Source organism: Enterococcus sp. UD-01 (assembly GCF_044909655.1).
Taxonomy (GTDB): domain Bacteria; phylum Bacillota; class Bacilli; order Lactobacillales; family Enterococcaceae; genus Enterococcus_L.
The window spans coordinates 1-57,671 of sequence record NZ_JBIYEU010000015.1 but is presented as its reverse complement, the minus strand read 5'-3'; the positions used below and the strand labels follow the sequence as shown (position 1 = coordinate 57,671).

The window sequence follows — 57,671 nt, the reverse complement described above, 5'->3', positions numbered from 1 at the left end:
AAAGACCCGTAATATTTTTGTCTTCTAAGAGAACTTGTCCTTTATGAACTTCATCTCTACCAAAAATTGTTTCAGCTAGCTCGGTTCTTCCTGCCCCCACTACTCCTGCCAAGCCCAGAATTTCACCGGAGCAAACCTTAAAGCTTATATCTGAAAAACCATTCCCCGATAAATGTTCAATCTTTAAAACCGGATGCCCTTCTCCTTTCGCTTCAACAATTTTTTCCACCTCTTCTTTTTCCTCTTCCAGCTTTGCTTCTTCAGGTAAAAGAGCAGCAATCAACATATCATTGGTAAATTCTGTAACTTTTCCTTCTAAAGTAATTTTACCGTCTCGCATAATCACTACTTTAGTGGAAATTTCAAATACCTCATTTAAACGGTGAGTAATATAAACAATTCCAACACCTTTACGTTTTAAATCTTCAATAACTGTAAATAAAGAGTTAATTTCATTAAAGGTTAATGAACTGGTTGGTTCATCTAAAATAAGAATGTTGGATTCCCGCATAATCCCTTTTAAAATTTCGACTAACTGCTGTTCAGCAATTGAAAGTGTCATTGCTTTTCGATCGACATCCATGTTCCAACCTAAATCCGCAATCAGTTCATTTAGCTTCTGCTTATTGTCAGCTTTTTTCCCTGAAAGTCCTAACAAAATATTTTCTTGTACAGTCATGTTTGCAAACAGCATCGGCTCTTGTGGCACTAGATAGACACCGTTCGCAAGCGCAACTGAAGGGCTCATTGACTTTAATTCCTTGTTACCAATAGAAAGGCTCCCGCTATCTGCTTTATAAATACCCATGATAATTTTCATTAGTGTACTTTTGCCAGCGCCGTTGCCACCAATAATAGAAATAACGTCACCAGAGTGTAAACATAAGTCGATCCCTTTTAACACATGGTTATCACCAAATGACTTCACTATGGCTCGACAATCTAACAAGGTATTCTCACTCATTCATTCCTCATCCTTCCTTCCACTTTTATTACATTTGTTAAAAATAAAAACATTTGTCTAAAAAGAAAACGCTTTCTTGATCTTTATACACACATAATAATCGCAATCTAAAGCGATGTCAATGATTAAATTTTAAAATACTTTTAGTTATCACTTGAATATAACAAAAACAATTGTTACAATAATTATACATTTGTTAGGAGCGTGAATAAATTGTCTAATAATGATTTTTATGAAAATTCTCTTTTAACTAAAGTTGCTTGGCTGTACTATATCGAACAATTAACTCAAAAAGAAATCAGTGAGCAGCTAAATATCACTCGCATCAAAGTTATCAAGATGTTAGAGACCGCTCGTGAAAGAAAAATTGTTCAATTTCAATTTTCGACCTTAGCTAAAAAGAAAATCAATCTGGAAACCAAATTAATCGAAAAATATCAATTAAAAGATGCTTTTGTAGTACCATTTTCAGCTAAAGAAAATGTCAATGATACAATCGCCCAAGCAGCAGCAATGTACATTAATGATCTTATTACAGATAACGCATATATCAGTATGGGATACGGTGATACGGTCAGCAAAATCCTAAATAATTTAGCAACCATTTCAAACAAAAATATTTCAATTATTTCCATGACTGGAGGTGTAGCGCCTTATTTACCTAATAACGAGTCCAGTATTTTTAGAGCTCACTTATATCTTTTACCAACTCCACTTTTCATGAGTTCTAAAGAAACAGCGAAAAATATCAAAAAAGAAGCACCTGTAAAAGAAATTATCGAGATGAATAATTTATCACAGGTTTCAGTTGTCGGCATCGGTGGTATGAATGACGAAGCTACTGTTTTAAGCTCTCATATTTTAACCAACAATGATTTTATTAAATTAAAAATGCAAGGCGCTGTTGGGGATATTCTTATGCACTTTATTGATGAAAACGGGCAGTTAATCGACTCAGAAATTGAAGAAAAGCTCGTTAGCACCGATTTGGAGCAATTAAAAGAGAAAGACAATGTGATTGCTGTGGCCGCCGGAGCAGAAAAAATTGACGCTATCCGCGCCGCTTTAACAGGAGGTTATATAAACACGATCATTACCGATGAAACAACTGCTGAATATCTTTGAGGAGATGACACTATGACTGAAAAATTACTTTTAGCCTTAGATGGCGGAACAGGTAGTTTCCGAGCAGTTATTTATGATCAAAATGGTAAACAACAAGCGATCGAACAAATCGAATGGTATCACCGGCCAAATCCACAATATACGGGGAGTATTGATTTTGACTTCAAAAAGAATTGGCAAATTATTGTCACTTGTATCAAGAATTTACTAATCAATCATTCAATCGACCCGGAAGCGATTGTCGGTATCAGCACTACTTCCATGCGAGAAGGCATTGTTCTTTATGATGAGCAATTCAATGAACTAATGGCTTTTTCAAATGTCGATGCCCGCAGCACGGAAGAAGCGATTTTCTTAAAAACACACTATCCTGAATTAGAAAAACAACTCTACAAACAAACCGGCCAAACCTTTGCCCTTAGTTCCATTCCTAGATTACTGTGGGTTAAAAGACATGAACCTGAATTATACGAAAAATTGTCTTATATAAGTATGCTTAATGACTGGATCATCTTTAAATTAACCGGAAAATTAAGCACCGAACCTAGTAACGCCGGTACTACCGGCTTGTTCGACTTGGAAAAACGAACGTGGGCACCTCAGCTGGCAGATTTATGTGGTCTTAAAGAAACAATTTTCCCAGAGGTTTTTGAAAGCGGATCCATTATTGGGCAAATAAATACCGAAGCGGCTCACTTGTCTGGTTTGTCCACCACTACAGCTGTAGTAGCCGGCGGTGGCGATGCACAGTTAGGTTGCATCGGCATCGGCATTACCCAGCCGCACCAAGCAGCCCTTTTTGGAGGCAGCTTTTGGCAATACGAATTTAACACAGACCAAGTATTAACTGACCCAGAAGCTCGCATTCGTGTTAATTGCCATGCAGTGCCCAAATTGTGGCAGTTTGAAGCTATTGCTTGGAATGCTGGCTTAACGATGCGCTGGTTTCGCGATGCTTTTTGTCAAGAAGAAAAGAAAGCAGCTTCAAAAACAGGTGTGTCTGTTTATACGCTCCTAGATAAAAAAGCCCAGCAGATCCCTGCCGGCTCTCACGGGATGATCAGTACCTTTGCTAACTTAATGGATTTTGTGAATTTGAAACATGCTGCTCCTACGTTTACAAATTTCACAATTGATCCAGAAAAATTTAATAAATATACCTTTTATCGCTCTATCATGGAAAATGCCGGTTTAATTTCGTACGGACATTTATCATTAGTCGCTAATTTAACCGGAGAATTTCCCAAAGAAGTAATATTTGCAGGCGGCTCCTCCTATAGCTCTCTTTGGTGCCAAATCATTTGTGATATTTTGGGCATTCCTGTTAAAACACCAAAAGAAAAAGAAGCGACAGCATTAGGTGCTGCCCTGCTGGCTGGAGTTGGAACCGGTCTTTTCCCTTCCCTGTCAGAAGCAACGCAGAGAATCGAATTTGATACTATTTATTATCCTGATGCCGACAATCACATGCTTTATATGGAAGCCTATCAAACCTGGCAAACCGTTTACCAATCTCAGCTGGCACTTTCAGATAGCGGCGCTACTAATTATATGTGGATAGCGCCAGGAGTAAAATAACTTTTTTGCAGCTATTATCACGAAAAATATGAAAACAACGGAGGAAAAAGAATGTTTATTGTAGATGAAAAAGACAAAGATTACAGATTTGGCGATAGCGGTCCAAAATATTTAATGAAAGGCCCGCGCTCCAATTTTGCTTTAGTTCGTTTTAATGCCGGACAAGATTTCCCAGCACATTATCACAATATTATGGAAGAAAATTTTTATATTTTAGAAGGCAAAGTAGATGTATATGTCGATGATGAAGTTCACCATTTATCTGCCGGACAAATGATTCATATCGAACCTAAAGAAGTGCATTATGTAAAAAACGCCTATGACGAACCCGTTTTAATGGTTTCTACTTTGGCGCCTTATCAAGAAATCGATAAAGTAGAAGTCCCTGATTATACTGTTTAAAATTGTGTATTAATAATTATAGGGCTATGACGAAATATTTAGTATGATAAATAGTAACTGACATACTTGAAAATGGAACAATATGCTCTTGCAAAATAATAACAATATAAAAATTGAAACTGAACAATTTAACCTATTCAGTTTCAATTTTTTACTTTAAATAACCTTTCTCCTTTTCCTCCACGTAAACAAAAACAAATTAACTATTCCTATTTACTTTATTTTTCAATAATTTAAATTCACTTAACTATTCTTTCATTTAATAGCTCCAATCGGTTCTCAATCATCTCATCAGCGTCTTTACCATAAAAAACAATAGAAGTATCCCAATTGTAATAGTGATAACTTTCTTCTCTGCTAGCTGAAAACCAATTGAATGATCCATCTACTAAAGCAAGCTTATCTACAATAACCATTTTGCTATGGACCCGATTCAGATCAATTAACTTGGCACCTGTCTGTTCTAACAATTTCATACCAGCTTCGTAACTAGCTTTCCTACTTTGGTTGATAGATGGAGATGTATAGATAAAAATCTCTTTTCCACTTCTCACTTTTTCTCCTATCAAATTCAATAAATCCGGACAATAATTTTTTAAAGTATAATAAGATACATAGGGCGAAACTATATGAATACATTTCTCGGTTCGATTAAGCAGTTTTTTTAAGTAGTCGTCATGAGCAGAAGCACCTTCTATTCTTTGGACATTTCCTTCTGCTGCTTTATTGTATTTTTCTAATCCACGAATGGCATTGTATTCTGATGCAAAAATTATTTTTGCTAGCTGCGAAGAAGGCGAATTTCCCTCTAAACTAAAAATATTTGTATCACCAAAAACTAAAAAGCTATCTTTTGCTCTAGATACCGCAACATTTAACATATGAACACTTTTATCAAAAAAGTAGGTACCTTTATAAGAAAAATCATAAACAGTCGAAAAAATCACTACAGATTTTTCAGCACCTTGCAATGCATGGACTGTACCAACAACGATCTCATTTTCTTTAAATCCTAATTTTTTTAATTCTTTGTTTATTACAATTTTTTGCGCTTTAAAAGGCGTAACTACTGCTATAACTTCTCCAATGGTTTGCTTGTTATACATTTCCAATAATGTATCTTTTTGATCATTGATCCAATTTGCTATCGTTCTCGCTTCAATTATATTTGCCATACTATTATCTTTTCGCGCCATTTTTCCAATAATATGTCCATAGCCCATAGGTGGTAATTTATCTTTATAATAATTCTCTTCTTCTTCTCGTTTAGCTTCCAACTTTCCATCATATGCCAAAGCGTTACAATAAGTGATAATTTCCGGTAGACACCTGCGATGTTCACTTAAGAATAAACCACCACTTAAATGTGTATATTTATGGAATTTGCTTCTATTTTGGGCAACTTTCATTAAATTGCCACAAGATGCCGATAGTCCACTATTCATGAATAGTGACATTTCATCTTGATTTTTTGTAAGTAGTTTAAGTATATTTCCTTTATCTACTTCTTTAGCCATATTCCAGATAGGCTCAATTTGTTTTGTGTCACCAACTGCTAAATATTTTTTTGCAAGTGAAAGACTAGCAGTACTTATTTCAGGGCTAACTTGTCCTGATTCATCCGTAATTAATAAATCAATAAAATTAAACATTGGCTTATTTTCATAAGAGAAAAATACTGGTACTTGGTAAAGTGTTCCAACAGTACAAGGTGTCAACATAGCACTTCTGAGCCATCTTTGTTGGTATTCTTTTATTGTTTTAACAGAATTAGTTAACTGCTCTTTTTTGTTCATTTTTTCGATGGAAATAAGCCACTCTGCTTCCCAATAATGCGTACTAAACACAAATAGTAAATACCGAATCGTTTTATCTAAGTGTTCGTTAAGTTCATCGTATCTTAGCCCTTGACTTAGATGGTATCTTTTTAAGAGCAGTTGATAGCGTTGTTCTTCATTCTTTATAGTTTTGTAGTTCGTTGATAGTTGCTCTTTTTTTGCTAATAAAGACTTTGCTAACCGTTTTTCTTTTTTTAATAAGCTTTCTAACTCCTCAATTGAGGAAAGCTCATTGAGTTGACAGAATTTCTGTTTTCTTTCTTGTTCACGTTTTTGTTTTAAATGTGGAACAATATCTAAAATATTACTTGCCTTGGAATTAAAAGTTTCCCACTCAAAACAGACTTTTTTTAAGGATGTGATCTTTAGTTGATTTTTATCTATTGAATCAGCAAGCTCATCCAAAAGATTATTTATTTCTGTTGTCAATGCTTTATAGTTTTTTCTTTTAGAATGAAATTCAACAAGATCCTCCAAATCGTTAGATAACGTAACCAGCCAACGATGAATTTCTTTTTTTGCATGTTTAATGGTGCAGTCTTTTTTATTAAACATTTGTTCAAAATTCGATAAAAAATACACTTTTGCTTGTTCTAAAAACTCTATTGATTCCATTCTTTCTAAGAATTCATTATTATCACTACTAATCTTTGCTTTCATTGCTGCTAAAGATTCTTCAGAATATTTTGTTTTGTTAACAATATATAGACCATAACTATCCAGTTCAGGAATCCAGCGTTTTTCAAACAGGTTGAATTTTTTCTTTAGTGAAGATAATTCTGTAAAATCAGGGAAATGATTTAAATCAAAATTAGTTCCTTGACTGTTATCTATTTGAAAACTTTCAATGACATTCGTAACAGCTTGATTGTTGGTTGAGGAAACAATACAAATTGGCGGTTGCTTTTGATCAATAGCCGCTTTAATCCAGTTTGTAGCAATAATACTTTGCAGTAAGGTCGTTTTTCCTGTCCCAGGAGGACCAGTTACTCCTATGATTTCCCCGTTATTTAATGTATTCATATGTCGAACTACTTCTCGCTGGCTAGGAGAAAGTCCGAAAGTTGGTTTCATTTGACCTAAATGAAACTTATCCATTTCTTTTTGCTTTGATTCTGATAGTAAGTTAGGATCTGTTGAGCTATTCTGACTACCTAAAAAATTGTTTAATAATGGCAAATCTCCACTGTATTCTGCTATTGAGTTATATAGTTTTACAATTCTTTGAGCAGCTCCGCCATTTGATGCACCTTTGAATACTAAAACATTTTCATTTACTTTCTTGAACCAAGCGATTTCAGTTAAATCTGTGATTTTTTGTTTGCTTACATACTCAAACAATTCATTTGTCAACTGAGTGTATTCGTTCCAAGATAGTTCCCGAAAAGAATGGCTTTCTATAAATTGAAGATAATCATCATTTTCACCGATTACAGATAGCTTCGAATTTTCTACAGGCGCAAGTAACATTCTCGGAATCCAAGGAACACCATAGGCTACATGTTTCAACTCGCCATTTTTAGACAGACTTGCTGGGATAATCAAAGGATATAACCGTTTTTCAGATTTACCAGAGCCAGATTGCATTTGAATTGGAAAAAGAAAAACTTCAATTTCTTCCTCATGTTCTTCAAATAAGCGATCTATTGTTTCATCATTTAGATTTTTGACAACTCCAGTAAGATAGTCTTGAAATGATATTTGGAGTGATTTATTTTTTGTTGGTTTTACTTCTGATAAAGAAGCTTGTTCTAGGCTTGTTTTGTAATAATCAATAATTTTTTTCATTTTCTATTTTCATCCTATCAAAATATATTCACATATTGTCATATTATTCATTTACAATTAAATCATATAACATAATGACGGAAATTAATATAGATTATAATGGAAAATGTCGAATTTTAGTTAATAAAAAAGCTGAGTAGGTTCAAGTTTAGAACGTTACTCAACCTTATGATAATAATAACTGACACACATGAACACAGAACAATATCTTTTTTAATTCAGTTTCTGTAAAAACCTTATTTACTTATAGAAATAAATTTATTTTCTATACACTCTTTTATTTTTCCTTCAATATTTTTATTTCTTTGTAAGTCTTAATATTTTTGATATATCTGTGATTTCCAAAGCTTCTGCTATACGTTCGATATGTTCTAAATAAATTCTTTCTCTTTTCCCATTGGCTAAATTACTTAAATTTGATGGTTCTATTCCCGATAATCTGGCAAGTTCCCTCAAAGACATTCCTCTTTCAGCCAACAACTTATTGATTAAAATCTCAACCTTTAATTCATAATCATTTTTATTCAAAACGATACCTCCAATCAAATTTTTTGTTGTCTACATAACCATCATATAGTATAATATTCCTACAGTGTTGTTTACATAGACATGAATTTTAAATTTCAAACAAAGTATATGGAGGAAAAATAATGAAAAAAGAAAAAGTAGAGCTTTTAACAACCGCGAACAACCAACCCATCAAACAAGTTTCATACCAAGACATGTATGCCATGAAAGATACCCTCGAACAGCTTGAATCATGGACAAAAATTTTAGAGATCGTAGATATTCATTTTGCTAACAGGAAATTACCGCTGGACAAGAAAAAGATTGTGAAAGAATACTACTCTATATCCCAGATTTTTGGTACATTTATGAATGATTATTCAACTTGTATTAATCGTTTAGAAACGCAGCTTGATCAATTAATGAAAAAAGAAAAAGTTAGAATGTCTCAATGAATTTAACTGTTACTTTTACTAGCTTTTGAGCACAATTAGAAAGGATTGCTGGATTTCTTTAAGATACTATTGGCTTATTCAGGTATTGGACATTGTGCCAATGCCTTTTTTGTTTCTATTCTATGATTGATTTTTTATAAAGTAATAATGTACGGAGTTAAAAATAGAAAAATAAAAAACGGTACCTTACAACCTGACTAACTAGTATCACGTTGCAATGCTCCAAATAAACAGCCTCACGCTGCTTATATGAGTTGACGATAGCACGTTCCGAAGTACTCGAATGTTTTATAGTTATTTTTGATGGATTTGTCTAGGGTTATTAGTGTATACTTTCTTCTTTCTGGCGATTATATGCGTTCTTTGATGAACTATCGCGCACGATGAGGAACTGATAGGTCTGATCGTTTTTTTGTAGTTTTACAAAAAAAGGATGGATGTGTAATGATGAGTAAAGAACAGAATTTAAAGGCAATACCTTATCAAGATATTTTGGATATGCGAAATGAGTTGATCAAGCTTCGATCTCAGCAGAAGTCGTTGGTTTATTTGGATGAGTTTTTTGATAGGAAGATTACGAGGAATAAGAAGGAAATGCCGCTGCGGTATTATTCTTGTCAGCAGTTGTATCAGGTTTTTTCTGGGGATTTTGAGGAGGTTTTGAAGGAGAGTGAGGAGATTGTGGCGAGGATGGTTCAGAGAGAGAAGATTTAATGTAAACAAAAAGCTGAAAATTGTTAATTTTCAGCTTTTTTAATTAATTTTACCTTATCTACATTAAGAAATTTATTTTCAGATAAATCGATATCTAATACATCTTCAAAAATCTCATCGATTCCTTTTATTGTTATTTCTTGCATATGAAAAATTCTTATTAAGCAAGCATAAAAGGCATTTCGTTCTTTATTTATTTCTTCAAAATGATTTCTGTAAAAATCAAAAATGTGTATTAAGCATGAAATTGTCAAAAAGGCTGGCTTAGTGGGAATAAGCGTATCAAGATGCTCTTCAAAATGATTTTTCATAGTTACTTTCTGTTTTTCCTTAAACTTGTTTGAAACAAAAATATGCAGGCTCAAATAATTTGAATCACTAAATCGATTTATGTATGAGCTTCTATTCAATCCTTCTACATATTCAACTGCCTTACGCTTCTCACTACTAGTTAAATCATATCCTTTTTCATCTTTATTAAACTTACAATCAAATGAAAAAGACATATTTATTTTTTTGTTTAAAGTATCTCTAGTGGAGATAGCAAATATTCCCTCAGGATAAGCTTTTCCCTTCTTTTCTTTCCCCCACTTCACACTGTTAGGGACTAACTCCTTTAATAGTGCAAAAACATCATCTTCAAAGTCATCCTCTGTATAATCGCTTCGCTCATTCTCTATGAATACTTTTTTTAAGCGCTTGATTGAATAGTCAGCAGCTTTTGTACATAAAAGTTTCTTTTGTAAAAAGAATTCATTTAGTTCAGCTTGTACTTTATCAAAATTCATTAAACTTTCCTCAGCGATAAACAATTCGCCAAAACTTATTGCAAATAAGCCTTTTTCTTTTAGATTATCAACTTCTTTATTTTGCACACCAAGAGTAACAATTATTGTTGGTGTTAATGACTGTATGAGATGCTTCACTTCATTATTAGTTAGTCTTGTATCAACTACTAAAACCTGCGCAAGTTCATTCGTATTCTTTTTTAACAGATTATAATTAAATGACTTTGATCTAATTTTCATTTGACTTTTAGTCTTTTCATTCTCAAAACCAAATATATTACAGAACTTATCTATAACAAATTTTGTCGCTTTTTCATTATCAATCTCTATATTTTTTATCTCTTTAATAGAATAACTATCTGATCCACACTCACAAATAACTTGTTCGTTTGATTGTAAAACTTCGAGATTACAAGAATTACAGTAATACTTGTTTTCGTTATTGATATGAATAAACTGTTGATCTTTTAGTTCCTTTAAAATAGATTGATCATTATATTCTACCTCATCTTCTAAAGATAAACTCATCAAATAATCAACCTTTTCAGCTCTCCCCTCTCTAAAACGTGTATTAGAAAGTTTTCTAAGTAACGGAATACCAAAATAGCTCTGAAAAATGTTTTCAAACATTTTTTTAGTATTTTTATCAAAATCCCCATCATTGTATAATAGAGTTATATTTCCATCTTCGTGAATGCTAGGACGAATTTTTCGCTTATGACCATTTATATTTACCAAAATAGATTTTATATTTTTTAGACTATCAAATCTTATAATTTTTTTATCCGATAATTCTTGTGTTGCTTCTATGATGCTATTTCTTTCATTTTTTAAGCTAATTTCAGGCATAAATTTCAAATTTGATGTCCGGAAGACAATTTCGTTAATACGAAATTCTTCAACCTCATATTCAAAATTCTTTTCTACAGGTCTTCCATACAAAAATGCCTCTCTGACATTATTGCTTTCATAATTAGTGAAAACTTCGTCTTCAATTTCTGAAATAACTAAATTGAATTCCGTTTCAAAATAATCAGTTATCAATTCCAAATCTTTTAAAGATGTTCTTTTAAATTCAATTATGTTTTCCTCACTATTAAACAATAACAATAGCGACTCCACTTCTTTATTACGAACTGCTTCATCAAAATCGGGTAAAGTCGAATCCCCTTTTTGTCGATAAATATGCACTATAATACTATTATCAATTTCTGAAACAGAATGCACTTTGTATAATAGCTTTAAATGCTTATTACTAATACCTTCAGAAAATTTTACTAATGATGTTATATCTTTCAATGCATCATACAGGCGTTGAATATCTAACTCCCCACCATTTATATTAAAAGTACTTCCTGAAGCTTTTTGAGCCCATAGATAATCTATAAAAATATCTATGATTCTTTTTTCATCCTGTTCAAAAATATCTATAATTTGAGGTAGAAAATGATTATATCTCACGTTAAAGCGTTCCACATATATGTGTAAAATTGATTTTCGTTTTCTTACAGAAAAATCTAATAAGAGTAACCAATCGCTAATTTCTTCTTCCTCTAGAGCTTGTACAATCTTATTTACTTTTGTTTCTTTAGTTTCGTCGCTATTTGGTTTAATTTTCTTCACTAAACTCAACTCGTCAATTATTTCTACATTATAGGAAATTAATTTAGAAGTTAAAACTGTTTCCAGATCCTCTTCTGAAAGAATTCTTTCGTAGTTAACATTCATTTCAGTCCAAACATTTCCATCAAACTCTATATCCTCTTTAAGTTGGTAATTTAGTAAAGAACTATTCATTTTTTCAACCCTCTCATATTTTATAAATTCCAAAAAAAGCTTATTGTTTTATATTAATATCATTATATCATATAAACCTTCTTAATTGATGTTAAAAATTAAAACATAGTGTAACAAACTAATCTCATTATAAATTGACTTATCAGTGTAAAAAGAGTAACGCTTTATTTTTAATATATATACATTTATTCAAAGTACCTTTTTTTAAATAACATAGTAATAATAAAAAAGCACATTAATTCAATCAGACGATGGTTGTCATTAATTTCAAAATTATTCTTGCTAATTTTTGTTTTTGAAAGCAAAAAAGAACGGATTCCTGTCAAAAGACATTCATCCGTTCTTTAATGGAATAAGTTAGACATCCATCTAACCCTATTCAAAAAGTCAGTAACTACTTAAATTGTTGTTTCACTTCAGCCATCCAATCTGGAAGCAGCTTCGTTAATACCATAATATGTTTTAATCTATTCCCCGCAGTTTGATTTTTAGCTTTCGTTAAATCAACATGCTTCGTTAAATCATCCATATAAGGAATTAGATCTGGTTGAGAGATAGAATATGCCTCTACAGAATTTGCAAGCACTATACTATCTATTCCCCATTCTTTAGAAAATTGTTCAATTTCATTTTGAATTTTCTCTTGTTTCCATTTACTAAAAGAGTCATCAAAATTTTCATTTCCTGATAGATGCCCTGGAACTAACTCAGTATCCACAAACTCCTTTAGCAACTTGGCTTGTTTGTCTTCACCCATGTCACTTAATTCTTGAATTTGTTCATGAATGATTCTAAGTGTCTCAGTGTTCACTGTTTGGATACCATCAACCGTACTCACTTTTGAACCAATTAAACCAAGTATATGAGCCGCACTAATTACCTGAGTGCCTGCTAATTTAGTTTTTCCAACTAATGGAATAATCGTGGTGTTCGGGGATGGTGTGCCTACCTTATCAATTAGATTCCTATAAGCACCTACATATTTCAACCATGTATGTTCATCTAGCCCAAATAAGCGATCATCCCATTTAAATTCATAATATTGTTCAACTAAATTCAATTGCTCTGCGGCTTCTTTAAAAGCTAAAATGAAATTCTCTTTTTCTTCTTCTTTATCTTTAAGTGAATGCCACTCGGTTGGATCTGGTAAAGTCGGAATCATATCAGAAATAGCTATTTCTAGCTTCTGAACAGCTGTGCTGTAGGTGTCAACGATCGCTCGACTACTCTTTCCACCACTACCATATAGTTTTAACGCTGTATCTACCGTTTCTTCTGTCCAACTAGGATACTGAAAATTAACGACTGTACCAAATTCTTTTGATGAACCGAACACACGGTTTGTACGTGAATAGGCTTGAATTAATCCCTGTAGTTCCAATGAACGATCCACATAAAGTGTATTTAATCGTTTTGAATCATAACCTGTCAGCAATTGATCTGCTACAATAATCAGGTCAATATTTTTAGGGTTACGTCCACTTCCTCCACGTGGTGCTCGCTCAATAATATCTTCAAAGTAAGCATCTTCTCCACGCTTTTTATCACCAGCGATATATTCAATTCCAGTATAAGCTGAATAGTCTTTAAACATTTTTTTAACTAGTTTAGGATCTAAATTATCCGGATCATTCTCATTTCCAAAACTAAACGTCATCGCTATATTTAACTGCTCATTTCGCTCATTTAATTGTTTTTCAAATTCATCGTAATACGCAATCACTCGCTCTTTGTAGGCAACAGTCAGTATCGCATTAAATTCTTTTCCCTGTGACTGTGAGTCCCAATTATTTAAAATTTCTTCTACCACTCGTGGGATATGTGTTTCGTCTTGGTACTGTAGAATTTTTCTTTTCTTAGCTTGTTGCTCGACTTTTGCATTGGACCACTGTTGTACAAAGCGTTCCACTTCTCGATCGTTTAATTCAGGTTTCTCTTCTTTTACAAATGGTAGAAGTTGCTCACGTAAGTCATCGTGACTTTTAAATTCACCTGTATTGATATAATCAACATGAAACCCTAAGACGTTTCCATCAGAAATCGCTTCATCAATCGTATATTGATGTAATTTTTTCCCGAATAGCTTTTCTGTCGTATTGATGACTTCACTTTTCTCGTTAATCTTTCCTTTAATTTTATTCTCATCAAATAAAGGAGTACCCGTAAAACCAAAAAACAAGCTGTTCTTTTTAAAATACTTCGTGATCGTTCCCATCATTTGTCCCATCGTTGTCCGATGCGCTTCATCAATAATAAAGACAATCCTTTTATTAGACAAACGGTCATCTTGCGTATCTACTAATTCGTTTACTAAGGAATTTAATTTAAAGGTGGTTGTTACGACAATTCCTCTGTTCACAGAAAGTAAATGCTTTCTAAGCTGGGAGGTGTATTTTGTACTGTCCACTGTAACAGATTCATATTTTGCATACGCTTTAAAGTTTTCACTTGTCCGATTATCTAGCTCTCTTCGATCAACTAAAAATACGACTTTATCAAATCCAGCTCGAGTCGAAAGGAATAAGGCTGTTTTAAAACTAGTAATGGTCTTTCCTGATCCTGTTGTGTGCCACACAAAACCACCATGGGGAATCCCATCATTATCCCAGCCAAAAGCTGCCCCTTCAATGGCTTGTAAAGCGTAAACCTGATATGGACGCATTAACATATGTCGTCTATTTTCCTCTTCACTTGCCTCATCAATAACTAAATAATCCCCAACCATTTGATGCGCCATTGGAATACTTAAAAAATACTCTACCACTTTTTGCCAGTCATTAATCGCATGATTCTTTTTATCCGACCAATGGAAAACAAAGCTTGGATTAAAGCTATCAACTGTTTTTGGTGTAGCAAAATATCTAGTTTCGATTTCAGTTGTAATGACCATCATTTGAGAAAACGCCATAAAATTATTGGTGTATTCACCATCTTGATAATAACGAATAAATTGACCAAATGCTTCGTCTAGTGTTTTGTCCGTACGTTTTTGTTCGATATTGATAAGTGGTAAACCATTAATTAATAAGATTATATCAAAACGATTGTCATTCTCCGATTCTACTTCTCGAGCTATCTTATAACTCGAATCACCACCAGTGATTGCAGCCTTTTTAAAAATGGTTAACGTTATTTGATTTTTCGTAACACCAGGTTGCTTATCACGATATATCCCATCGATCTTTCCTTTAGATTCTTCAATTGCTAGAAGTTTGGCCGCCTCATAGCTGTTGCTGATTTGAGTGACTTTTGTCATAACCTGATTGAATTCATTATCTGTTAAAGGGATGTTCTCAAGTTGATCTGAATTCATTCGATTTAGTTCTCCACGCCAATGATTGATTAAATCTGTGACTGTTACTTTTTGTTTATTTCCGTTTAAGCTATCAGGGGCTTCCCATTGATACTTTTGAAGTTCTTTCACGAAATTTTCCTGAAATGCTTTTTCTGAAGCATCTTTTGGTGCATTACTCATTTTTTCACCTCCTATTTATACAAACATTTCGTTTAGGTATGCTTTTTTTAGGTTTTGTAGTTTTTCTAACTTATGCTGATGAAGAGCGATAGTGTCGTCGAGTTGTTTGAAAAAATTGCCTATCTTAAACTGTTCATCCGGTTTTGGAAAAATAATTTCAGTTTCTAAAATATTTTTATTATAGAGTCGCTTGATTGTACTTCCTTCTAATCCTTGCCATTTTACAATATTATAGAACTGCTTTAAAAATGATTTTACAATTCTATTATCATGCTTTAACCATACAATATTAGAATCTTGGAAATATTCATCTGCTCCTGTATATTCGACAACTCTACCGATACTTCCTGAGGCCGATATTAATAAGTCACCAATTTCTGGATAAGGATATTTTAACTTATATAACTCAAATAATTCTCTAGAAATGAATGCATCTGGTTTTCCACCAAATGTGCCGATTTTATAAAAAGGAATCTCACCATCATCTGACGTTTCTTCTTTAAAAATCCGTTTGTTCATTGCTACAGAGCCTAATTTTCCCAACTTACGCAGTTCCCAATCATCAGTAAATCCTTTAAAACGACGTTTTGGTTTTTTCTCCCCTACAGCGGGAAACATTTCTGATAAATAAGCTGTTTTCAAAGATTTCATTTTTTCTAACTTACGCTGATGAAGAGCGATAGTGCTATCAAGTTGTTTGAAAAAAGAGCCAATTTTCTTTTGTTCTTCAATTTTTGGAAATTGGACATTGAATTTTTCTAACTCGCGCATTCCTAAATTAGGCTGTGTTCCATTAGATGCTTTATCTTTTACTTGATTTTGAAGTTTTTTTGTTTGAAGTAAATAATATAAATAGTACGGATACGAAATATCTCCGGTTCTCATTGCTGCTAGTGGTGACCATATATTAAATAGTTCATCAGTTTCAACTATGGCAGTTTTTCCAACTGTTGATCCTGACTTTACTAAATAAACATCGTGAAGTTGTGGCTTATATTTCTTCGAATATAATTCATTAGTTTTCTCAGAGATGTACCCTCGCTTTCTAGTAAAATCAATTTTATTATTAATGATTGCATCTACTGAAATAAAAGGGATACCACTGCCTACAATATTTGGTGTTTCGTGTGGACCATCTGTTACTGGTTCACTAAGCAATTTTATTAATTTATTTTGCTCCCAAGCATCCGTATTTTTAAATTCCTTAAACCGTCGTTTAGGTACTAACTTGTTTTCAGTCATTATTCACCCACCACCAAATCATTTAACATCATTTCTAATGATTTTTCGAGTTCGCTTATTTCTTCATCTATTGAAGATAACGTTTCTGAATAGCGTTCATTTAACATTTTCAAGATATTCAGCTCATTCTTAAGTGGCTTTTCTACCAATTGAACAATTAAATTTTGAGTTTTTCCAAACCATTTTTCATAAACTAAGTGATCAATTTCCTCATTAGATAACGATAAAATTCGTTCTTGAACCGCATCTTTTAGTGCTTTCTCTTCTGTTTTTATCTCTCTATTCAAGGTTGATTTTTCAGAAAGTAATGTGTCGACTTTTTTCAATAAATTAAACTCCGATGTTCCCTTTATTGTATTTTTCAGTTCTGTTTTTAATCTTTTTGCTTCAAAAGAATCACCTGGTTCATCTTCTTCATTCTTCTTCAAAGCATCATATAACACATTATTTTCATCCGTATCTTCTACTTTAGCAGCTTCAACAAGTTCTGCCAATTCCAGTTCAATCTCATTCATTCTTGATTTCTTTTGATTGATTGCTTCTACTTCATCAGCATAAAGGTATTTTTCAATCAAATAATTAGGGACGATACTGCCTATCCAACCATCTTGTTTTTCACGTTTTTTCTTACCAGTTCCCTTTGTGACCATGTTCGGTTCACGAGTACGAGCAACTGTGTAAAACTCACTATTTGCGATTAACTCGGTATCATGTGTAAGTGATTGTTTCCAGATTTCAGCTATAATTTGATAGCCACTATAGACATCTACATACTCAAATTCTGATAACATTCTTTTAATTTCCAAAAGCATCTCATCAGACAATTGTTTTAAGTTAGTACCTTTATCAACCGTTCGAAGAATATCCCAATACTTAGCAAGATAATCTGCTACTTTTGATTTAAGTGTACTAGTTAAATCAGTAACACGCTTATTTCCTAGTACTTCACGAGATACCTCTTCAATACCCTTTGTCAGTTCAACATAACCTGGACGAATCGTTTTTAAAGACTGATTTAAGCTATCAGGTGTTAGTACTTTCAATACCTTCAACTTTTCAATATCCTTTTGAGGAATTCCACCGAACAAATGTGCATCTACATCTTGAGGAAACTCATCTTCTTTTGCTTCTACATAACGCGGAATATTCAAGTTATATTCATTTTTTATAATTTCTTCACGGGATGTCAAGTGACTATAACCATCTATTTCTAATTTTTCAACATAAGTATCGACGATCTTCGCTATATCTTTTTCTTGTAGAACATTCTGCTTACCAACTTTGATAAAATCATGTGAACCATCGATAATTAAAACAGGATCTCCAAGATCTCTATTTTTCTTTAAGATAATAACAGCGACAGGAATTCCTGTATTGGTAAATAAATTACTTGGCAATCCAATCACTGCATCAATATTATTTTTTTCAATCAATCGTTCTCGGATATGACCTTCTGCAGCTCCTCGGAAAAGAACCCCATGAGGTAAGACGATTGCCATTGTGCCATTCTGGCCTAAATGGTATAAACCATGTAAAAGAAACGCAAAATCGCCTTTTGAGTCTGGTGGCAATACACCAGCAGCTTCAAAACGAGGATCACTTACTTTTAGCTCTGATCGATTCCAATTTTTAGCCGAATAAGGAGGGTTCATCACGACCGCATCAAATTGTACTCCTTCACTTGGACGATTAGGATCCTCCGGCCAGTCATGTGAAAGTGTATCCGCATTTCGAATCGTCATCTTTTCAGGACGAACGCCATGTAACAATAAATTCATTCGCGTTAAGTTATAAGTTGCAGTATTTTTTTCTTGTCCATAATAATTCAGACTTTTTTGCGATTCTTCACTTAAATGTTTTTTTACCGTTAATAGTAAAGAACCTGAACCAACTGTAGGGTCATACATGGATTGAATTTTATTTGACTTTGCAACGATTTGAGCCATGACTTCACTAACCTGTTGTGGCGTATAGAACTCACCAGCCTTTTTACCTGATTCCATCGCAAATTGACCAATTAGATACTCGTAAGCATCCCCAAGAACATCCCCTTTTTGCAACGCAACCATGTTTAAGTCTGCAAATAATAAAATCAATGCTTTGATATTTTTGCTTCGCTCATTTAAATCACTTCCGAGTGCAGAATCTGACAAATCAATCGTCGAGTTTGAGAATAAACCTTTAAAATCATTTGCAGTTTTATCACCAGATATTGCAATCGTACGCTCAAAATTATTCAAACTATCCGTTACTTTTGAAACTTCAAAATCACCTGTTTCAATATCGATCAACCACGTTTGATACAGATACTCTGGCGTAACATAATAGCCTAAAACATTTTGAATCATTTGATCTAATTCAGTACCATATTCGGTTCTGGCATTTGCATATTCCTTGACCAGATCTTTTTCACTTATTTCTCCCAATCCTGCAGTAGACTTAAATGTTTCAAGGGTTTTGTCACTTAAAAATTTATAGAACATAAGTCCTAGCATATAATCTTTATAGCGACTTGCATCCATTGAACCTCTGAGTTCATTGGCTCCATCCCAAAGTCTACGTTTTATTTCATCTGATGTAATCACAGTTATTCCTCCAGTTACTTTATTGTCTCAATTCAAAAATAGTACTACTATCAAGTATTCAAAATAGTGTAAATGTTTACTAATACTTCAATCGAAAAAGAGTCATTTTTTCAGCCTTACCATACCATAATAATGTCATCTCATCTTAAACAATTACCTACTATTATATCACGATATATATAGATTATCTTTAACCTTTATTGTATGAAATAAAAAAATCAATTGATTGAAAAGCTTCATACAATTCGATCAATTGATTTTTCCTATTAATTTGAGATAGTTAAAAATTGATCTCGGCTTTCATTGTTATCCTCAAAATTAAACATTTGAATAAACTGTTTGTAGGCTGTTATACGTTCTTCTGGAATAGTGATAAGTTTTACTACAGGCTCGCACTCATCCACTTGATTCAATCCCCATTCACTTAGCAAACTAAACAACTCGTCTGAAATGCGAATATCACGTTCACGAATTTCATCAAGTCCCCAATCCGTATTTTCTTTTGATAGTTCAAGTAAGATTTTAACATTGGATCTGTCATAGCTGTCTTTCTTTTTCATAAAATAGCCATTACTTGCGATAATATTTAATTTTTTTTCAAATGGTATCTTATTTCCAATATGCTCTACAAGTTCTTTTACTTCTGTATCAGAATTTTTCGGAAAATAACTTGATTGCCATTTTTGAGGTAAAATATGCTCAATTTCCCATTTTTCTGGAAGCAATACTTTTTGATGTTGATAAGCTAAAACTTTCAAAATCATGCGAACTGTATTACGATGGGCCTCTCTGATATTATCTTTCAGTTCCTTTTCATCAATTTCACTAAAATCAAATTTAGGTGTCACCGATTTAATAATTTCAGCATTCAAATTTAAAATACCACTTTTTACAGCATTGATGGTGGGTGTAACAATATAACGAGCACAAAGAACTGCGAACAGCCTCTTCAAGAAGACTAAAAATTCGATTTCAAAATTCTCCTCGGTATGATACTTCAAATAATAGATTACAACTGGATATTTCCAGAACTCGTTAGGATAGGAAGCTAGTGCATCAAGAACCTGATTAATCTCAATATTTTTAGACCAAGGCTCATCTTCAATTTCAGTACGATTGTTCACTACTAACCATAAGTTTAAAATCGTCTTGAGATTTTCCATGACACCATCTTGATATAAGCGTTCAAAATTATTTTGTGAATAATACTTTCGAATCCCTGGAGTTGTTGTTTTTCTATCATTCTCTACAGCTCTTAAATAAAACATATAGTAATAGAAAAGTTTTTGAATACTTTCATTAGCATTGCTTGCTTCTTCATCCAGCCTTTGCCAAAACTCAATGAAATCAGCTTTTCCTTTTCCATCTAAATGGTTGTAAATTTTCGCTTTGAAAATATCAGCATCAGAAAGAGCTAAACCACGGTCATTTAATGTTGAAAAAATTGTTAATGCTGTATCTTGAGAGTCTGCCGTAATTGGTAGTAAAATTGCTTTATTTAAGATATTTCTGATAAACCAATAAAATAATTCCGGCTGAGCCGTAGCGTATTTTTCGATTAATTCGACAAATAGCCGATAATTAGATGAATAATTATCTTTCGCACCTTCTTCTGATTTTCCTGTTACTAAAATTTTTGAAAATATCTCATTCCCTTCATCTCCCATTACTTTCGAGATAATCAGTGTCTTTTCGTAATCGACTTTTGCCGTAAGCTCATCCTGTTCCCAAAGCGCTGATTCAATTTGCGATTTGAAATTTTTTGATTCATCTGTTTCTTGCATTGATTGTAATTTAGCATATAATGCTCGTAATAATAGGAATAATGACGTGATTCTTTGTTGACCATCAATAATTTCTTGCTCGTTATTATCATTTTCGTAAGACACAATTGTTCCTAAAAAATATGTGCTTTCACTATTATTTTCTGTATATTCTACTAAATCATCAAATAGAGTTTGAATTTGTTCATCCGACCAAGCATAAGGACGTTGGTATTCTGGAATAACAAATTTTTGGTTTTTACCTGTTTCAAGTAGCTGTTTAACACTTTGTTTATTTACTTCAATTGTTGTCGCCATAAAGTTCTCTCCAATATAGTAAATTTAATTCAGTTTTCTTCTCAATGAACAGTATATCATACACGACAAGTCGTTGCTCATCTTATTTAGTGTATAAATTTTATAAACTAGTGTTACGTTTTTATGGTTTATCTATCCTATTTAAATTTGAAACGATCCACAAGAAACGTTATTTGCTTGTAGAAGTAAATTTATTTTTTATACAGTTTTTTATTGTTCGTCCTATCAAGCAGATAATCAATACTCACATCAAAATAATCGGCTATTTTCACTAATGTGCTCGCTGTCCACTCTATTTTCCCTGTTTCATATTGGGAATATGTATTTTGCGAAATATTCAATAAATTAGCCATTTCTTGTTGAGTAATATCATTATCTTCTCTTATTGATCGAATATTTGTATAGATCATCTTCATCACCTATTTCCATTATAAGCACTAGTAATAAATTCATTTCTTTTAATCTGAAATACAGATAGGAATTATTTTTTCTCTGTTCTGTCAAGTAAGTAATCAACACTTACATTAAAATAATCAGCTACCTTAATTAAAGTACTTGCTGTCCATTCTATTTTTCCAGTTTCATATTGAGAATAAGTATTTTGTGACACATTCAATAATTTTGCCATTTCTTGTTGTGTTACATCATTATCTTCTCTTATTGATCGAATATTTACATATATCATTTTCATCACCTAAATCCATTATAAATATCTGTAATAAAGATATTGACATTTATCTGTAATACAGATATCATTAGTATACAAAAATAATTATAGAAAGGATTAATAGAAAATGACAGAAAATAAAAGCTTAGTTTTAACTACCAATAACAACCAACCTATCAAACAAGTTTCATACCAAGACATGTATGCCATGAAAGACACCCTCGAACAGCTTGAATCATGGACAAAAATTTTAGAAATCGTAGATAATCATTTTGCCAACAGGAAATTACCACTGGACAAGAAAAAAATTGTGAAAGAATACTACTCCATTTCCCAGATTTTCGGTACATTTATGAATGATTATTTAACTTGTATTGATCGTTTAGAAACGCAGCTTGATCAATTAATGAAAAAAGAAAAAGTTAGAATTTCTCAATGAATAAACTGCTAGTTTTTGAGAAAATTAATTCCTATATCGCAATGCTAACCAAAATTATTTATAAAAAAGCAAAAAGCCAGAGACGTTCTGATTGAACGTTTCTGGTTTCTATTGATGGATTTATTCCACAAAACTTCCGCGACTTCTCATTCGTTATCATTCATTAAAACATTTATCAAGAGCAACAAAAAAACTATTCATATTCTCCCTCATATTCTTCAAAATGATTACTAATTTCTACAGAAATGTTTTCTCTAGGTATATTCAATTCCCAATTAATATTATAATCTTCTCTAGAATGTCCTATATCACAAAAAATACGCAATTTATATTCATTATCAAAAAATAAATCTAAATCAAACTGAGGTGTTAAGTTGAAGTTGAGTAACTTTTTCCCTTCAAGAACTGGAGATTTTTCACCGATAAGTCCACTTGGCTTATCATCATTATCTGTTGGTGACATAGAATCTGAGGATGTAACAATTACTTGTTTCCCCTGTTCAATTCGCCAAGCACACCAAACAAATAGATAAGACTCGTCTTCAAATTCTACTATTAAGGTTGATCCTGCTGCTCCTCCAGCACTACTTTTAACTACAGTTTGAGTGATCAGACTTTTTAATTTATTTTTCATTGCTATGTCCTCAACCATTCAAAAATTAATTGTTCGTTTTCATATAAGAATAGTACTCGGCTAGAGTTTCTTTAAAATATTCTTTATTTTCATTGTTCACAGTCATCGTAGATAAAAATCGTTTAATTTCTTTGTCTGTTTCCTCCAGAAATCGTTCCATATCAAACGAATAGACATAATATTTTTCATTATCATAATAGGATATTTCACCACACCCTTTTGGCGTTAAACCTATATAAAAATCTGGTGTCGTGGTTCCTCTTAGATGAAAATGATGATTCATAAAATAATCAGTCAACCAATCTTCATAAGCAAACTGTTCTTGCAAATTTGAAAAATCATCAATTTTATCAAACAATAATTCTCTAGATTCAGCTATTGAATTTGTAAACGGAAATGGAAATATTTCAACTTTCAGATATTCCTTTTTTTCTGCAAACCATTCAATAAAACTAGCAACATCCCACTCTAAATTCAGCAATGGCACATTTTCCCAATACATAGAAAACTCTCCCCACAATTCTAATATTGTTGACGCTTCTTCTTTATATGGGTTATTCGCTTTCTTTAGTTTTATTTTTAAGTTTTTCATCTCTATTTTCCTTTTATAAATTTTTTGAATTCAGATTGGGTTATTTTTCCTACTTTTACCCAGTTTTTCAATATAGCAGTTCCTGAATGATTTTAAATCACCAAATCAATATTGTTTTAGGTCTAGAGATGTACATTGCCGTTTGGTTATAAAAGGCTCACATAAATTAAATTGAGAACGCCTATGTAGCAGCATTTCTCATCAAGTAAAATAGATAGAAACTACTTAGTTCAATAAGGTCCTGTGCAAAAACTGCCAAAGATTTCTTTCTTAGTAGATTTTCTTGATTAAATCCGTTAAGTATATTCAGTGTATAATCTTAAAAATCCGATCAACTATGTAGTAATTTTTAACGGTTTCAATGATTCACAAGATAACCCATAGTACACTTTACATAAAGATAATTTATTTGAATAAATTATAACAAATTAGATGAATAACAACAACTTTATCACAAAAATAGTGAAGTAATACTGGACGTTTTTACTCACATAACGCTAACATTGCGACTAAAGATACAGGAGAGAGTTTCACTAAACTGATATAATGACTAATCAAAAAAAGAATTGGGCATTTCTCATCTAATAAAATCAATATTCATAAAGGGAATATGGTCAGCTTTTCGTAGTTTAACGCATAAAATATGAATATTTGTTTTAAAAAATGATAGAATACTACAAGTACGTTATTTTCATTCAAAACACCATTTGATTAACACCGCTCCATCAGGTAAGATATATTTAACCGAAAATTCCTCTATTATCGCTGAAAAAAATGGAAATTGTTGACAGTCGAAAAGAAAGTAAACTAGTCTATTATTCTATCAAAAACAAACCAATAATAAACCTGCTAAACTCTAGCTTATCTATAGAAAACGAGGTGCTAATATGAGTGAAAAAACAAAAAAACAAGTCTATCGAATTGAAGGATTAAGCTGCAGCAATTGTGCCGCTAAATTTGAAAAAAATGTAGCTCAACTTCCCAAAGTGACAACTGCTAAGGTAAACTTTGGTGCAGGAAAACTATTAATTGAAGGCGAAGCTACCATAGCAGAAATTGAAGCAGCTGGCGCCTTTGAAAATCTACTTGTTCGGAATGAACACGATACTGAAAAAAGAATAAACACGCAAGAACTTTTCATTAAAAAGAATGGACATTTGCTCATTTCTATTATCTTGATTGTTCTTGCATTTGGCTTTCAATTAGTTAATCGAGAAGATTTTTCAAAAATTCTCTATATTATGGCAATTGTTATCGGTGGTTTTCATTTATTTAAAGAAGGCTTTTCTGATTTAATCAGCTTGGATTTTACAATGGAAGGTTTAATGACGATTGCAATTCTTGGTGCGGCGCTCATCGGGGAATGGACTGAAGGAGCAATTGTGGTACTATTATTTGCTGTCAGCGAAGCTTTGGAACGCTTTTCAATGGATAAAGCGCGGCAATCTATCCGCTCGCTCATGGATATTGCGCCTAAAGAAGCTCTTATTAAACGAAATAATGTTGAACAACGAATGAATGTTTCGGAGATTCAAGTTGGCGATATTATGATTATTAAACCGGGGCAAAAGATTGCCATGGATGGGCAGGTCATTAAAGGCCATTCCGCTGTCAATCAGGCTGCTATTACAGGGGAAGCTGTTCCGGTTGAAAAACAGCTGGATGATGCTGTTTTTGCAGGAACGCTTAATGGAGAAGGTATGCTCGAAGTAGTAGTCACGAAGCTGGTAAATGATACAACGCTTGCGAAAATTATTCATTTGGTAGAAGGAGCACAAGGCGAGCGTGCTCCGGCCCAAGCCTTTGTAGATGTCTTTGCGAAATACTATACCCCAACGATTATGGCAATTGCCGCTTTAGTTGTCACAGTACCGCCTCTATTTTTTGACGGCGACTGGCATACTTGGCTTTATCAAGGCTTATCCTTATTAGTCGTCGGCTGTCCGTGTTCTTTAGTTATTTCAACACCAGTCGCTATTGTCTCAGCAATTGGCAACGCCGCTAGAAATGGTGTGTTGGTTAAAGGCGGCATTTATCTGGAAGAAATAGGCGGCATTAACGCCATCGCCTTTGACAAGACCGGTACATTAACTAAAGGAACTCCTGTCGTAACAGATTTTATTCCTACTGATTTGAACAATGAGGAAAAATATTTATCGATTATTGCTGCTTTAGAAGCCTACTCGCAACATCCGCTTGCTTCAGCAATTTTGAAAAAGGCAAATGAGAAAGCTATTCCTTATCAAGCTATTGTTGTTCATCATTTCACTTCTGTTACAGGTAAAGGAGTTCAAGGAGAGATTGAAGGGCTCACCTATTCAGTTGGTAGTCCAACATTCTTTGAAAACATTTTAGCAAAAAATCCGTCGATGACCGAAACCTATCAAACCCTTCAGCAGCAAGGAAAAACCGTCATGCTTTTAGGAACAAATGAAAAAATTTTGGCTGTGATTGCTGTAGCGGATGAATTAAGAGCTTCCAGTACTTCAACGATTCCTAAACTGCATCATCTCGGCATCGAACATACAATTATGTTAACAGGTGATAATACGGCAACTGCTGAATTAATCGGAAAACAGGTTGGTGTCACTCATATCAAGGGTGACTTACTGCCTCAAGATAAATTAGACTATATTAAGTCACTTCAGCAAATGTATGGAAAAGTAGCGATGGTCGGGGATGGTGTTAATGATGCACCCGCGTTAGCTGCCTCTAATGTAGGAATTGCCATGGGAGGCGCAGGCACAGATACCGCGCTGGAAACTGCTGATATTGCATTGATGGGGGATGATTTGCAAAAGCTTCCTTTTATTGTGACCTTGAGTCGCCAAACATTGAAAATAATTAAACAAAATATCACATTCTCACTAGGAATAAAACTAGCAGCTTTATTGCTGATCCTTCCCGGCTGGTTAACGCTCTGGCTTGCGATTATAGCTGACATGGGCGCAACGTTACTCGTAACATTGAATGGCTTAAGATTGATGAAAATTAAAGCATAAAATGCTGAAAGCTCAGAGCTAACGTTTAGGTAGCTTTGAGCTTTTTGGGTTTGTCTGCAGGCGTAAAGAATGAGATCAAAATGCTGGAACTAATCACAAGCGTACCTAGCATGATTAAATTGGCTATGATCACCTACTCCGAAAGTCAAGGAAATTCAGCTATTATAAAAGCTGCACTTGAAGAATTAGAGGAAGGAACACATGAGGGTAAAACGAAATATTGGCAATGGAATGGCGATTTTATCAGTGACCAGATTGAGAAAGTAGAAAATGAAGTTGTTTACACAATTGAAGGGAATGCAGGAGATAAAATTGCTAAACTAAGTGATGAAAAAATAGCCGTTATATTATGGGATATGGAACTTCGTAAACATTGATATAGCGAATGCAATATAAATATGTAAGTAACCCGCCCGCCTTCTTTCAATTTAAATGCCAGTTCATTATAATCCATAAAAAAATCCCTCCTAAAAATTGTCGTTTTCACTTACAACTTTTAGGAGGGCATCTCATTAATCAAAATCTCTTCTGACTAATGTCCTACTCTCATTCTCTTTTTTCTTAAAAACTTTTATTGATTATTTGGGTAAATTAAAGTTTTTTTCTTTTTAATTGACGTCCTAAAATAGCAAGGGCCATCACTACAAGACCAGCTAAACTCATGAATGGTGCGGCTTTTTCACCGCTGTTTGGTAAGATTTTTTTGCTGGCTTGTTCTTTTTGAATGGAACTTCCATTACTTGTAGTTCCTTGATTATTCTTGCTCGTATCTTTATTAGTCGTTGTTGTGTTTGTATCATTTGTATCATTCGTATCGTCAGTTTTATCTGTATTTTCTGGCTCTTTTTCCCATTGCGCTATCAACGCTAAGCCCCCAGCTGGCATCGTAATCGTACCAGAATATTTTTTACCTGATGCGTCAGCCCAACCAACAAAGAGATAGCCGGCTTTTTTCGGATTTTCAACTGCTGACAGATCAACACTTGTATCGGTTGGCTGTACAATTGCTGCTGGTTGCGTACTTGCATCGCCGCCATTGATATCAAAGGTAATGGTTTGATCTTGTGCAGCCCATTTAGCAGTGAAAGTCATGCCACCAACTGGTACAGTATACTCACCATCAATCAGTTGATCATTTTCGTCAAACCAACCAAGGAATTCATAACCAGCACGAGTCGTTGCTTGCTGTTTACCAATCGTTATCACACTGTCCGTTTTGGCGGTAATTGATTCTACATCAGTTCCGCCGTTGCTTTCAAAGCGAATGACTTGATCAACTGCTTCCCATTTAGCTTGTAAAGACAAACCGCCGGCTGGCATCGTAATCGTGCCGCTGATTTGATCATTTCCTTTGAACCAGCCAACAAATTGATAACCGGCTCTTTTCGGATTTTCAATTGCTGACAGATCGATACTTGTATCGGTTGGCTGTACAATTGCTGCTGGTTGCGTACTTGCATCACCGCCATTGATATCAAAGGTAATAGTTTGATCTTGTGCGGCCCATTTAGCAGTGAAAGTCATGCCGCCAACTGGTACAGTATACTCACCATCAATCAGTTGATCATTTTCATCAAACCAACCAAGGAATTCATAACCGTCACGTGTCGTTGCTTGCTGATCATCAATCACTATCACACTGTCCGTTTTGGCGATAATTGATTCTACACCAGTTCCGCCATTGCTTTCAAAGCGAATGACTTGATCAACTGCTTCCCATTTAGCTTGTAAAGACAAACCGCCGGCTGGCATCGTAATCGTGCCGCTGACTTGATCATTTCCTTTGAACCAGCCAACAAATTGATAACCGGCTTTCGTTGGTACATCTATAGCATCAATATCTACCAGACTATCTGTTGGTGCGCTAATTTCAGTTGCCCCTGAACTAGTACCACCGTCAAAGTCTAGTGTAATTACTTGGTCTAGAGCTTCAAATTGAGCGACTAATGTCACATCTGTTGCTGGCATTTTGTCTGTAGTAAAGTCCCAAAGCTTGTTGCTGCTAGTATCTTTCCAACCAGTGAAATTATAACCTGGCTTAATTGGAGTATATATCGGTCGAGGAATCAATCCATCAAATCCAACAGTCATGGTCGTGTTCATTCCTTCATCTTCGAAGGTTACCGTATATTGATTTGCGCGGTAGCGTGCATACAATGTAATATTTTCTGCTGGCATTTTATCAGTGGCAAAATTCCATTTCGTTCCGCCAGTGGCTTGGTCGTACCAACCGTCAAACGTATATCCAGTTTTAACCGGCATTGTTGGTTCATTCAATAATTCGTCAAAAGTTACTGTTTCTTTATTGATTTTTCCTTCATCGTTGAAGGTCACTTCATATTCACCAATTGAAAAATGAGCATATAACGTTAAATCATGTGCCGGCATTTGGTTTTTTTCAAAATTCCATTCCGTACCGCCAACTGCGGCATCATACCAACCAACAAAGGTAAAGCCACTTTTAATAGGATCTGCTGGTTTCGTAATTTGCGCTAAATAGTTCACTTCTTGATTTGAAGGTGCTGTACCAGAACCACCATTTGCTGAAATATCAAAAGTAACGGTGTACGCTTTTTCTGCGTAAACTGCATATAAGGTGATGTCTTCGTTATCTGGAACTTCATAAGGGAACACCACTTTTGTTCCGCCTGTCGGTGCTGTGTACCAACCTTCTAAATCATAGCCTTCCTTAGAAGCAGCAGGAGCCGTTGCCAGTTTGAACTTACTGTCTGGATAACCCGCTAACACTTCATTGACACTGCTGGTTCCACCTTGTGCGTCGAAAATTACTTTTCTTGGGCTCATCAGACCAACGGAAACTTGAGCGGCTTGTGCACTACTAGCAATAACACCAGCTACTTTAGCTGTTGATTGATCGTCAGCAATTGTAACACCCGTTGCTTCTACAAAGCGACGGCTGTCATCTGTCACTGGATTTTCAAAAACAATATCAACTTCTTGCGACTTGTCTAATCCTAAAAAGGCATAACTGCCGTCTACACCATCAATCGTTCTGGTAGTAGTCGTTTCAACCACGTTTTTGGTTCCTTTTTCGTAGGCAATAACAGTTATGTCATTTACACCAGTTTCGCTAGTATCAGCAGCACCGTTTCGATTGGTATCTGCATACACTTGTCCTTTAACCACACCGGTTTTTAAGCGAATTGCGACTGCTTCACTTGGTACATTATTTATTACACCGTTAATTGCTCGACGAATAAGAGCTTTATAGATATTCACATTACCTGCATCTTGATCCGCTGTAGCTTGATCCATATTAATATTAAATGTAATGAAATCTTCCCCTGGATTTTCAGGAGTTCCATTTTCTATAGAATTAATGTCGCTGTTTGTTTGGATATAAACCGCGCGAATTTCTGATTTATCCGAAATCTGATCCCACGTTTTCCAGCTGTTAGCATTAAAGTCTAATTCATAAGTAGTTGCATATAAAACAGTATAGTCATAATGGTTTGCAGACAAATCTAATGGTTCAGTCAAATTGACTGTCCAGCCAAAATCCGTATCCTGCAGCTGATAAGCTGTATTAGTTGTTTCTCCTCTTTTCGGTATCGGGATAATCGCTTGATAGCCTTTGACTACTTCACCGGAACTGTTTGAAACCTTTAAGCCATACTGCGCTTGACCTTTCGGGTTCAAATCAATAATACTCTCTGAGGTTCCGTTGTAAGCAATAAATTCTCCGCCATTTAAATTAGCCGCCGTAGTCACATTCAAATCAACACTCGCTTGGACAACCAAAGAGGCAGAAGGCAAACCAGTAAAAATATAATCCGTTGCTGCTTTGTCACCGACTTCGTATTTATTCGGAGTAACACCCATTAGAGTACCGGTATTATAAACTTGGATAGCTGAGTTTAACGGTTCCATCAAAATCACATCAGCTAATGAATAAGTTTCCGTTGGAGTAGTTTTTGAAATAGACACACCGACTTTTACATTTTCGGTTCGAGCTTTTTTCACCATAGCTGGATTCACATCATAATCAGGAATCGTAAATTGATAGACTGTTGTGCCCGTGTTATCTGTTAATTTGCTGACTTGAACATTCCCGTCTGCTACAGTAAAGACATTACCCGCCGTATCAACTGCGTTAAAGTCCTCTGGAATAACATTGACTCCTTCTAATTCTCTTACATAAATATTGATGCCTTTAAAGCCAGAAAGCATTCCTGTACTAGTATCATCTTTTATACGAATCGCTGCACTAATTTCCCCTTTATCTCCAGCTTTAACTCGTAAACCATTACTGGATACATACCCACTAACTACACTACCAGAAGTGACATTGATGATAGATTTTACTGTCTCCGCATCTGTAGCAAATGTCTTACTCTCTCCGTATTTCAATTCATTATTGGTGATTTTCGTTCCCGCTGCGACTCCAGCTTTGACTAAACCGTAATACTGAATACCGCCGACACCGTACAATGTAGGGGTTAATTTATAATTTGCAGGCACATCATCTGTCCATTCAACTGAAGCAATGTATTCATTCGCTTGCTGTCCGTACTCAGCTAAGTCAATTAGCTGCTGGGAACCCACGGTGGCATTATTATCCGGAACAGTGATGGTTCGTCCAGTAGTAGTTGTAACTTTAATGTTTGCTGTTTTTCCACCAACTGTAGCAATGCGCATCGCTTGAACATTCACCTGAGCAGTGTCAAATGTCGCGACGAACTTTTGATCGGTTACTGCTTCTGGTTGTTTATTTTCAACCTGAAATGCTCCTAAAAAGGAGTATGGTGACTCATTGTTTGTTGAGATGGATCGAGCCAAATCTGCAGATGTTAACTGATTAACAAAATCTGCAAGGACTTGAACACCTACCGTAATTTCAGAATATAAGCTGGCATCGATAACCTCTGCGCCATTATACGGCTTGTAGCTAACCTTCCCGCCAGTCGAAGTAACGGTTAATTTAGTTTCAGACGCTATTGTACTTGGATCTACACCTGCAGCGTAGGCAACTTCGTAATAAACAGAACCGGAAAGACGAACCTGATTAGTGGTAATAATCGCGTATTTATAGCTATCATCCTCTTCAGCAGGCAACTCAGTAATAGTGGTTGTCTGTGAATTTTCAAAAACAGCCTTTTTTAATTCCAAGCGCTTATCGTATTTCACTTTGTAAGACATCCAGTCCAAATAAGCGCCGGCACCTTCAATGGACTGTCCGCCAGTAGATAAAATAGCAGATTTCCCTGTGGTAAATGTGCCAGTTTGGCTTTGATAAATGGTAGGATATCCCTTTCCTGGAACCGTATAAAAGCGAGGGACAATTGCTTTGCCGCTTAGTGAAATTTTTTCAAAAGTTTGGTCGTAGAAGTTCTCATTGCCTTCTTCAGAATAAGTGACTTGAATCGGATTCACATAATCTCTGCCATTTTCATTAACCAGAAAACGAGTATGTACACCTAAAGTAATATCCATAGCAACTTCATTTGTTGTATTCGCCAATTCATATGTCACTGTACCAGAAGAACTCATCGTATCTCCATAAACCTGAGGATACTCAATAGTCGCATTGGTAACCACAGAAGTCAGCTGACTAGGCAATTTGGAGGCATCAAACACTAAATTTGTACCGTCTAATTTAAATCCGGGTAGAGAACTATATTGGAATTCTTCAGATAATTTAATGATAATTTTTTTGCCAGCGAGTGGTTTCGCACTAAAAACTGCTCCAATTGTCAGCTTCTTATTAAATCTATCTGAACCCATAAACTGGTCCCATGTATAGCTTATTGAATTATTGTCCTCTAACGATTGCGAATCAAACGTTGCAGTAGGTGTTGTGGCAGCATAGGGAGCAACCTTGGACTTTTCTCCTGATGAATCCTGAGTATTATCTGAAAACATTGTTTCCGTTTGCGCTTTTTCTGCAGCCGTTGTATCGACCTCAGAAGATCCAACTGAGCTAGAAGTTACTTCACCAGAACGATCTGATGCTTCTGTCTGCACTTTTTGGTCTCCAGATGAATCAGCTACATTTGTTTCCTGCGTAATTGTTTCTGCATACGCTCCTACATTCACTTGCGACAACACCAGCAATGTAACTAGACTGATGTTTTTAAAACTGTTTCTTTTCTTTTTTTCCATCAACTCAAACCCCTTTTTCTGTTTTTTATATTATTTGAATAACAAACAATATAAATTAAAAAAATAACATTTATTCATAATGCCCATTAATAATACTATCAAAATATACAAAAGAAGTCTATATTATTTTTCAAAAAACCAAGCTTAAAAACAGCATTATATCAACGTTTTTTATTTTTAATCTCTATAAACATAACAAAATTATTTCATTCTTATTATTTAAATCGCATATATATTCATAACATTATTTTTTTGTTATATTGCGCAAAAAAACACCTCGTAATTTTCTTTTGTTTTTTTTATTTTAAAAACTTACCTAATTATAAAATATTCTCGAAAAATATGTTTTGCCTAAAATCCAGTTGTTTAGTTTTTAACCAGCCTATTATTTGTATCTTGCGTAAGTATTAAAGAAGTGCAAGAACAGTTGTATTTAAACTTCTATGAACATCTCCTCTCGCACTACAGACGACAATATATATGAAACGCATAACCAGTTTGCCAAATACGCAAATTTTCAAGTCGTAGTTAGACAGATTTTAGACAAAATAAAAACTCCGAATGCTGTTATATCAACATTCGGAGCTACTATTATAGATTTAACCACCTGACTCTTCCAGCAAAAGACTAGCTTTTTCCAGAGCTTCTGACAAGCTCTAAACGTTGGTATATCAGCAATTATCTTTTTCAGAAAAAGCTGCGAAAATCTGGTGATTTTTGTCAATTGTAGTTAGTTTTACTCTTTTTCTTCCACTTATCAATATTTGTGATTTATCGCTTGTATAAATTCAAAGTTTCTATTATCGTAGCTAAATTCTAGAATACAACAATTTGAAAATTTTATTTTTACTACTTCCTCATAAGGTAACCATTTTTGAATAAATAAGTACATAGCGCCTCCATGACTTACAGCTAAAACATTTCCATCTTCTTGCTCCATAATATTTGTAAGAGTGGCATTCATTCTTCTTTGGACTTCTTTTGAGGACTCACCGCCATACGGGACAAAAGAATCGCCATAAGATGTTTCTCCCTCTGGTCGTTTAGGATTTAAGTACTCTTTTTCACCTTCAAAGATGCCAAAGTCCCACTCTTTCAAACCTTTTAGACGTTGGTATTCTTTGTTGCCAATAATAATTTCCAATGTATCTGATGCTCGCTCTTGCGTTGACGAATAGTACGCATCTAAGCGAATATTATTCACTTCAAAATACTCTTTCGCTATCTCGGCTTGTTTAATTCCTGCCTCCGTTAGCGGAGAGTCTGATGCTCCTTGAATTTTTCCTAATTGATTAAATAATGTTTCTCCATGACGCATGAGATAAAGTTTTTTCATAATGCCCTCCCCATAAGATTAATTACATAAACTAATTCTATTATAGTTCTTGAAGTGTACTCCAAGTCAATAATGATTTTAAATTTATCTAGTGCGAGACTAGCCTGAAAACCGTCATTCTATCGGCTTGTTTATTCAATCAATTCACAATTGGAGTTAGTCCAGCTGTCGTTAAGATTCAATCAGTTAGAAGATGCCACGATTCTCTCTCATGTTCACTGCTTATTCGTAAATGGTGGCTGGAGCAAAAAACAGCTTTGCTCCAACCACCAAAAGCTTTCATATAAGTTCTGCCAACTTTCAAAATAAGTAATTAATCTAAAATTTCACCATTAGATGCAATCACTTGTTTATACCAATCAAAGGACTTTTTCTTCGTACGTTTAAATGTGCCGTTTCCATTATCATCAAGATCGACATAGATAAAGCCGTATCGTTTACTCATTTGTCCGGTACTTGCTGCAATTAGGTCAATACAGCCCCACGTTGTATATCCTAGCAGTTCTACTCCATCAATCTCAACGGCATCTTTAAAAGCTTGAATATGCTTTTTCAGGTAATCAATTCGATAGTCATCTTCTACATATCCATTTTCATCAGGAGTATCAACAGCTCCTAAACCATTCTCCACGATAAATAGGGGTTTTTGATAGCGATCATATAATTGATTTAATGAATTTCTTAATCCAAGAGGATCAATTTGCCAGCCCCATTCTGTTGACGGAAGATTTTTATTTTTGATTGAAGCAAAAATATTGCCCGTTGCTTGTTCGTAATCTTCGGGATGAGCGCTTACTGTCCTTGAACAATAATAAGAAAAAGTGACAAAATCTACTGGAGAAGCTGCTAATATTTCTTTATCTTTTGCTTCTATTTGTATATTAAGCCCTTCAAGTTCAAATTTCTTTAACGCATAATTGGGATATTTTCCCCGTGCCTGCACATCAATAAAAAAGTAACCTTCTCGATCCCTCTTAATGGCTTCTTGATAATCTTCTGGACGACAAGTGTATGGGTAATGACTACCTCCAGCTAACATACATCCAACTTTATTTTCATGATCAACCTCATGAGCAATTTTCGTAGCAAGAGCACTTGCCACTAATTGGTGATGCGCTGCTTGATACTTAATTTCCTCTTTATTTTCACCATCTTTAAAAATAATCCCACCACCAACAAATGGTTGATGCAATATTATGTTGATTTCGTTGATAGTCAACCAGTATTTTACGAGACCTTTGTAGCGCCGCAAGACTGTTTCAGCGTATTTAGTATAAAAATTAATCAATTGACGATTTCTCCAACCACCATATTCTTTTACTAGATGAATAGGAACATCAAAATGAGTAATGGTTACCAATGGTTGAATACCGTGTTTTTTCAACTCATTGAAAATGTCTTCATAAAATTTAAGCCCTTCTTCATTAGGCTCGGCATCGTTACCGTTCGGAAAAATTCTTGACCATGAAAGAGACATTCTGTAAACTTTGAAGCCCATTTCGGCAAAAAGCTGAATATCTTCCATATAGTGATGGTACATATCTATTGCTTCTTTGGCCGGATAGTAGTAGCCATCCTTCCATTCCAGCATTTCCAGTTCTCCCAATCCCACAGCTTTCCGATCATCGCCAAAAGGTAAAACATCAATATTCGCTAATTTTCTTCCGCCTTCTAATACTCCTCCTTCTGTTTGGTTTGCGGCTGTTGCACCACCCCATAAAAAATTTTTATCTAAAGCCATATCTTCGTCTCCTTCTAAAATCATCATCAAAATAAACCATCTTTTAAATTAGTAGATTAGATTGGTCTTACACCCGAACTGCTAAAATGTCTTCACTACAACTAGTTTGACCCGTCATAATTGTTTCAATTGAAGAATACTGTGGAGTGTTGGTGATGACAATAGGTACTTGCGTTTCATAACCTGCTGTTTGAATTTTTTCAATGTCAAAGTTTAATAAAGGCTGTCCTTTTTTTACGGATTGACCTGCTTCAACTAGTGTTTCAAAATATTTTCCAGCTAATTCTACTGTGTTTAAGCCAACATGAATCAAAATTTCTATCCCAGTTTCAGAAACTAATCCAATCGCATGTTTTGTAGGAAATATAGCGACTACCTCACCATCAAACGGTGCCACAACTTTTCCCTCTATCGGTTCAATCGCAAACCCTTTGCCTAACGCTTCTGATGCGAACGCTTCATCGTGAACATCCTTTAGTGCAATCACATTCCCTTTGATTGGACTAACAACTAATGTATCCTCCCAAATTACTTCTTTTACTTCAGGAATGTCAGAAATTATTTCTTCTTTTTCAAATTTGAAGCTTAAAATATATGTTAGTACTGCCGTTGAAACCGCAGAAATAATCAATGCGACCACGATGTTCCAGAAGAAGCGCATTGTGTCATCACCGATGTAAAGGAGGATCGCCGGCAAACCAGATGACCCCGTAGCAAAACGGTGTGTATTTGTTAAACCGGCATATAAGCCGCCTAAGCCACCGCCAACCATTGCAGCAACTAAAGGATATTTTTTAGGTAGGTTAACACCATAGAGTGTGGGTTCAGTAATTCCCATATAAGCGGTAATTGAGCCTGTCATTGCTACTTGTCTCATTTTTTTATCCTTAGTACGAAACGCAACAACCGCGGATGCTGTCGCTTGAGCGATATTTGAACAAACACATCCCGGTCCAAAAATACTGTCATACCCTAATTCGGCCATCTGCATCACGCCTAACGGAGCAACACCGTTGTGAAGTCCAAACATAACCATAATCGGTAAAAATCCACCAATTAACACTGCGGGAACCCAACTTGCATTCACGCTTAAGAACGTAAAGAATGTTGCCAAATAGCCGCCGATAATGCTGCCAATTGGTCCTAACACTGAGAAAGCTAATGTTCCCATAACCAAGAAGGTAAGCATTGGTACAAAAACTAGCTCAACAGACTTTGGAATAACTCTGTTAAAAAATTTTTCTACATAGGATTGTACAAAGATAACTAGTAAAATCGGAATCACAGTTCCCGTATAAGTTGCTAAAGAGAATGGAATAATATCAAAGAAATGAACGGGATTTCCAGCTGTTACTAATGCCGTCCAATTTGGATGCATCATCATCGCTGCAACCGAAGCCGCTAAAATCGGGTTACACCGTAATTTTTGTGCTTCCGTAAAAGCTAAAATTATTGGCAGGAAAAAAAATACTCCATCGGCAAACATATTCAATAGATAATAAGTCTGAGACTCTGGAGAAATAACTTGGAAAACGATCAACAAGGCTAAGACAGCTTTGACCATTCCTGCCCCAGAAAGTGCTGGAATGACAGGCTGGAAAGTCCCAGCCACAAATTCAATAATTGTTGTTAACAAGCCTTTTTTCTCTTTCTCTACCTGTACAGATGAATTTGTACCAATGATTTTTTCTACTTCTTCATAAACCTCTTTTACATGAGTACCAATTACAACCTGATGCACACCTGCATTAAAAATATACTTTGTAATACCATTTAAATCTTCTAAAGCTTTTACATCGATTTTTGATTCGTCTGCTACTTTAAAACGCAAACGGGTTTGACAATGATAACCATCTAATATGTTTTCTTTCCCACCAAGCTTTTCAACAATGTCATGAGCTAAACTTATATATTTCTTACTCACGGTATTCTCCTTTCAACGGAACAAGACAGTTTATTTTGAAGTTAACCGGTTATTCAAATCTTGTTTATAAATGCACTTTACCATGCATAGATAGCGTTTCCAATAGTTTTCAGTATTATCGAAATACATTTCATTTTTTGATGTTATAAAAGGTTCTATTATGGAATTCATTTCACATTTGGATAAATTATGCTGTTGACTTCAAGTAGTAAAGATAAAGTTTTATAATACATTTATAAGGAGGTAAGTCCATGAAAAAAATGTTGTACCTAATGCGTCATGGTGAGACCCTTTTTAATAAACTGGGAAAAGTTCAGGGTGCTTGCGATTCTCCACTAACCCAAAATGGCATTAAACAGGCTGAACAAGCCAGAATTTATTTTAAAGAGAACAAAATCAACTTTGATCATCTCTACTCATCAACACAAGAGCGTGCCTCGGATACATTAGAAATCATTACAAATCAAAAATCGTATACTAGAATCAAAAATTTAAAAGAAATGAATTTCGGTTTGTTTGAGGCAGAATCAACATCGTTACAACCCAAAGGACCTGAATCGTTCGAAACTTTTTATGCTCAATACGGAGGAGAAACTGCAAAAGAAGTTGAACGCAGAATGACCGAGTCTTTAACAGCAATCATGGAAAAACAGGACCATTATTCAGTTTTAGCACTATCCCATAATGGAGCTTGTTATTATTTCTTGAGAAAATTTTGGACGAGTTCTACAAAAAATATTCCAGTTCATTTTCCTAATTGCTCTATCTTCTCTTACGAATATAGATCAAAAAACTTTTATCTTTTAGACATTATCGATCCTTCAATTAAGAAATCTATTTTATGATAACAAAAAAGCACCGTGATGGTGCTTTTTAAAATTGTTCAGCTACATCTTTAAAACTTGAAGTTCGTTTAGATTCCAATAGTTTGGAATTTTGAATTTTTCTTTTCCTATTTTCTTCGTAATTGAGCATGAAAATTTGAGAATATAGAGCTTCAAGAATAAATAAAATAGACTCTTGCGTTGCATAATTTGCTATTTTCGAATATAGTTTTTCTTTACTGGAAATATTCAAAACCACATCTGAATGATCTCTAAGATAATTTTTTCCCCCACTCGTAATACTAATAATTGGTACTTTATTTTGTTTCAAAATTTTCACATTTCTAGTAGGATTTTCGTCTGGATTATTACCAGAGTAGGAGATTATAACGGCACAATCTTTCGCAGTCAAGGAGTGCGAGATAATCCCATTCTCCCCGGATTTCGCCATAAATGCCTTTTTATTTATAGTCAACAAATTTCTTTTAAATAATTCTCCGTAATAATAGTTTGGGCTTGTACCATAAATAATCGTATTCTCAGATTTTTGAATAATCACAGCCGCCTTACTTAGATCATCTACAGAGATTAAAGAAACAGTATCTTTAATACTCTGCATTTTTAAGTTTACCAAATTCTCTATCATCTCCAATGAATTATCATTCGCAGAAAACGGAAAATTTGGATCCACATTTGCATAAGCATTTTCCTCATGGTAAGCAACTTCATGGGTAAAGGCATACATAAACTCCTTCCATCCAGAATAATCAAAGTATTTGGCAAATCTTACTAATGTTGGCTTTGATGTAAATGTTTTTTGTGCAATTTCTTCCATACTGAGATTTTGAAGACAATCACGATTTTCCAAAATAAATTCTCCAATCGTTCGTCTGGCATCATTTTGTTTGAATGCGGCTTCTTCAATTCTTTGAAATAGGTACATCCATTTTCCTCCTTGCGAAACTTGAGCGACTTCTAAAGTAATGCTAAGCTCAACCAACTTATCTGCATCACCTTCCTATTTACCTACAAGATAAGACTCAATCCTCACTGATTCGTTAATTTTAGGAATGTCCTACAACCTTATGAGGAACATAGGGTTCTTCTAAATAAGAAACATCTTCTGAACTCAACTTGAAATCTACTGCTCCTACAGCTGTTTCAATATGACTCATTTTGGTTGCACCAATAACTGGTGCCACTACCGGTTGTTTTTGTAGTAACCAACCTAAGGCAATATTTACTCGATTAGTCTCATATTTTTCAGCCAATTCAGCGACACGATCAATGATTACTTGATCCTTTTCAGCCGTTTCATCATATTTGGCTCTTTGAGCCTCATCCGTTTGACTTCGACTCGTTTGTTCTGATTTATTTCTAATTAATCTTCCTGAAGCCATAGGGCTATACGGAGTTAAAGCAATCTTTTCCGATAGACAATAAGGAATCATTTCTCTCTCCTCTTCCCGGTAGATTAAATTTAAATGATTTTGCATTGACACAAATTTCGTCCAGCCATTTCTTTCGGCAATGTTATTTGCTTGCTGAAATTGGTATGCATACATGGCTGAGGCGCCGATATAGCGTGCTTTTCCTGCCTTTACTATGTCGTGTAATGCTTCCATTGTTTCCTCAATCGGTGTATTGTAATCCCAGCGATGTATGATATAGAGATCTACGTAATCCGTTTGTAATCGTTGTAAGCTTTGATCAATTTGAGACATTACCGCTTTTCTTGATAACCCTTGCCCATTTGGACCATCAAACATTTTTTGATGGACTTTTGTCGCAATTGCTATCTCGTCTCTTTTGGCATAATCTTTCAGAGCTTTTCCTAGTATTTCTTCACTGCGACCGAGAGAATAGACATTCGCAGTATCAAAGAAATTTATTCCCAGTTCAAGCGCTCTTTTGATCAATGGACGACTTTCATTTTCGTCCAACACCCATTTGTGAATCCAGTTTTTAGGATCTCCAAAACTCATTGAGCCTAAACAGATCCTTGAGACATCTAATCCGGTATTTCCTAATTTTGCGTATTCCATATTTTTCATCCTTTCAGATAATTATTGTTTAACTTTATTAAAAACATACCCACACTAAGAATAACCATTAAAATTCCTTCTGCAATAAATAGCCCCTGTTGAGCTAGGAAAGAAAAACTATGTTGGAATACAGCAATAGAGATAGGGGCAAAAGCTGCTCCACTATTAAAAGCTACGAGCAATAATGAGGTATTCTTTTCAGTATTTTTCGATCCTTGATTAACTGCATTGAAAAGATAAGGAATAAATGTTCGAAATGAAAACCCACACAAAATCGCAGCAATCGAAATCCATATCATATCTCGTGCCATTCCAAATATAAACATAGAAAATCCTAAACTTAGAAATGCCCAAGGTAAAGTCCAACCTTTCAAGACTTCAAAGAGCTTTCCAAAAATCATTCCAGCTAACATAGCACCTAGTCCTACAAGAGCAATTAAATTACTGCCATTTGTGGCATTTCCGATTTCTTTATATAAAAGTAAAGAAGTAATTTTTATCGTTACTGACATATAAATTGTTACAACCATAACAAGTAAAACAATATAAATTAAGATAGTATGATTAATTCTTTCTCTTTTCTTTGCTTTTTCTTGCTTATGTAAGTGTTTCTGATCAATCTTCGGAACAAATATAGAAAAAAATATAAGAACTGGTAGGGCTATTAGGTAGGCGAGAAAAGAGAACCTCCATGAAATAGTCAGTAATTGACCAACGAGATAAGTAATAATCATTCCACCAATTCCTTCAAACGCACTTTGCATACCAATAACACTAGCTAGCTCCTTTCCATTATAAAAACCTACTGCAAAACTATACAAAAGCGGATTTAGTAACCCTACGCCAATACCAAAGAAGATTCTACTAAGAAAAAGAATAAAAAAGGAATTTGCCAATACGGGCAATAACCCAGCAACTAAGACTATTGATAAGCCTATTTGTACAGTAAGTTTATAACCAATGCTTTGTCCAATAGTTGGACTAATTAATACAGTTAAAATAATGAACAAAGAAGGCAATGTTGTCAATAATTCAATGAATGTCATGTGGATAGTCGGATACTCTTGAGCAATTGCAGGAATGTTTCCAGCAATTGCTCCGGCAGAAACGACAAGAATTGATACCGATAAAAGTGCTAGCTTACTTAGCCGATTGAATAAAAGATTCTTCTTATTGATTAAATACACGCTCCTTACTTCTTGCTTTTTTGAATCACTTTTATAAAAGCGATTTATTCTACGATTTTAGCTTTTTGCAGATTTTAGATAGGTTTGCATCGGTATGCCTTTACGATAATTAATGAGCAAATAATCCTATCGAATTTTTTCCAAAAGTTCTTGCCCCTTTTACTACCGATTAAGATTTCATCTATAATTGAATATAAATTATTAAACCCACTTCTCTGATTTACTAACTAAAAAATGAGTTGTACCACGAATATTTTCATCGTACAACACATTTTTTGATCTGTCTAATACCTATTTATATCTATTACTATGCTTTGGAAGCATGCTTAATTCTTGTTAAGCTAAGGAACTATCCACTTTTCTTATATGTCGTTTTATGCTATCCCATTTTCATAACTACTTCTTTTATCCATTTATCTGACTTCTTCACCTCTTTTGCTTGCGCGTATCGGAGGCTGAAATAGGAAAGAAACTTCATTGTAGCAGTCAGGCAATTTCTAAAAAAAGCGAGCCATTTATTCCAAACTAAAAAAAATTCTTTCGTCTTAATAAACTATAATGCGATCACCTCCAGATTTTATCTTTAAAAAGTTTAACTCGAGGTGAAAGATGGAATTTAAAAATCTTGATCCTTTAATTCGGCAGGATCAAAGTGGAGTTTCAAATGCGATGTTTGAATTATTTTTAGAATTTGAACCATCTATTATTAAACATTCACGCCGCTACACCAGTCAAATAACTGAAGACTGTTATCAGGAACTAGCAACTCAATTTATTGTTACCGTACAGCCGTTTGACTTAAATAAGTATACAATCGATAGTTGCTTTTATTTAATAAACATGAAATCCGAACATCCTAGAAATTTAACTAGCACATTTTTGAATCACGTTTTCTGCCATCTGAGCAAATCATATTCATACAGTTAATGGTCATACTAAAAATTTCATTTTTTACTATAATCCTTCCAACAATACGACTTCCCATTGTTCCGAATAATTTTTTGTATAGTAAGTTAAACTCTAGGTAATCGCAGCTCCTATTTTTTATCTTAAAAAACAGTTATCTATTGAGGTAATAGAATATTTATTGTAATAATCGTAGATACTTTCTGGATTCGTCGTGGATTTCTTTTCATTCTACCTGAGCAAATGAAGCTATGCTAACAAAATTAGAAAAAATGAAAGAGTACCTTTTGATAAGTTCAACAATCAACCTATTAAGAAAAACAGTAATTCTAAAATTTTTCTACATTGTGCTAAATTAAAGTCGTATACTAATCTAAAAAAGGAGTACGCGCATGGATAATCTAGAAGATCGTGTTAGGCAACTCGAAATAGAACAGCTTGGCACTATATTCAAACTTTCGTTCTTAATGGAAAAAATTTGATGTCTCTTCGGAAATTTATTATTATCTACAAGGGATTATTTCTGGAAAACCTCTTGATTAACTAGCCATAGAACTAGTTTTTTTCCTTCTAGTCGGTAATTCATGTCGATAGATATACATAATCTAGTCTGGATTACTTAACGGAATAACACACTAACCTATGGCAATCTACCGACTAGATACTGTTTTGGTCTAAACTATAGATTCAGAATTTTCAGACCAAAAAACTATATTTCCATAATTTGCAATAAAAATAACGAAGCAAAAACTATTAAGTTTATGGAATTTTTATATTGTATAAAGGTTAATTTACGATTTCGTAGATATAAATAACTCTCAGATTACGAACAAAAAGCGTAAATGAGACTTTATTTTTTTAATAAAAGATAATGAGAAAAAATTTTTTGTTGGATATCTGGATAAGTACAATTTTGAGGGAACTCAAGTGATTCGTGAACTTCACCTATTTCAAAATTTAACTCACTGCTCTTAGCTTTAATAGTAGCGAAAAACACTATGCCATAATCCGTTTTTAAATGCGTGGATACTTCATAACAAAAAATAGGTTCCAATGAAAAATGTATAGCCCCTGTTTCCTCAATAAGTTCTCTTTCAGCTGCTTCCTTTGCGGTCTCGCCATACTCAATTTTTCCCCCAGGTATTTCAAGCGTATCTCTATTCTTATGTTTTACAAATAAGTATTTATCTCTATATTTACTTATAATAACAACATAAGATGGATGTAGTTTTTCTTCTAAATTCTGATACAGATCAATAATTGTAGTTTTCATTAACGTCCCTCCGATTTTTTAGGTTATAAAGATATCTAATATAGATAAAGTACATAAAAATTAACATAACCGCCCCACTGGTTTATTATATGTACTGTGAAATCGTCTAGAAATTAGTCATTTCCTGTATACTTGTATACTCTTAAGTTATTAATTATTAATATCTTCAGACAAATTCTCTCCTGCTACAATCGCTGAAATTAATCCATAAAGCAGTCAGATCTTTCATACCAATAAAAATATCTATAAGCAAATAGTTTTGAGAACAAACTTCAAAAGCATTTAACATTATAGTTTATAGATTTTAGCACTAATCCCAATCAACATATCCGTCTAATGAATCGTTTTCATAATCTACCCTTAATTTACTTTCCTGTAGCTTCACCAACTATACCCATATACAAATAGCTCTCTAATCTATCTCTTGAAATTAATCCGATATATAGCTGAAACTGAACAAAATTACCAGAATGAATATTTCTACTTCCAAATTAAAACTGCTGGTAAACAAGAAATCTGTTATATCCAGTATACCATCCCTTAAAAAGCAACCAATAATTATTCTTGAAAGTTTTGGTTTCAGAATGATTATACGTTGCTTTTTATTTAGTGAAGGCATAAAAGCCAAGTGTTCCTTAAAAACTGAATAGCCCTTTTTGAATCACGTTCCCTATCATTCGAACTAAGTGAAAATACGCCACGATCTGATTTAGCGATAGATATTTAACACTACACTTGACTTAGGTAATCAAGTCGCCATGACAATGACAGAAAATAATGATACTTCCGTAAGGCTCGCCGTAAACTGGGGAGAGGTGAAATTCCTATGTGCTTTACCTAAAGCGATTCAAAAATCGACAAGACTTAAAATAGGAGGAAATCAATCAAACTTTATTAAATGTTTTCTTAAGTGAAATTTTGACAAATTGACCTCCTGTAGAAAAAGAAACGTGAAAACGCTATAATTTGGTTATAGTATTTGATTCTAGCTCGTACTCTTTTATATCTATTAAAGTAGGCACACATAAAAAGCTGACACTTGTCTTATGGTTTGTATTGATTGGCAGTGTCAGTTTCGGAATTTATAAGAATTTTACAACCATCGATCGGCACACGGTGCATGAAAAAGAAGTGATTGAAACAAAGATAGTTGATACAAATCGGATTGAAAGTTTTGTGACGGCTTTTGCGACGGATTATTATATGTGGCAACAAGATCAAGCCGCCATTGATCGTAGAAATGAGCAACTAAAGAACTATCTTACCGAAGGCTACAACATCTCAATCTGAAAATGATGCGTTTAGATATTCCTACCAGTGACACCGTTCAACGTGTACGGATTTGGAATGTCATACAATCCGATAATAATGAATACGACGTACTCTTTTCAGTAGACCAACAGATAACTGTGATCAAGAAAAAAACTGCTATCACGTCTGCTTATAACGTCCAAGTTTATATGGATAAAAATGGAAATTTAGTAATTATAAAGAGCCCTACCATAAACAGTTCGCCAAAAAAATCAACCTATCAGCCAAAAACACTTGAAAGTGACGGCACGGTGGCGCCAGTCAAACAGGAGAGATCAATAGTTTTCTTGAAACATTTTTTAAACTCTACCCAACAGCAACCGAAAAAGAACTGGCTTACTATGTCAGCAATAACGCGTTACCAGTGATCCAGAAGAATTATATATTTGCAGAACTAGTTAATCCGCTTTACTCCAAAAAAGGGAAACAGATTTTTGCAAGTATGACTGTGAAATACTTAGATCAAGAAACTAAGACCACTCACCTTGCACAATATGAGTTAATCCTTGAAAAGCAAGATAATTGGAAAATAATACTATGATTTCTCAAAAAAATGAGAAATCACAACAAGTAGTTTGATTTGACTGAAACTGTTAGAAGCAATACAGATAAATTACTTTTTGAAGGTAACTCAGTAGATAAGATTGCTAAACTAAATCATGAAAAATAACCTTTATATTATAGGATATGGAACTCAGTAAACATTGATATATTTTTTTAGTATCAATATCCTTTTACTCTAATAATCCCCAATTCAATAGCTTGAATAATTGCAGAAACAGTTGAATTTACCCCTAATTTATTATTTATGGAAACAAGATGATTGTTTACTGTTCTTCTACTAATATAAAGACGCTCTGCTATTTCCTGTTGCCTAAGACCTTCTGCGGCACATTTTAGTATTTCTTTTTCTCGTTCACTCAGAACATCTAATGTACTTTGGCACTTGGGTAGCAGATTATTTCCATGATGTATTTTTTTTAAATCATCATATAATTCTTCAATTGTTACATTTTTATTTAATAGACCCCATGCTCCAGACTTTATTGCTTCATTCTTATATTCAATTAAATCAAAGCCTGATAAAAAAACTACTTTTTGATTTGGAAATTTTTTAAGAATTTCTTTAGATATATCAAATCCACTTAACTTTCCAATATGGATATCCAATAACACTAAATCTGGTTGATCATTTTTTAGTTTATCTAAAAATATTTCTGGCTCAGTAAAACTAATTATTGAGATATCCATTGGTCGAAATGCAATTTCCAGACTCTTAGAAAAAAGTGCATGATCATCTAGTAAATATACTTTCATGAACTTATATCCTCCTTTGCAATCGGTAAAGTTATTGCAAATTTTGTTCCATGCGGGTTTACAGACGATACCTTCATTTTCCCGTCTAATGAATTAACTTCTTGATTTATTGATAAAATACCAAAATGCTTATTTTCAAATTCCCTAAGTTTTATCTTACTATAATCAAATCCTATACCATTATCTTGTACAATAGCTTCAATGTAAAATTCATTTTGAATAAGTGCAACAAAGATTTCTGTTGCTTGAGAGTGTTTTAATGCATTAGTTATTAATTCTTGCATAATTCGATAAATATGAAACTTCTCTTCTTTTTTTAAATGAGTTTCTTGTGGACAATAAAAATTAACAAATATAGATTTATGCTCCTCATTGAATTTATCGCAAAGAATTCGGATACTTTGTGATAAAGGTGCGGTTTCAATTGTCGAAGGATATAGTTCAAATATTTTGTCTCTAAAGGTTTTATTTAAGGTATCAAAAGTTTCTAATACTAATTTCTTTGTTTCTACATTTTCAGTAGACATAGATTCGATTAATTTTTTTAAAGCTAAAATATTTTGCAAAACATTGTCATGGATAAAAAATGAAAAATCTTTATGAAAATTTTGCACCATGTTTAAATATTCATAATTCACGTATTCATCATAAGATAAACTTTCTATTTTTAGAGCTTCTTGTTTAACATCATATAACCGTTCATTTTCAATAATTATTTTACCAACGACACAAACTAAATCATTTATTTCTTCACATTTCATATTTTCCAAATCAGGGCTTCCCCCTTTATCTATGAGTAACCAACCTAAAATATGTTCATTATCAAAAAAAGTAAATTTTCTAAATTTATTGTTGTGATAATGGAATATGTTAGAGTTGAGTTCAAATTCATCAATAATTTTATTTGTTAAAACCAATTTGGAAAGTTCTCCTGAGCTAGACAAAATATAAGGTTGGTGTTGATCTTTCCAAACCATTAAATAGCTATCTATTTCATAATGCTGTAATAAAATTTTACTAATTAAAGTACTCACTGAAGACAAAGTTTTTTCTTTACTGATAGTTTGGACAAGATCAATTTTTTCTTTTTGTAACTCTTTTTTTCTTTGTTGAATTCGTCTCACTTCAATACTACTCAGATGCCAATTCTTCAAATAAAGGATGAACAAAATCAAGCAATAAAAAATAGAAATAAAATAGATATCAAATATAGATAATTGGAGAAAATAATAATTAATAGTGAAGAAGACTCCTATACAAATAAAATGAGTAAACAAATTTATAACAATCGCAACTTTGTTTAGGCGAATTTCATTGCGTTTTATTAAAATAATACCGACTGTAAGTGGAATAAAAAAAAGAATTAATCCACTTAATATTGAAGTAGAAATAATTAACGAAAACAGTGCCAAAATTAATATTCGAATTAAAAGAATCTGTTCTTTTTTAGTTTGAATAGTTAATCGATCTTTTCCTTTGAAATATAGAAATAGGCAACCAAATATATCCAAAGCAAGTACTACACTTACCATCCACGTGAATTTTTCAAAATTAACCAACAATAAAATGGCAACAATAGTAGATTGTATAAATAAAATTCGATTAACTCTAATTGAAATAGATGAGACTGAAATTAAATTGAAAGTGCAAAAAAATTTATAAATGAGATAGGGCAAAAAGGGAATTAATATATTTTTAACAGGATAAATAAAAGAATAGTGTAATAGTCCCAATACTAAGGAAATAGCAGTAAAGAAAGTAAGGATTGCAAAGTATCTCACTCTTTTAATATCTCTAGAAATGAAAATAATGATTGCACAAAAAAGTATAAGCCCCACAATAATCGGTATTACAATCGTTGCTTGCGACTCATATAAATTGTCATTCTGCTTAATAGTAAATAGAGATATCACCAAGAATACAAATAAGGATGACAAGTAAATAAACTTTTCTTTCATACACTTCCCTCCAATCTACCTATTTCTTCACCATCATATAAGTCATTATTTTTCAAAAAAATTCTGAATTGGATATTAGAGTTTGTAGTTCGATCAAACTCCTTTCCAAAACTAATCTTCTTTATAAAAAGTTTTGAATCATCAATATCTAAAATTTTAGGTGTTTCATAAACGCGTAAATAACGTAAGTTTTTTTATTCATCTCTAAGTATATTTTAATCTACAACTTAATCATACTCCTTCTTAAATAATTGCACAATGTACTCATTACAAGAAAAAACTCTTCTTGTAAAATTAATGCATCAGTTAGAGAAATGATATATTTGAATCTTTAATTATGAGAGTTTTTCTAGAAAAGAAAATATCCAAACATAAAGACAACAAATTATAACATAAGGGGTTAGCAAAAAAATAATTTGTGGATAGAGAAGTGTAAATTTTTCATTTACAAGCATATTAAATAAAAAATTTTGAAGGAGTCGTACTATTGAAAAATATTGTCGTTTCAAATGTATGCAAACAACATAAAAAGAAAAATATACTAGAAAATATAACTTTTAAGGCTAAAGAAGGACGTATAACAGCTTTTCTTGGTCCAAATGGTGCTGGAAAGAGCTCTACACTTAGAATACTTCTTGGTTTAGATCGCCCTTTATCAGGAACAGCAACTTTTGGTAACAAAAAATATAGTAACTTCACCTTTCCATTACAAATGGTCGGATCAGCATTTGATGGAATTGGTGGAACCCCTTCAAGAAAAGTTCGAACACATCTAAAAATTATTGCAAAAAGTAATAATATACCAAATAAACGCATTTCAGAAGTTTTAGATATTGTTGACCTATCAAATAAGAGTCATTCACAACTTGGAACCTTATCTTTAGGTGAGGGACAAAGATTAGGTATTGCTATTGCTCTACTGGGTGACCCTCAGTATCTTGTTCTCGACGAACCAACAAATGGGCTAGACCCCATGGGCATAAAATGGTTTAGAAACTTTATCCGGAGACAAGCTGATCAAGGAAAAACAGTGCTACTCTCTTCACACTATCTTACGGAAATTGAGGCTATTGCAGATGATGTTGTTATTATTAATAATGGCCAGATCGTTGTTGCAGGTGAGCTTCATGAAGTGATGCAAAGTATTGAAACCTTAGAAGATGTATTCTTTCTACTTACCGAGGGAGGAAATTAATCATGCGTTTTGTTAAAGTAACTTATTCCGAATTTTCCAAACTGATAAATAGTCGTGGATGGTGGATCGTTTTTGGATTAATAATTATTCTTCAACCCTTACTTGGATTATTAGAAGCTAGCCAAATACTTTCCATAGGATTAGATGCAACTCCCGAAACACACCCAGACTTACTAGAAGCTATACCTCCACTAGATTATTTTGGTTTTGATGCTGCTTTATTCGGGTTACTTCCAATTGTAATCTGGGGTGGAATAAGTGGTGCTAGTGAATATAAAAATCATAATTTGCGTACAACTATGCTATATAGCAATAAGCGTAAAGAACTTTTTAGCGCCAAGCTAATAACCGTTTTGATTTCAACTATATTAGTATCATTTATTTCAATATTTATAACCGTTGCCGTCACACATGTTAAATTAGGTAGTTTAGGATTGAATCCATTCAGTTTAAGTCCAATAACTTGGAAATTTATTGGATACACGACATTAGATTGGACATTATTAACAATTTTATCCTTTTCCATTGGCTTACTTTTTAGAAATATGATTGTTCCATTGATATTTCTAGTCCCCCAAATCTACAACCTTGGGAGTTATCTAGCAGAAAGATGGTCTTGGGGAGAATATCTACCTGTTGCAGCAGGCAATTTTATTGTTGCTACTCCGGTTAAACCTTATCCTCATGATCCTGTAAAAGGTATATTGATACTTCTTTTATGGATACTTTTTACTGTGTTAATAGCGCTTTATTCGTTTAATCGTAGCGATGTGGGAGGAAAATATTAATGATAAAGAATATTCTTCAAAGTGAAATAATCAAATTCTTCTCTTATAATTGGTGTTTGTTCGGGACGATTGGAACTATTTTAATAGCTCCTTTAATATTATTTTTTTCTGGAGCTGGAAATGATCAATCTTTGGTAACCAATGAAATATTATCTATTAGTTTACGTAATTTATTTTTAAGCCAAGCGGGACTGGTTATAATAGCTGCCAGTTTCTTCGGTCAAGAATATTCAAATTCATATTTACGTACAACCTTATTAACAATACCTGCTCGAATAAAACTCATTACTGCTAAGATATTTCTTCTAACAGCTATAGTATGGATTATTGGCTTATTTTCCAGTTTAGTTTGCTTAGGAGTTGGTATTATTCAATATAGCGGCTCTTTTACTCTCTCTTTAATTTTAGAATTTTTGATTAAAGTTACTATTGCAATGTTAAGTTGGACGCTAATAACTTGGATTACAGTATTTTTGACCATCATTACCAAATCACAAATTTTACCGATTGCAATAATGTTCTCTCTTATTCTTGGATTAAGTCAAATGTTATTCGCAGTGACTGCATTTGCAAAATACCTACCTGATTTAGCAACCATGAATCTTTTTTTTTCACCCCATACATCTACTTTATTAAATGGTTCTCAAGGTTTATTAGTTCAAGTTATCTGGTCTTTATTTCTTGGTCTGATTTCATTTGGATTGATTCAATATCGTGATGTTCGATGACAAGTTCATTGCTGTCTCACCTCTTCACTTTCCTTAAAATACAACATAAAAACTATCAAAAATTAATTGATAGTTTTTAGTTGTTATTAGAATTCTTGTAAAAAAACATGGCAACATGAAAATTGAGACTTATTTTCGTGTTCTATCTTATACAGGTGTCAGGAAGTCAGAAATACTCGCATTGGAATGATATTAATTTCGATAGCAACAAATTAACGATTAATAAAACCTTAGCTGAGGTTAAAAGTAGTCCTGATACTAAAGTAACGAAAGTAGCTAGCCAAAGTGCTAAAACAAATGCTGGTAAAAGAACAATTTCAATTGACAAATAGACAATGCTATTGTTGCAGAAATGGAAAATCCGCCAACATTTGAGTTCAATTTTTAGGCTTAAAAACAATAAATAAACACCAACTTGTCTTCCCCAACAAAGATAATAAATTTTGTCGTCCGGGTCAAGCTAATGACTGGTATGACATAATTGCAACTAAGTACAACTTAAAACGAATTAGCCTTCATGAATCATGTCTCTCTTTGCTCAAAGACGGATATGAACTTAGAGGATATTATGTATCGTGTCGGTCAGAAAGATTCTATAATGACTCGACAGGTTTATAATTAATGGAAGAGCGCAATGTAGATCAATTCGCTCAATTTATCGAAACTGAAAAAGATTTATTCTAAAAATGCTCATTGGTGCTATTTTTATTTTTGAGTATTAGAAAAAGCTAAGAATGCCTATATAACAGCGTTCCTAGCTTATATTTTGTTATTAGCCAACTGACCCTTCCAGCAGAAAGTTAGCTTTTTCTGAAGGCTCTAAGGGGCTCTAAATGTTGGTATAACAGTATTCTCTTTTTCTAACAAATACTGTTGTATCCCGTTAATTTTTGCCAATTGTAGTTAGTTTTGAGTTAGTTTCAAATTATTTTAACTAAAAATATGGATATTTTTGAGGATTTTAGTAAGAACGATTGCGAGCTAGGATGAGTACTAAAAAATTAACAAGCAATGTAGAGTAATATTAATTTTAAGTTAGATTTAAAATTTAATGTTTGATGACTACAATCCATTTTTTTAGGTGCTGGATCATCGTGCAAAGTCATTTAAACCAGTCTCTAGATTAATAAAAATCCGTAACTTCAACATTCAAAACTAATGGGACATTATTTTCTACTTGCTCATAAATAAACACTTTTTCTTTTATATTTTTCAAAGTCCATAAATCAATACAACTAATTTCAATAGAACATTTCCCGATTTTTGGAATATTTAAGCACTTGTTGCCTTTTTGATTTCTCATTTTTATAACTTTTATATTTCTATAAATATTATTTTTTCTATCTTTCGCAAAAAAATATAAAGTGTCTATTTTTCTACCTCTTTGAGTAGATTCAGGATCAATTTCTAGTACTTTTATAGCTGGAAAAGCATTGGTTACACTAACTTCTTTAAATGAAAAACTATTTGTTGAAGACTCAACATATTTTTTTAAGACTTGACCAACTAAATATTCATCTATTGTCATCATTAAGCTTTTTACTATTTTGGACATTGCTTGTATTTGTTCCATCGACCAAATAGTTGAAACTTCATCTAGATGTGCTAATCTATTTCTGAATTTTACTAACATATATATTTGTTCAATATAAAACTTCAAAATCTCACTTGATCCTTTTGGTACTTCTAAATTATCATTCTTATCAATCTCAAATTGTGGACAACTTTCTCTAATCTCATCTAATAAAATAACCTGGGGATAATCTTCGGCTCTGATTCCTAACTCAACATATTTATAAAAATCTTCTTTTGAGAAATCAAATTCAGAAATCATTTCAAAAAGAACACTTATGTTCATATTATTACTATGAGTTATAACATTTTTTGACAGATGCATCTTGCTACTATCCAAGTCATAGAAAGAACTCGCCAAATGATTTTTTTTTACAACTTTTTCAACAATCTTTTTAAAAAAAGTCCCATTATTTAAAATATCTTGATGAAAGAAAATAATTTCAAAAAACACTTTTTTTATATAACTCTCCCAACATGTATATAAATTAATTATTGTATTTTCTCTAAATCCTTTTCTCAATTCCGTTAAAGTACTTCTATACGTATTAAAATCACTATGTCTACTAATTTTCCGGACAAGTTCTTCTTGATTCTCAAAATCCCTTATTAATTTTCCTAGTTTGGCAATATATTCATCTGTTGTTTTCATAAACTATACCTTACAGAAGCTCTTTCTCGAATGTCTGTACTCGCATCCCAACATTTTTAATAGATGTATACTTACCATTAAAAATATCCTTTTTATATTTGTCGATTATTTCAAATTTTAGTTGACCTAATTCAGAATGATTTTCAAATATCTTGGACATATCATTTTTGTGAAAGTAAGCAAATAGCATTGTAGTATCAAATATCATTTTTTCACTTTTTCCTTTTGAAGATGATTTAAAAGCCTTATCTCCAAATAACTTGTGCACATTTTCAATGGTCTCATTAAAAACTTCTTCTAGTTGATCACACTCTTCTATATTAAATTGTATAGATTTTTCAGCATATGAATCTAGAATGGCTCTTGTAGAACCTGAAATGGATAAATGGACTGCACTTATATAACTAAAAAACCTAAGTATTAGTTCTATGTCCTCCATCCTACTTGAATTTTTTTTATTGAAACTCCATAAATCTCTATACAATTTATTCTTACTCATCTCAAATAACCGTCGATTAAATTCACCTTGATATAACGCATTACGTATTTCTTGATAATTTAACTCCGTTCCTCCCGTGTTTAATCTTTCAAAAATTAATTGCTTTAATGCCTTCTCTTCTAATTCATTCTTCGCAGTTTCTTTGAGTAATATAATGGCTGATATATAGCGTCTCTTAATAGATCGTTGAACATTCTGATCTAAATCTCTATAGAACTTACCATTCAATTCGTCCCAAATTTGTAAATCCTTTAACTTAAATTTATTATTTAAAAAGGAAGTAATCGTGGATATTCGTTGTTGTCCATCCATAACTTCATACTCATACAAATCATATTCATATAAAAAAATAGGAGGGATTGGAATATTTATAATCAAACTTTCAATCAACTTTGACTTTTTTTTGTCATCCCATACTAGGCGTCTTTGATATTCTGGATCTATCTTCTTAGAAAATTCTTGAACCAATTTTTCAGCTGAATATCTTGCTTGTTCTGTGACTATTTGATAGCCATCTTCTTTGTATTGTTTTACTACATCTTCATAATTAAGTAGTTCTTTTCTTTTTTTAGACATATCTAAGATACTCTTCTCATCAAACATATATATTCCTCCTAATAATCATTCTACAACAGAACTTTCTTTACTGGTTTTAACACATCAAAGTGTGTTTAAAATTTTCATATCGTGTTCCCTTGAAACACTACTCTACATGTTAATACTGTATATATTATACTCAACTCTTATTATATCAGTATTGATTGATAGAATATAGTAAAAAATCAAAATGCTTTCAGCCATTTAAACGATTAAAATTGATAAGTTGAGTAACATTTTAAAAAATATCTAAAAAGATTAATTACACTTTGACCACTTCCTATAAATTAACCACATAGAACGGAGAAAAACTAATGAATAAGAAAAACAACAAGGCGATTACGCTGTTTAGTTTACTAACAGTTCTAATCGCTTTTTTATTTCCCCAATTACCACATTCGCAGCTACTGTCAATTATGAAAAAGTTGCGAACTATATTTCTACATGACATGTTAAATCATTAGGTGGCTTACACTGGACTGATGACAGGATTCATATGATTAAAGCGGACAATCAACCTGCTTTCTGTATTGAACATGGAACACTTCTTACTGGTGGCTCTGGATTCACCCCATCAGAACTAACTATCGCAGAAAAAGAACGCCTTTCATTAATTGCGTATTACGGTTATCAAATAAACCCTACTGTTGAACAAAGACGAATTAATGGAAAACCGACTGTGCTCTCTCGCAGTTACAATCTTTACTCAACAATTCAACGCGCAGATGATATTGAAGTCATTTTACCTGCAGATGCTGGTGAAAGGCATTTTGAAGTAGACGCTAAAGTGAAGCTTGTGAATCCAAAAATCACAGCTGAAGGATACAAAATTGGAACGAGAGGATTCACAAATTACATCATGCACGCTGATGATATTGTGAAATTATAGGAGAAAAAAATTATGAGATTAGCTGAAGGAATTGTCATTTAAAAAGAAGAAACATTTGGTAAATTGAAATTTTCGGCATTGCGTCGAGAAGTTCGGATCCAAAATGAAAATGGAACAGCTTCAAACGATATCAAAGAGCGCACTTACGATTTAAAATCAACCGGTAAAGGACGCATGATTCAAGTATGTATCCCTGCTTCCGTTCCACTAAAAGAATTTGAATATAATGCAGAAGTGGAATTAATGAATCCAATTGCAGATACAGTCGCTAATGCCACTTATCAAGGTGCAGATATAGACTGGTATATTAAAGCTGATGATATTGTATCAAAAAAATTAGATAGCAAATCATCAGGAGATTCTAAATCAAATCCGATTAAAAAATAAACTGTATCTTTATAAGCTGTAGATCCAATGATACAATGTATTAAATTGTGTCTTTTTTTATTTTTAATTTATTAATTTTGGAAAATTGTCATCATCGAATATGGAGGAGAGAATGTGTATCAAGAAATAGATATTGGGCAGGATAGTAAATTATTATTATATAAAAACAAAGATTTTTGGGAAGATATTTTGCCAAAAACATTTGAAGAATCATCATATATCGACGTGATAACGTATAACTTTAATTTTAATAACTATTCAGAAAAAAGCTTCTATTTTAAACTAAAAGATTTGGCTTCTAAAGGAGTTAAAATTAGACTTCTTTATGCAAAGGAAACTTATATGGAAAATGAAGAACTTTTAGTCGAAGATGTTTTTAAATCGTTTGTTTTATGTGCAAAACTTGATAATAATCATAGCAAAATTTTTTTGTCTGATAAAGTTGCTTACATTGGTTCAGCAAATTTTAGTGTAGGAAGCAATAATAATTATGAGTGTGGAATAATCATAAAAGATATTGAAGTAATAGAAAAAATACGAAAAACGTTCGTTACAGAACTTATTGAAGCTAGCAAACTTATATCTATTCCCCAAAATCCATTTGATCCCCTGCATATTATTAACGATTTGATTCAAACTTTAGAAACCATTTCTCATTTACTATCACATGATAAAGACGCAATCTTAATTGATCAAAATTTAGAATTAATACCTGAACTAAGAAATTGGGAGTTCGCACAAAAATTGTTAGAAAACTCAACTATTAATTTTGAATTTGAGTTTGACCATGTTTTTGATTGGTTAAATTTTTACTGTGATTGCTATGAGAAGCGTTCAGTAAATGAAAGTGAATTTCAAATAATTTGCGATTTTGTTCCTAAATTTTATAAGCATTTACAGAAAATAAAAAGTAAACTTGTTAAGCTATATGAGACAGAAGGAAAAGAAAATGTAATTCCTCAACAAATATAAAATAAGAAATGGAGATACTAGAATATTTAAATATAAGGGAACACGAATTCGAGTACGTGATAAAGAACTAATCTTTAATATTTTTACTTTGCTAACAATTCTTCAATCAACTATCGTCATGTTAATGTTTCATTTAAAATATATTTTAACTATAGATTGGAAAATCGTTACTTTGACTGATTTTATTATTCAAATAAAAAAACTATACTTCTGTACCGACCTCCGAAAGTTAGACCAAAAATCTAACTTTTGGAGGTCGGTATTTTTATGGCTAACTATAGTTTTGAAGACAAAATGGCAGTCGTTCAAGATTACCTTGATGGGAAAGGAGGATATGCTTACCTAGCCAAAAAGCATTCAATCAAGAACAAAGAACAAGTGTTACAATGGGTCAATTCTTACCGTGATTTTGGAGAAGAAGGATTGCTTAGAAAACGAGAAAATCAGAAATATTCTGTTCATTTCAAGTTAAATGCGTTAGAGTTATATCAAACACGCGAGTTGTCCTATCGTGAAGTTGCCAGTAGTCTGGGAATGAACAATCCTTCCTTGATTGCCAACTGGATGCGAAACTTTCGAGCAGAAGGCATTGATGGGCTCTCAAAAACGAAAGGACGTCCCTCTACCTTGACTAAGAAAAAAGAAGTGAAAAAGAAAAAAATGAGTCAAGAATCATCAAAAGAACGCGACCGTATCAAGGAACTGGAAAAACAAGTCCGTTCTCTTCAAATTGAAAATGCCTTTTTAAAAGAATTGAGGAAGCTGCGAAAACAG

The 57,671-nt window shown here is 33.3% G+C and carries 41 protein-coding genes and 4 pseudogenes (1 of these 45 running past the window's edge); 21 read left to right on the top strand and 24 right to left on the bottom strand.

Annotated elements, in window-relative coordinates; translation table 11 throughout:
• Positions 1-964, bottom strand: partial view of a sugar ABC transporter ATP-binding protein gene (locus ABH902_RS12180; RefSeq protein ID WP_404591102.1) — the 5' portion only. Its footprint begins 539 nt before the window's first position; the window shows 964 of its 1,503 coding nt (coding positions 1-964); the start codon lies at positions 962-964; its stop codon lies beyond the left edge, outside the window.
• A gap of 213 nt (positions 965-1,177) precedes the next feature.
• Between ABH902_RS12180 and ABH902_RS12175 the strand changes: the two genes are divergently transcribed.
• From ABH902_RS12175 to ABH902_RS12165, 3 genes are read left to right on the top strand one after another with little or no spacing between them, the layout of a single operon-like run.
• Positions 1,178-2,089 carry a sugar-binding transcriptional regulator gene (locus tag ABH902_RS12175; protein ID WP_404591100.1) on the top strand — a complete coding sequence of 304 codons (912 nt, stop codon included), beginning with the start codon at positions 1,178-1,180 and terminating at the stop codon, positions 2,087-2,089.
• Between the two features lie 12 nt (positions 2,090-2,101).
• Complete coding sequence (lsrK, locus tag ABH902_RS12170; protein WP_404591098.1) at positions 2,102-3,667, top strand: autoinducer-2 kinase; 1,566 nt, start codon at positions 2,102-2,104, stop codon at positions 3,665-3,667.
• 51 nt (positions 3,668-3,718) lie between these two features.
• Entirely contained in the window at positions 3,719-4,069 is a 351-nt protein-coding gene (locus ABH902_RS12165) for a cupin domain-containing protein (protein ID WP_404591096.1), read from the top strand.
• A gap of 239 nt (positions 4,070-4,308) precedes the next feature.
• Here the strand turns inward: ABH902_RS12165 and ABH902_RS12160 are convergent, their stop codons facing one another.
• Together ABH902_RS12160 and ABH902_RS12155 are read right to left on the bottom strand one after the other, a co-directional pair.
• A complete protein-coding gene (locus ABH902_RS12160; RefSeq protein ID WP_404591094.1) occupies positions 4,309-7,695 on the bottom strand; it encodes an AAA domain-containing protein in 3,387 nt (1,128 codons plus the stop codon).
• Between the two features lie 297 nt (positions 7,696-7,992).
• Positions 7,993-8,223 (bottom strand): helix-turn-helix domain-containing protein, encoded by a 231-nt coding sequence (locus ABH902_RS12155; protein WP_404591092.1) that lies wholly within the window; start codon positions 8,221-8,223, stop codon positions 7,993-7,995.
• Between the two features lie 122 nt (positions 8,224-8,345).
• On the opposite strand from ABH902_RS12155, the gene ABH902_RS12150 reads away from it, so the two are divergent.
• Together ABH902_RS12150 and ABH902_RS12145 are read left to right on the top strand one after the other, a co-directional pair.
• On the top strand, positions 8,346-8,657 hold the full coding sequence (locus tag ABH902_RS12150; RefSeq protein WP_404591090.1) for a hypothetical protein: 312 nt from the start codon (positions 8,346-8,348) through the stop codon (positions 8,655-8,657).
• 444 nt (positions 8,658-9,101) lie between these two features.
• On the top strand, positions 9,102-9,371 hold the full coding sequence (locus ABH902_RS12145; RefSeq protein ID WP_404591088.1) for a hypothetical protein: 270 nt from the start codon (positions 9,102-9,104) through the stop codon (positions 9,369-9,371).
• A 23-nt stretch (positions 9,372-9,394) separates the two neighbouring features.
• Here the strand turns inward: ABH902_RS12145 and ABH902_RS12140 are convergent, their stop codons facing one another.
• The 7 genes from ABH902_RS12140 to ABH902_RS12110 form a co-directional block, all read right to left on the bottom strand.
• Positions 9,395-11,956 (bottom strand): hypothetical protein, encoded by a 2,562-nt coding sequence (locus ABH902_RS12140; RefSeq protein ID WP_404591086.1) that lies wholly within the window; start codon positions 11,954-11,956, stop codon positions 9,395-9,397.
• A gap of 394 nt (positions 11,957-12,350) precedes the next feature.
• Positions 12,351-15,431, bottom strand: coding sequence for an HsdR family type I site-specific deoxyribonuclease (locus ABH902_RS12135; protein ID WP_404591084.1), 3,081 nt, complete (start codon positions 15,429-15,431; stop codon positions 12,351-12,353).
• A 15-nt stretch (positions 15,432-15,446) separates the two neighbouring features.
• Positions 15,447-16,673 (bottom strand): restriction endonuclease subunit S, encoded by a 1,227-nt coding sequence (locus tag ABH902_RS12130; protein ID WP_404591082.1) that lies wholly within the window; start codon positions 16,671-16,673, stop codon positions 15,447-15,449.
• Positions 16,673-19,258, bottom strand: coding sequence for a type I restriction-modification system subunit M (locus tag ABH902_RS12125; protein WP_404591080.1), 2,586 nt, complete (start codon positions 19,256-19,258; stop codon positions 16,673-16,675). Before ABH902_RS12125 ends, ABH902_RS12130 begins: the two co-directional genes overlap by 1 nt.
• A gap of 266 nt (positions 19,259-19,524) precedes the next feature.
• Positions 19,525-21,339 (bottom strand): DUF262 domain-containing protein, encoded by a 1,815-nt coding sequence (locus tag ABH902_RS12120; protein WP_404591079.1) that lies wholly within the window; start codon positions 21,337-21,339, stop codon positions 19,525-19,527.
• Between the two features lie 191 nt (positions 21,340-21,530).
• Positions 21,531-21,755, bottom strand: coding sequence for a helix-turn-helix domain-containing protein (locus tag ABH902_RS12115; RefSeq protein ID WP_404591077.1), 225 nt, complete (start codon positions 21,753-21,755; stop codon positions 21,531-21,533).
• Between the two features lie 65 nt (positions 21,756-21,820).
• Positions 21,821-22,030: a helix-turn-helix domain-containing protein gene (locus tag ABH902_RS12110; protein ID WP_404591075.1), complete on the bottom strand. Its 210-nt coding sequence runs from the start codon at positions 22,028-22,030 to the stop codon at positions 21,821-21,823.
• A gap of 103 nt (positions 22,031-22,133) precedes the next feature.
• Here ABH902_RS12110 and ABH902_RS12105 point away from each other — a divergent pair, with 103 nt between their 5' ends.
• Complete coding sequence (locus tag ABH902_RS12105) at positions 22,134-22,445, top strand: hypothetical protein (RefSeq protein WP_404591073.1); 312 nt, start codon at positions 22,134-22,136, stop codon at positions 22,443-22,445.
• Between the two features lie 193 nt (positions 22,446-22,638).
• Here ABH902_RS12105 and ABH902_RS12100 read toward each other — a convergent pair whose 3' ends face one another.
• Both ABH902_RS12100 and ABH902_RS12095 read right to left on the bottom strand, forming a co-directional pair.
• Positions 22,639-23,079 (bottom strand): hypothetical protein, encoded by a 441-nt coding sequence (locus ABH902_RS12100; protein WP_404591071.1) that lies wholly within the window; start codon positions 23,077-23,079, stop codon positions 22,639-22,641.
• 25 nt (positions 23,080-23,104) lie between these two features.
• Positions 23,105-23,671, bottom strand: a complete 567-nt coding sequence (locus ABH902_RS12095) for a hypothetical protein (RefSeq protein WP_404591069.1) — start codon at positions 23,669-23,671, stop codon at positions 23,105-23,107.
• Positions 23,672-24,558: 887 nt separating this feature from the next.
• Here ABH902_RS12095 and ABH902_RS12090 point away from each other — a divergent pair.
• A complete protein-coding gene (locus ABH902_RS12090) occupies positions 24,559-26,673 on the top strand; it encodes a heavy metal translocating P-type ATPase (protein ID WP_404591067.1) in 2,115 nt (704 codons plus the stop codon).
• Positions 26,674-26,900: 227 nt separating this feature from the next.
• Positions 26,901-27,043 (top strand): annotated as a pseudogene (locus ABH902_RS12085) (cell wall protein); the annotation flags it as partial.
• Between the two features lie 221 nt (positions 27,044-27,264).
• Here the strand turns inward: ABH902_RS12085 and ABH902_RS12080 are convergent.
• From ABH902_RS12080 to ABH902_RS12065, 4 genes are all read right to left on the bottom strand, one after another.
• Entirely contained in the window at positions 27,265-32,796 is a 5,532-nt protein-coding gene (locus ABH902_RS12080; protein WP_404591065.1) for an InlB B-repeat-containing protein, read from the bottom strand.
• Positions 32,797-33,553: 757 nt separating this feature from the next.
• The gene (locus tag ABH902_RS12075) at positions 33,554-34,132 is read right to left on the bottom strand and encodes a histidine phosphatase family protein (RefSeq protein ID WP_404591063.1); all 579 of its coding nucleotides are present in this window, start codon (positions 34,130-34,132) and stop codon (positions 33,554-33,556) included.
• Between the two features lie 313 nt (positions 34,133-34,445).
• Positions 34,446-35,873, bottom strand: coding sequence for a 6-phospho-beta-glucosidase (locus tag ABH902_RS12070; RefSeq protein WP_404591157.1), 1,428 nt, complete (start codon positions 35,871-35,873; stop codon positions 34,446-34,448).
• 67 nt (positions 35,874-35,940) lie between these two features.
• The gene (locus ABH902_RS12065; protein ID WP_404591061.1) at positions 35,941-37,797 is read right to left on the bottom strand and encodes a beta-glucoside-specific PTS transporter subunit IIABC; all 1,857 of its coding nucleotides are present in this window, start codon (positions 37,795-37,797) and stop codon (positions 35,941-35,943) included.
• A 251-nt stretch (positions 37,798-38,048) separates the two neighbouring features.
• Here ABH902_RS12065 and ABH902_RS12060 point away from each other — a divergent pair, with 251 nt between their 5' ends.
• Complete coding sequence (locus ABH902_RS12060; protein ID WP_404591059.1) at positions 38,049-38,642, top strand: histidine phosphatase family protein; 594 nt, start codon at positions 38,049-38,051, stop codon at positions 38,640-38,642.
• 28 nt (positions 38,643-38,670) lie between these two features.
• Here the strand turns inward: ABH902_RS12060 and ABH902_RS12055 are convergent, their stop codons facing one another.
• From ABH902_RS12055 to ABH902_RS12045, 3 genes are all read right to left on the bottom strand, one after another.
• Positions 38,671-39,564: a MurR/RpiR family transcriptional regulator gene (locus ABH902_RS12055; protein ID WP_404591057.1), complete on the bottom strand. Its 894-nt coding sequence runs from the start codon at positions 39,562-39,564 to the stop codon at positions 38,671-38,673.
• 121 nt (positions 39,565-39,685) lie between these two features.
• On the bottom strand, positions 39,686-40,666 hold the full coding sequence (locus ABH902_RS12050; RefSeq protein ID WP_404591055.1) for an aldo/keto reductase: 981 nt from the start codon (positions 40,664-40,666) through the stop codon (positions 39,686-39,688).
• Between the two features lie 5 nt (positions 40,667-40,671).
• On the bottom strand, positions 40,672-41,853 hold the full coding sequence (locus ABH902_RS12045; RefSeq protein ID WP_404591053.1) for an MFS transporter: 1,182 nt from the start codon (positions 41,851-41,853) through the stop codon (positions 40,672-40,674).
• Between the two features lie 609 nt (positions 41,854-42,462).
• On the opposite strand from ABH902_RS12045, the gene ABH902_RS12040 reads away from it, so the two are divergent.
• Positions 42,463-42,780 carry a helix-turn-helix domain-containing protein gene (locus tag ABH902_RS12040; RefSeq protein ID WP_404591051.1) on the top strand — a complete coding sequence of 106 codons (318 nt, stop codon included), beginning with the start codon at positions 42,463-42,465 and terminating at the stop codon, positions 42,778-42,780.
• 829 nt (positions 42,781-43,609) lie between these two features.
• Here ABH902_RS12040 and ABH902_RS12035 read toward each other — a convergent pair.
• Positions 43,610-44,032, bottom strand: coding sequence for an NUDIX domain-containing protein (locus tag ABH902_RS12035; protein WP_404591049.1), 423 nt, complete (start codon positions 44,030-44,032; stop codon positions 43,610-43,612).
• Positions 44,033-44,502: 470 nt separating this feature from the next.
• Between ABH902_RS12035 and ABH902_RS12030 the strand changes: the two genes are divergently transcribed.
• The 3 genes and pseudogenes from ABH902_RS12030 to ABH902_RS12020 all read left to right on the top strand — a co-directional run bounded on the left by ABH902_RS12030 (position 44,503) and on the right by ABH902_RS12020 (position 45,884).
• The gene (locus ABH902_RS12030) at positions 44,503-44,682 is read left to right on the top strand and encodes a hypothetical protein (protein WP_404591047.1); all 180 of its coding nucleotides are present in this window, start codon (positions 44,503-44,505) and stop codon (positions 44,680-44,682) included.
• A 316-nt stretch (positions 44,683-44,998) separates the two neighbouring features.
• The gene (locus ABH902_RS12025) at positions 44,999-45,322 is read left to right on the top strand and encodes a conjugal transfer protein (RefSeq protein ID WP_404591045.1); all 324 of its coding nucleotides are present in this window, start codon (positions 44,999-45,001) and stop codon (positions 45,320-45,322) included.
• A 2-nt stretch (positions 45,323-45,324) separates the two neighbouring features.
• Positions 45,325-45,884, top strand: a pseudogene (locus ABH902_RS12020) (conjugal transfer protein).
• Positions 45,885-46,066: 182 nt separating this feature from the next.
• On the opposite strand, the gene ABH902_RS12015 reads toward ABH902_RS12020, so the two are convergent.
• Positions 46,067-46,660 carry a response regulator transcription factor gene (locus ABH902_RS12015; protein ID WP_404591044.1) on the bottom strand — a complete coding sequence of 198 codons (594 nt, stop codon included), beginning with the start codon at positions 46,658-46,660 and terminating at the stop codon, positions 46,067-46,069.
• A complete protein-coding gene (locus tag ABH902_RS12010; protein WP_404591042.1) occupies positions 46,657-48,618 on the bottom strand; it encodes a sensor histidine kinase in 1,962 nt (653 codons plus the stop codon). Before ABH902_RS12010 ends, ABH902_RS12015 begins: the two co-directional genes overlap by 4 nt.
• Positions 48,619-49,105: 487 nt before the next feature.
• Between ABH902_RS12010 and ABH902_RS12005 the strand changes: the two genes are divergently transcribed.
• From ABH902_RS12005 to ABH902_RS11990, 4 genes and pseudogenes are all read left to right on the top strand, one after another.
• Positions 49,106-49,813 carry an ABC transporter ATP-binding protein gene (locus tag ABH902_RS12005; protein WP_404591040.1) on the top strand — a complete coding sequence of 236 codons (708 nt, stop codon included), beginning with the start codon at positions 49,106-49,108 and terminating at the stop codon, positions 49,811-49,813.
• A gap of 2 nt (positions 49,814-49,815) precedes the next feature.
• The gene (locus ABH902_RS12000; RefSeq protein ID WP_404591039.1) at positions 49,816-50,601 is read left to right on the top strand and encodes an ABC transporter permease; all 786 of its coding nucleotides are present in this window, start codon (positions 49,816-49,818) and stop codon (positions 50,599-50,601) included.
• On the top strand, positions 50,601-51,329 hold the full coding sequence (locus ABH902_RS11995; protein ID WP_404591037.1) for an ABC transporter permease: 729 nt from the start codon (positions 50,601-50,603) through the stop codon (positions 51,327-51,329). The genes ABH902_RS12000 and ABH902_RS11995 overlap by 1 nt, the downstream gene beginning before the upstream one ends.
• Before the next feature lie 100 nt (positions 51,330-51,429).
• Positions 51,430-52,013, top strand: a pseudogene (locus tag ABH902_RS11990) (site-specific integrase); the annotation flags it as partial.
• Positions 52,014-52,452: 439 nt separating this feature from the next.
• Here ABH902_RS11990 and ABH902_RS11985 read toward each other — a convergent pair.
• Positions 52,453-53,553 carry a HEPN domain-containing protein gene (locus ABH902_RS11985; RefSeq protein ID WP_404591035.1) on the bottom strand — a complete coding sequence of 367 codons (1,101 nt, stop codon included), beginning with the start codon at positions 53,551-53,553 and terminating at the stop codon, positions 52,453-52,455.
• 10 nt (positions 53,554-53,563) lie between these two features.
• Entirely contained in the window at positions 53,564-54,655 is a 1,092-nt protein-coding gene (locus ABH902_RS11980; RefSeq protein WP_404591033.1) for a DUF262 domain-containing protein, read from the bottom strand.
• 607 nt (positions 54,656-55,262) lie between these two features.
• Between ABH902_RS11980 and ABH902_RS11975 the strand changes: the two genes are divergently transcribed.
• The 4 genes and pseudogenes from ABH902_RS11975 to ABH902_RS11960 all read left to right on the top strand — a co-directional run.
• On the top strand, positions 55,263-55,538 hold the full coding sequence (locus tag ABH902_RS11975; RefSeq protein WP_404591155.1) for a YdcP family protein: 276 nt from the start codon (positions 55,263-55,265) through the stop codon (positions 55,536-55,538).
• A 12-nt stretch (positions 55,539-55,550) separates the two neighbouring features.
• Positions 55,551-55,925, top strand: a pseudogene (locus ABH902_RS11970) (YdcP family protein).
• 114 nt (positions 55,926-56,039) lie between these two features.
• Positions 56,040-56,897, top strand: a complete 858-nt coding sequence (locus ABH902_RS11965; RefSeq protein ID WP_404591031.1) for a phospholipase D-like domain-containing protein — start codon at positions 56,040-56,042, stop codon at positions 56,895-56,897.
• A 267-nt stretch (positions 56,898-57,164) separates the two neighbouring features.
• Positions 57,165-57,671 (top strand): transposase (locus ABH902_RS11960; protein ID WP_404591029.1); only part of this gene is annotated, 507 nt, incomplete at its 3' end.

Excerpts from the sequence above, each read along its gene's own strand:
- ABH902_RS12010 (WP_404591042.1), bottom strand. The coding sequence starts at position 48,618 with ATGAAAGAAAAGTTTATTTACTTGTCATCCTTATTTGTATTCTTGGTG.
- ABH902_RS12110 (WP_404591075.1), bottom strand. The coding sequence starts at position 22,030 with ATGAAAATGATATATGTAAATATTCGATCAATAAGAGAAGATAATGAT.
- ABH902_RS12150 (WP_404591090.1), top strand. The coding sequence starts at position 8,346 with ATGAAAAAAGAAAAAGTAGAGCTTTTAACAACCGCGAACAACCAACCC.
- ABH902_RS12105 (WP_404591073.1), top strand. The coding sequence starts at position 22,134 with ATGACAGAAAATAAAAGCTTAGTTTTAACTACCAATAACAACCAACCT.
- ABH902_RS12100 (WP_404591071.1), bottom strand. The coding sequence starts at position 23,079 with ATGAAAAATAAATTAAAAAGTCTGATCACTCAAACTGTAGTTAAAAGT.
- ABH902_RS12030 (WP_404591047.1), top strand. The coding sequence starts at position 44,503 with ATGAATATTTCTACTTCCAAATTAAAACTGCTGGTAAACAAGAAATCT.
- ABH902_RS12130 (WP_404591082.1), bottom strand. The coding sequence starts at position 16,673 with ATGACTGAAAACAAGTTAGTACCTAAACGACGGTTTAAGGAATTTAAA.
- ABH902_RS12140 (WP_404591086.1), bottom strand. The coding sequence starts at position 11,956 with ATGAATAGTTCTTTACTAAATTACCAACTTAAAGAGGATATAGAGTTT.
- ABH902_RS12090 (WP_404591067.1), top strand. The coding sequence starts at position 24,559 with ATGAGTGAAAAAACAAAAAAACAAGTCTATCGAATTGAAGGATTAAGC.
- ABH902_RS12160 (WP_404591094.1), bottom strand. The coding sequence starts at position 7,695 with ATGAAAAAAATTATTGATTATTACAAAACAAGCCTAGAACAAGCTTCT.
- ABH902_RS12145 (WP_404591088.1), top strand. The coding sequence starts at position 9,102 with ATGATGAGTAAAGAACAGAATTTAAAGGCAATACCTTATCAAGATATT.
- ABH902_RS12050 (WP_404591055.1), bottom strand. The coding sequence starts at position 40,666 with ATGGAATACGCAAAATTAGGAAATACCGGATTAGATGTCTCAAGGATC.
- ABH902_RS12015 (WP_404591044.1), bottom strand. The coding sequence starts at position 46,660 with ATGAAAGTATATTTACTAGATGATCATGCACTTTTTTCTAAGAGTCTG.
- lsrK (WP_404591098.1), top strand. The coding sequence starts at position 2,102 with ATGACTGAAAAATTACTTTTAGCCTTAGATGGCGGAACAGGTAGTTTC.
- ABH902_RS12115 (WP_404591077.1), bottom strand. The coding sequence starts at position 21,755 with ATGAAGATGATCTATACAAATATTCGATCAATAAGAGAAGATAATGAT.
- ABH902_RS12095 (WP_404591069.1), bottom strand. The coding sequence starts at position 23,671 with ATGAAAAACTTAAAAATAAAACTAAAGAAAGCGAATAACCCATATAAA.
- ABH902_RS11980 (WP_404591033.1), bottom strand. The coding sequence starts at position 54,655 with ATGTTTGATGAGAAGAGTATCTTAGATATGTCTAAAAAAAGAAAAGAA.
- ABH902_RS12075 (WP_404591063.1), bottom strand. The coding sequence starts at position 34,132 with ATGAAAAAACTTTATCTCATGCGTCATGGAGAAACATTATTTAATCAA.
- ABH902_RS12165 (WP_404591096.1), top strand. The coding sequence starts at position 3,719 with ATGTTTATTGTAGATGAAAAAGACAAAGATTACAGATTTGGCGATAGC.
- ABH902_RS12070 (WP_404591157.1), bottom strand. The coding sequence starts at position 35,873 with ATGGCTTTAGATAAAAATTTTTTATGGGGTGGTGCAACAGCCGCAAAC.
- ABH902_RS12080 (WP_404591065.1), bottom strand. The coding sequence starts at position 32,796 with ATGGAAAAAAAGAAAAGAAACAGTTTTAAAAACATCAGTCTAGTTACA.
- ABH902_RS12040 (WP_404591051.1), top strand. The coding sequence starts at position 42,463 with ATGGAATTTAAAAATCTTGATCCTTTAATTCGGCAGGATCAAAGTGGA.
- ABH902_RS11985 (WP_404591035.1), bottom strand. The coding sequence starts at position 53,553 with ATGAAAACAACAGATGAATATATTGCCAAACTAGGAAAATTAATAAGG.
- ABH902_RS12055 (WP_404591057.1), bottom strand. The coding sequence starts at position 39,564 with ATGTACCTATTTCAAAGAATTGAAGAAGCCGCATTCAAACAAAATGAT.
- ABH902_RS11995 (WP_404591037.1), top strand. The coding sequence starts at position 50,601 with ATGATAAAGAATATTCTTCAAAGTGAAATAATCAAATTCTTCTCTTAT.
- ABH902_RS12120 (WP_404591079.1), bottom strand. The coding sequence starts at position 21,339 with ATGGCGACAACAATTGAAGTAAATAAACAAAGTGTTAAACAGCTACTT.
- ABH902_RS12060 (WP_404591059.1), top strand. The coding sequence starts at position 38,049 with ATGAAAAAAATGTTGTACCTAATGCGTCATGGTGAGACCCTTTTTAAT.
- ABH902_RS12035 (WP_404591049.1), bottom strand. The coding sequence starts at position 44,032 with ATGAAAACTACAATTATTGATCTGTATCAGAATTTAGAAGAAAAACTA.
- ABH902_RS12135 (WP_404591084.1), bottom strand. The coding sequence starts at position 15,431 with ATGAGTAATGCACCAAAAGATGCTTCAGAAAAAGCATTTCAGGAAAAT.
- ABH902_RS12000 (WP_404591039.1), top strand. The coding sequence starts at position 49,816 with ATGCGTTTTGTTAAAGTAACTTATTCCGAATTTTCCAAACTGATAAAT.